The following is a 57,671-nucleotide window of genomic DNA, read 5'->3' as shown; positions in this document are numbered from 1 at the left end:
AAAATATCCGAGGGCATTGAAAGGCTAAAGGTAATCACAGGAGACTCTGCCGATTTACTGCATAAGGCCCAAGAAAAACTTCCGGATATCGAAGCGATTCTCCAAGAGACAAAGACGGGCTTGGAGCTGGGATTGGCAGAATTGAAACGAATCCAGCAGGAGATGCCGCAAATACGGGCACAAGTCCACGAGCTCGCGCAAACGCTCAGAAGCAAATCGGATGCTTTTGCAAATGCTATTCGCGTAGCAGCTCCGTTCTTGAAAGGGAATCTTCCTACTATCGGGAAAAAGCTCGACGAGGCAGCGGCATTCGTTCAGAACGATCTGCCCAAAGCGGAGGCGGATTTGACCAAGCTGGCTGATTTTGTGCGCTACAAGCTCCCGGAGGTGGAGGCAGGAGTCCACAGAGTTGCCGCATTGGTTCGCGACGATTTGCCCAAGCTGGAGAGTGCCATTGGGCAGGCGGCTGACAAGCTGAGAGAAGTCGAGGCGAACAACAACTTCGCCGAACTTGCCAAGCTATTGCGCGGCGACATTAAAAAAGAGAGCGAATTCCTCGCAAGTCCCGTGCAGATCAAGGAAAACCGCCTATACCCGATTCCGAATTATGGTTCGGCCATGTCGCCGTTTTACGGTGTGCTGTCTCTGTGGGTAGGTGCGACCTTGTTGATTTCTCTGCTGAAGCCGAATGCGGAAAATCCAGGCGGAGTATACAAGCCGTATCAGTTGTACCTCGGCCGCTTGGGAACGTTTGTGACAATCGGGCTGCTCCAGGCGTTGTTCGTCACGCTCGGTGATATTTACATCCTCGGGGCCTATGTAGCGAATAAAGCTCCGTTTGTGTTATTCGGTATGCTGGTCAGCCTGGTGTTCGTCACGATTACCTACACGCTGGTGTCCGTTTTCGGCAACGTGGGTAAAGGCATAGCGATCATCTTCATGGTATTTCAATTCTCCAGCTCGGGCGGTACGTTCCCGATCAGCATGACTTCACCGTTTTTCCAAGCGCTGAACCCATACATGCCGTTTACGTATGCGATCAGCCTGTTACGTGAAGGGGTGGGCGGCATCCTCTGGGAAACGGCGATTCGGGATATACTCGTACTATTCGGCTTTATCGGTATCAGCCTGTTTGTGGCGCTCGCGCTGAAGCGTCCGTTGAGCGGACTTATTGAAAAGTCGATGGAGAATGCGAAAAAGACCAAGATCATTGGGTAAAGGACACCTTTTTAAGGTGTCCTTTTTTCTTGAACAGGTACGGAACGTGTTGCCAGTCGGGCAGCAGACGCCAGCCCCAGTAGGACGATGAACGTCTGAAGGAGCAGGGATACGGTAATCCCAACAGAAAGTGAAAACTCAAAAGCAGTCATCACAGATACGATGGCTCCTCCCATCCCAATGACAATCGCTGGTGTGAACGTATCCGCGATAGATATTTCAGCAGATACTTTTCCTTCCTCACCAGGTTTTGCAAGAGAAAACGCAATCGCACCGCTTGTCGGGTGAGCCAAACCGATTCCGAAGCCCATAATGATCTGGCTAAAAATCGCGACCACGATACCGAAAAGGTCTTGTTGAATCAACATCAGCGGTACGGTGCATGCGACTCCGATGAGCATGATGACAAGACCTATAATAATTCGTTTTTTTCGACCGGCGCCTTGGTCTCTTTTGTCCAGCTTTGCTTGTACATTGGCTGCCAGCGACCAACTGATTGCTGCGGAGGCAACAGCTAGACCTGCCTTGTCGGCGGTTAAACCTAAAATCGAAGTGAGTCCAAGGACGAGATACGTTTGTGTGCCGTAATAGGCAGCAACAAAAAGACCCCGAGATGCGATGACAGCAGGTAAGCCTGAGCGTGCGAGGAGCGTTCCTTTCGGCATCAGCTTATACAATGGGACACTGAGGGTGAGCAAGCCCGCGATGGATAGCAGGATACCGTAGATAGAGGGGATTTTTCCCATCCCAAAAAGCAAGGCACCAGTCCCTAGGGCCAAGAAAAAAGGAAGAAGAAGACTACGATTGTTTGCCGCGCTTGCTTTTGGCGGCTGTAAGCCTCGGAAAGAGGGGGTGGTTAAGAGTGCAGACAGAAAGATAAAGGGAAGGATCAACCAGAAGACATATCTCCACGACAACTGCTCCGCAATAATCCCGGCGACATACGGTCCGAATAGGCCTGGAAGGATATAAGCGCTGGAGAAGACAGCAAGAATCTGAGGGCGAAGGGAATCGGGGTAACGCAAAGTAATCATGGTATACACGCAATTGACCAAGGCACCGGCTCCGAATCCTTGCATGACTCGCCCAAGCAGTAAAGTAAGCATATCTGGCGCAATTGCAGCAACTACAATGCCAAAAGCAAAGAGCACGATTGTGACAATGAAAGGCTGGGCAGGCCCTTTTCTATCGACAAATTGACCTGTGACGACGGTTCCAATCAGCTGAGCCAACAAATAAGCACTGAATACCCACCCGTAAAGATCCTCACCCTGTAGCTCTCGGGAAAGACCGGGGGCGATTGTCGTGACAGCCAAGCCTTCAAATGCTGTAGCAGTCACCACAAGAATAATACCAATCGTCAACGCTCGGTAATGCGTGCTCCAAATCCCTTCTGTGCTCATTATTATCACTCCTTTTTGTATATAATCTGCTTTGAAAGTTGCTATAAAAACTGTTGTTATAACAACTAATTATATACAAAAAATGGCATCCCGCAACATTTTTTGTTTTTAGAAGTTTTTCACGTTCTCATAAATGATATTGAGTGTTCTTCGAAATTGGTTCACTTCTTCTTCGGTCAATCCTGCAATGGTTTTCTCGTAAGCCTCAATGGAGGGAGGAAGGACCTCATCTTTTAAAAGTCGCCCTTTTTCCGTCAGATAGACACGAAGGGAGCGGCGATCCTTTTTATCTGTTTCGCGATGAATGAACCCTCTTTCTTCCATGAGAAAGAGCATCCGCGCGATATTCGTTTTATCCTTGTAGGTGCGTTCTGCCAACTCGTTCTGGGTCAGTCCTTCTTCTTCCCATAACACGACAAAAATCATCCACTGATCGATGGTGATGTTATACGGATTGCATACTTTTTGATAATAGTTGTTCAGTTTTAAATCCGTTCGTTTCACGATGACGCCGATATACTCATCTAATTTCATTGCGAAACCTCCTAGGTTAGGCAGTCAGTGCAACTGTTGATAAGACAACTATAAGGATGCTTGCAAAGAGTGTCAATTTACAGGATTGAGATGTTTGACGAATGAAAAAGCCAAATTTGCTCAAAATAACAGCGGGATTCCCTACATACCAAAAGAAGGAGAAGGAATAAATGACTTCCATATTCAGGAAAGCAACAATGCTGATGATTTGCCTTGCTTTGCTAGGCGTACCGGTGATGGCTGTAGCCAAGGAATTACAAGGAAGCGGCCAGCAACAGGAATGCATAAAGCCGAAAGAAGTCAAATTGCAGGGCGATATGAGAAAGCTCTGGATCGACCATATTCTATGGACGAGGAGTTATATGGTCAGCGCTTTGGCGGGACTGGAAGACAAAGACAAGGTACTGGCGCGTCTTTTGAAAAACCAGACGGATATCGGGAATGCGATTAAGCCTTACTATGGAGAGGAAGCAGGCAACAAGCTTGGCAAGCTTCTCACGGAGCATATCGTCATTGCGGGCAAAATTATTGATGCTGCGAAAAATGGTGATCAGGCGAGTGTGGCAAAATTAAATAAAGATTGGTACCGGAACGCAGATAATATCGCCAAGTTTTTAAGCAGCGCGAATCCCAACTGGACCGAAAAGGAACTAAAGGACTTTATGTACAAACATCTGGAGCTGCTCACCGGAAATCTCCAAGCGAGATTGAAAAAGGACTGGGCAGCAGACGTTGAAACGTTTGACAAAGGTGAGGATCACATCATCTCATTGGCGGATGTGCTAACAGCAGGCATCATTAAGCAGTTCCCGAATCAGTTCTAAAATGAACTTCCACAACGAAAAAAACGCCAGCACTTGTCGTATCTGTGCTGGCGTTTCTTTCTTTTTATCCTTGTGCCGTCTTTTTCAAATAAGCTCTCCATGTAATGCACCATTGATCAGGATCATCGAGTACGGACTCCAGGACACGGTGACCTGTACTATTGTGTGGCGCTGTTTTGACGATCTCCGGATTCTCATAGGCTTCCTGTGAAATATGGGTCAGTGCCGCAACGTATTCGTCGAGCTCCGCCATGGAATAGGACTCTGTTGGTTCCAGTGTGAACGGCTCTGGCACGACGTAAGGGTGGTGACTGGTCCAGTAATGGTGGGCAAAGTCGACCATGCGGCGCTGAACATCGTATGTCGTGACGCCCGTGTCTTCTTTTAGCTGCTGCCAGCTATAGCGAACCTGCTCCAGACGTCGGCCTTGTATATAGGGCGCGCTCGCACCGCGGATTTGCAGGATTTTGTGATAGAGATAGTTGTTGTTGAGGCAAGCGATTTCGGCAACTTCTTTCAAGCCGTCAGCACCAAGTGCACGGACCCAAGCGTAGGAGCGCAGAACAGCAGGTGGTACACCGTAAAAGCTGCGGACTTTCCCGATGCTGTTTTTCAAATCACGCTTATAGAAATAACGCTCTCCGTCGAAGTCTACGATCGGTCCTGGCAGGAATGGCGCAAGCTCAGCAGTGACCCCGATGGCACCTGTTGCAGGTCCACCGCAAGCGTGTGGGACGGAAAAAGTTTTGTGCAGGTTGAAGAAGCACATGTCAAAACCTGCTTCCAGCGCGCGGGTAATGCCGAGCAAGCCGTTTGCGTTTGCTTGGTCGTAGCAGCACAGCCCCCCTGCGGCGTGAACGACGTCTGTGAACTCCTTGATGCGCGAGTTGTAAATGCCTGTATCCTCTGGATTTGCTACGGCAAAGGCAGCGGTGCGCTCCGAGACAAGGCCCTTTAGCGCTTCCAGATCAGGGTAGCCGTTTTTGTCGGCAGGTACATAAATGATTTTGAAGCCTTTGACTGCGGCCGTCGCTGCTTGGGACGGGTGGGAAAAATGGGTGGTAATAAACTCGTTGCGCTGTTCTCCTTCGCCGCGAGATTCGTGGTATTTGCGCACGATAGAGGCTTGGGTAAACAACGCCTGTGTGCCGCTACCCGGTTGGAACGAGAATTTGTCCATTCCCGAAATCTCGCGCAGGTACAGATCGAGCTGATAAGTCATCTCCAGCATTCCTTGGACAGTGGACTCGTCCTGCAGCGGATGCAGCTCCGCCATTTTCGGCGAGCGCACGAAGCGTTCATTGATTTTCGGGGAGTATTTCATCGTGCAGGTGCCTTGCCCGATCTCTACGTTGAAATCCGACCCCAGAACCTCCTGCGAAATGCGGGAGTAATGACGGATCACGCGGTACTGACTGATCTCGGGAAGATTCGGCCGTTTTTTCCGGCGCAGGCTGTCTGGGAGCTGAGAGATGCCATCGCCTACGGTCTCCACGATTTGTGGCTCGACGGGTGGTACCTCGACGCCACGCTCACCGGGCTGGCTCAGCTCGAAAATGACAGGCTCATCCCACTTCGCTTGGTGGAAGCGGCGTACCTTATGGTCTCTCGGAATCCGTTTCATTTTGTCGATGGTTCCTTCGGATGTTTTCATGGTCGATTTCCTCCTTTTACACGATGTTTTTTATTGCAGAAACGAGCGTATCAATATCCTCCTGGGTATGAACCTCCGTGACGCAGTAGAGCGCACATTGCCCCAATTCAGGGAAGTGTTCAGTCAAATCAACTCCGCCGAAGATTCCTTTGGCGAGAAGCGCAGCGTTGATGTCTCTGACGGCTTTGCCTGTTTGCGAGAAGTCGATCACGAACTCCTTGAAGAAAGGAGCGGCGAATTTGGCCTCGACCCCGGGAATGGAAGAGAGCTGTTTGGCGGCGTATTGGGAGCGTTGCATGATGCCTTGCCCGACTTCTTCCATGCCTACAGGACCCATCGTCGCCAAGTACACACCTGCGGTAATGCCCCATAGCGCGGTTTGTGTTCCGACGGACTCCTTGCCTTTTTCACGTTTGGCAAAAGAGGTGCGGTCGTACGCGACATCTCCGAAGCCGTATTCGCCTTCTACCTCTGTCGGAGCGATTCCAAACAGGCGGGACGGATATTCCATGACGAAGGTCGGATCGTCATGCGTCGCGATAAAGCCGGATTGCCCACCACCGTAATGCATATGTACGCCAAGCGGCTGCAAATCTCCGCATACGATGTCCGCGTCATAATTCGCCGGAGATTCCATGACGCCGAGAGAGATGGGATCGACGCCGACTACGCAAATGGCACCAGCGGCGTGAGCTAAGTCCGCGATCATCTGTCCGTTTCCTTCCACGGAGCCGAGGAAGGTCGGGTTTTCGAAGTAAACTGCTGCTGTAGCTACACTGAGCTTTGCTTTTAAATCATTCAGGTCAAGACGGCCTGTTTCGTTCTCAAAATCGATCAAGGTGACGGTAAGATCAGGAGACGTATAATTTTTGATGATCAAAAGCTTGTCAGGATGGATATTTTTCGAGACAAGTAGCTCTGTGCGTTTGGTGATACGTGCTGCCATGCGCAGAGCAGTAGAAGCAGCCTGTGCCCAGTCAAAGGTCGGAACGTTCACGACATCCATATCGACCAGCTCAGCTACGAGGCTTTGGTACTCGAACAACGCCTGAAAGCGCCCCTTGTCTTCGTAAGGCTCTCCAGCATACGCCGTCAGAAACTCCGCGCGGGAGTTGATTTCATCACAGACAGCCGGAACAAAATGCGGCCAGCAGCCTGCGCCGAGGAAGCTGATATTTTCTTTTGTGGTTTGGTTTTTGTTCATCAGCTGGTTGACGTGGCGCTCCAGCTCGTACTCGGTCAAAGCTTTCGGGATGTTCATTTTTTCTTGTAGGCGTAGCTCTCCGGGAATGTCCGCATAGATATCCTCGATGCTGGAAAAGCCGATTTCGCTAAGCATTTTCTCTTTGACTTCAGGTGCAGAATTCGGAATATACGGGTGGGCATAACGCTGTACGCTCATCTCATGGTTCCTCCATTTCTTCGTTGGAATATTCAGTCTCAATGATGATAAATTAAGCCAAACCGCCGCCGTCGACGACCAGTACGGAACCCGTCACCCAGGATGACAGGTCGCTGGCAAAGAACAGGACAGCATTGGCAATATCTTGCGGAGAACCGAGACGCTCTAGCGGACGTCCTTGGGCGGAGGAGACGAGGAATGCCCCTTCTTCCTTTTCCAGCTGGCGCGCTTCTTCACGCAACAGAGGTGTGTCGGTATCACCGGGTGATACGCAATTCACACGGATATTTTCCGGACCGTGGTCAATCGCCATTGCCCGCGTCAGGTTGACGACGCCAGCTTTTGCCGCGCAGTAGGCCGCAGCCTTGTCGCCGCCCTTGATGCCCCAGCCAGAGCCAGTGTTAATGATGCTGCCTCCGCCTGTTTTTGCCATGACCGGAATGACGAATTTCGAGAGGTTGTAAGCCCCCTTCAAGGAGACATCGACGACCAGATCCCAATCATCTTCTTCCAGCTCGACGACCGTCTTTCTTCTAATCACGCCTGCGTTGTTGAATAAAATATCGATGCGACCGTACGCTTCCTCGATCGCTTGCGTTACTTCACGACAATCCTGTTGGGAAACTACATTGCATGTAAAATAACGGGCTGACCCGCCCTCTGCTACGATTTCTTGTGCCGCCTTTTCCCCGAGCTCCTCGTTGATATCAAGCAGCATGACGCTTACTCCGAATTGGGCCAGTCGTTTCGCTGTTGCAAGTCCGATACCGGAAGCAGCGCCTGTCACCAAGGCTACCTTTCCTTGCAAATGGAATACCTCGTTCGTGTTTACCATGGTTGATCACTCCCCCTAGATGAAAAGTTTATAATGCAATCACTGTGCCAAGAGCGGAATGAACCACGCCGAGTGACATGGTCCTTGCCTGATCGCAAAAAAAGCTGATTCTACGAGGCTCCGACTGTGTTTCGTACCGTCCTGGCGGTGACAAAAATGGCAATGAGTTGTCATTATTGGCAAACATCAGTGGTAAAATGTTTGTGAACTATCTAAATATTTCGTAAAATGGAGAGCAAGGACAATCAACAGGGAGGATATCCATGGTTTCGTTGGATCTGTACAAACCAGCCATCGAAAAGGTCATTACAAGCATTTCAGATATATTGAGCGTGGATGCTGCGGTGATTAATGAGCGCGGCCTATTGGTCGTGAGTACGGAGCGCTACTTGAAACAAAAAGGCGAAAATGTGCATGTGCCCTCGATTGAATTCGTGTTGGCAAAAGGTCAGTACGTGGTAGACAAACCCGGCTCCATGGATATGTGTAAAGGATGCCGCTTTCTCGACAGCTGCCCCGCCAAAGTAGAGCTGCTCTCTTCTATTAAGGTAGCCAATCATGCAATCGGGGTCGTTTCCCTCACATCCTTTACGAAGGAAGGTCAAAATCGCCTATCCAAGCATACAGAGAGATACCAGCAAATCCTGACAGAGGTTAGCGAGATGATTACGGCGATTGTCCAGTCCCATGCGACGAGACAGATCGAATCGTCTGATGACTCTATGCGACTGTTGGAGGGAGCTCTCGATACCGTTGCCGATGCGTATTTCACCTTTGACCGAAGTGGCAATGTCATTCACACGAATGCCAGCGCGCGTAGACTGCTGACCCAGCATGAACTGCTGCCAGCGGAGGTTTCACGGATGCTACTGCCGTCATTATCCGGGATGGCTGCGCATTCCTTGCCGATCGCCAATTGTCTCGTTGACAAGCTGGATGCTCCCACCGAGGCCACGCCTATCATCGTCAACAATCAGCTCATTGGCGGCGTGCTTCGTGTGCAGAGGAGAGCGCTAACTGTTCCGTGTTTGATGGATCATCAAGGGATCCGTTCGTCTGGCAAAGCGGATAGCCTAGCTCAAATCGTAGGAAATAGCCCAGCTATCAAACAGGTCAAAGAAATGGCGATGAAAATCGGTAACAGCAGCTCTACGGTACTAATTACCGGCGAAACAGGGACAGGCAAAGGACATCTGGCAAAAGCGATTCACGAGGCAAGCAAGCGAGCGTACTATCCGTTTGTCGCGATCAATTGCGCCAGCATTCCGGAAAATCTGTTCGAAAGCGAATTGTTCGGTTACGAGGACGGCGCGTTTACCGGTGCCAAAAAGGGAGGAAAGCCAGGGCGGTTCGAAATGGCAGAGGGAGGTACGCTTTTTCTGGATGAAATCGGTGATATGCCACTCTCATTGCAGGCAAAGCTGCTGCGCGTCTTGCAGGAAAAGGTCGTGGAACGCATCGGCGGTACGCGGTCGTTTCCCATCAATGTACGAATCATCGCGGCGACGAACCAGAACCTGGAGGAACTCGTGGAGAAAAAAGCGTTTCGTGCCGACTTGTACTATCGGTTGAACGTCATTCCGATACACGTCCCGTCACTCGCAGAGCGCAAGGAAGACATCGAGCTCTTGGCAGTTTCATTTATGGAGAAGTACGGAGAGCAAGCAGGACGCACCTTCTTCGGAATAGCACGAGAGGCGATCAACCTGCTCACGCACTATCACTGGCCGGGCAATGTGCGGGAGTTGGAAAACGCCATCGAGTACGCCATGAACATGGAGCAAGACACGGTACTGACTGTCGACAGCTTACCTCCGCGCCTTCGTGCTCGTCCTCTCATGGCTCCTGCGTATTCAGGTCCAGCTATCAAAGCAAGGGTCGCCGATGCACAAGCGGACGCAATTCGCGCTTCGTTGCAAAAGCACGGCAGTGATTTGAAAGGAAAGCAGCGGGTGGCAGAAGAACTCGGGATTGGGCTACGCACCTTGTATCGGAAGCTAAAGCTGCTCGGTATATAAAGAAATCGTGCTGGAGCTTGGCGTATACTTGAGGGAGAACCTATTTAGGGGGAAGAAGCATGAGTGAGCTGAATGCCTTATTTCGAAAAAGAATCAGTATGCCAGAAAATGAAGCGATTACCTTCGATACATTGGATCGTCTGCTTGATCTGACAGCATTGGCGATTCCTTTTGAAAACCTGTGCATTGTGGATGAGCGAACAAGGGTAATCTCTAGACAATCCATCATGGAGAAGATATTGGTCAAAAACGAAGGCGGCCTTTGCTACGAACTCAATCCGATACTGTATTTCTTCTTGCTGGAAAATGGCTTTGACGCCCAGCTGATTCGCGGAGTTGTTTACAGACATGACGTTGGCGAGTATTACACGATTGGCCGAACGCATGCCACAATTTTGCTTACCTATGAGGGGAAAACGTATTTGCTCGATACGGGATTCGGTTCCAACCTGCCATTGAAGCCTGTTCCATTAACCGGGGAGCCCGTCTCTTCGCGCAACGGTGAGTTTCGGGTCAAGAAAGAGCATACAGAGTATGGCGATTATGTACTCGAAATGAAGTTGCGGCACAAGCATACGGACTGGAGGATCGGTTATACGTTTGATTCGCATAAGCTGGTGACGGATGAAACGGAATTAAACGAGATTCAGACGATTATCGCGGAGCATGAGCAGTCTCCCTTTAATAAAAGCCCTTTGCTGACGCAGTTGACGGAGAGAGGCAATATCACGTTGACGAATAGTTCCTTTACGCAATGGGTGGATGGGGTCATGACAAAAGAGACAATTGACGATGAACGATATAAAGAGCTGGCGAAAGAGCATTTTGGTTTGTAATGATTTAAATTTCCTATCAGCTGTTCTTGAGGAAAAGAGACGATATAAATGCCAAGAGTGCCACTACGATCAAGACGTTGGTTGCTCGAGGAGATAGACGCTTTACCTCCTTGCCTTTATACCAGCCGCTAAACTGGAGCTTGTTTCTGTAGAACACAAGGATCAGCAACAAATTCGCAAAAAACAACAGGAAAAACGGAGTTCCCTCCAGTGTTATCAAGAACAGTTTCGATTCAACAAAAAACAGCAACGATAAGCCCGCAAATAAGATGATGATAACTCGGATCAATTCTAATAGAAACCTGAAAAGATTCGACATGACGAGACTCCTTATTTTTATTTCAAAATATAACCCCATCAGTTGCTTTTCCCTGATGGGGTTTATTAGTTCTACTATTGTGTCCTTACATCCTCTAAGTGCTTCGTCGGATCAACGGGTATACCATTTTCGAGAATCTGGAAGGCAAGATGCGGTCCCGTGCTGCGTCCCGTACTTCCTAACCGACCGATGAGCTGGCCTTGGGTCACAGTAGCGCCAGCGGTGACCTCCAGCTTTTCCAAATGAGAGTAAACGGTTTGATACCCGCCTTCATGCTCGAGTGTGACCTGGTTGCCTTTCCCTGTTTTTGAATCGTATTCAGCTTTGAGCACCTTACCCGCCGCGGCGCTTTTACTGGAGTGTTCAGGTTGTTGATGATGGAGAGGCTGGTTTGATCAGGTGTGCTTCTCGTTTCTCCTTCTGCTGGTACAGAGAAGGTGACCTCGTTCCCTAGCACTTTTTTTGCATCGGTCAAAGTGAAGACGCCTAAAGCCAAGACGACCACGATACCAGATAGGGTCCATGTATACGCTCGTTTTTGAAAGTGACGAATCATTTCTATTCTCCTTTTCACCTGTTTTTTGGAGCTGGAGAACCCGGCTGTGAAGCGAATCTGTTTGGGACAGGCATACAGCTCGAGCATTTTGATCATGGTGTATCCATAGCGAGGTACCTCTGTCTCCTGCAAATAAGTCAAAGCCAAGGCATCACAAGCCATTTCCTGATCCTGACGCATGCGGGAAGCAGCGTACCATAACAGCGGGTTGAACCAGTTAAGGATCAGAAGCACGCTCATGATGCTGTTTAAAGGAATATCTCGTCTTTTCCAATGCGCCAGCTCATGCAAAAAGATGTGGCGCAGCTCATGCTCGTTGAGCTTGTCCAAAAGATTTTCCGGCAGCCAAATTTGCGGTCGCCAGATTCCCATCAAGGCAGGGCTTGTCATCTGATGACTCATGCGCAGGGGAATGGATCTGGTAATGCCCATCTGTTTTTTGCATTGAGAAAAGACGCGCAAAATAGCTTCATCCTGTACGAAGACCTCGTTTTTTAGCTGAGAGAGTAATCGGTATGTACTGCGAGTCATGGTGATAGCGAAAATGGCGATACCGCCGATCCAGATGAGGGAAAGCAGGCTGATCCAGGAAAAGCTCGCTTCGTTTGCTAGAGAGGCATCTAGTTGGAGGGCAAATTCATGCGGATGCAAAGCCTCAGTAGTGAGAACAATCGGTTCCGTAGGCGGGTGCGCTTCTTGCATGGATGCCCAGGACGAAGTAGGCAGCCAGTTATACAAACTGATTGTGCTGTCTATCGACCAAGGAACCGCGAGCTTCCAGATAAGCAGGAACCATACGGCGTGGTGCCAGCGGACGGGGAAATGCTTTTTGCCGAGCTGCTGGCAGAGCAAGATCAGGAGCACGAGAAGACTGGCTTCGATGGAGTTATACAGCGTCCACGTAAATGCTTGAGTGAGGGTGAGTGTGAGCCATTGCCAATCCACCAGCTTATTTCTCCTTTTCGGAAAGGATTTTTTTCAGCTCGTCAATCTCTTGGGAGGAGAGCTTTTCTTCTTTTAAAAAGTGAACCAGCATGGGCTTTAAGGCCCCGCCGTACACGCGCTGCAAAAAGGATTGTCGCTCTTGGCGCTTGCATTCTTCCTCAGTGAGCACAGGAGAGTAATAGTAGACGCGATTGACCTGCTCATAGGTGAGAATACCCTTTTGTAACAAGCGGCTGAGCAAGGTTTTGATTGTGTTGTCTTTCCACGTCTTGTTGTCTCGCAGGGTGTGGATGACATCGGCTGCTGTAGCGGGTGATTTTGCCCAGAGGACCTTCATAATCTCCCACTCAGCCTCCGAGATTCGCGGTTGCTCGTCCAAGAAAACACCTCCTCGATTACATTTGTAGTCGTTGTTTCTTTTTTTAAGATTACACACGTAATCAAGAGGTGTCAACTATCATTTTTGTAAATCCGTTCCAGATGAGCGGGATTGGAAGATGACAAGCGAATTGGTACACTGAAGAAAAATCGGATAAAGGCTGTGATAAACATGAATCTGGCCGAGCAGTTTGGCGATATAGATATTTACTTGTTTGATCAGTTGTTAAAGGGACGGGTTACGAAGGACATGCAGATACTCGATGCCGGTTGCGGTTCGGGGCGGAATTTGGTCTACTTTTTGCGAAATGGCTATCAGGTGTATGCGGTTGACCAATCGGCAAAAGCTATCGAGGCAGTGCAGCAAATGGCAAAGCAACTGGCGCCGGATTGGTCAGCGGAGCGCGCTCGTGTGGAACCGATTGAGAGCATGGGCTTTGAAAACGAAAGCTTTGATTTCATCATCAGTAATGCGGTTCTCCATTTTGCTGAAAACGAAGAGCATTTTCGCCAGATGCTAGAGGAGCTGTGGCGGGTACTGAAGCCAGGAGGCATTCTATTCATGCGTCTTGCTTCCTCGATTGGGATTGAGGATGCTGTACAGCCACTGGGGAACGAACGTTATTTGTTGCCGGACGGAAGTACCCGTTTTCTCGTAAATGAACGGACGATGGTGGGCATGACGGAAAAACTGCAAGGCGTGTTCCTAGAGCCAATCAAAACGGTGAATGTAGCCGGACAGCGTTGCATGAGTACGTGGGTAATCAAAAAGAATGTCTAAGCACAAAAAGCCGCCTTCCTGTAGGAGAGGCGGCGTCTTTTTTCTCACTCAAAAATCACGTGTCTGATCAAAAATAGCAAAAAGCTGGTCCACATCTAGTTCCACTCCCGCAGTAGCTAAATTCCGTTGTGCCGACTGAAGCAGCTCATCGAGCACAACGAAAATTTCTTCCCGCTCAACTGTTTCAATAAAGCCAGTCCGGCGATCCATTTTGTTGAAAGTCTCTGTGTACTCTTTGACCAATGAACGCAAAGCCGTTTGTATTTCTTCCGTATTCGTCGCGTCTTCGTTGCTTTGCTTTTCAAGCGCACTGATCGCGGTGTTCATTTTTTTATAGAGACTGGCTGCCTTGTTGGCGTGGGTTATTGAGATGTGCTCCCTGCCATCCCAATCGCGAAACGGATTGGTCAAATTGTTGGCCAGCCATTCAGGCTTGCGCGGCTTGGTGATGGACAAATCCAGCCCATTTTTCACTTCTTTTTTGTAGGCGGCTTTAATGGTCTTGGCCGCTTCTGCTGGGAGGCTTGTCATCCAGAGACTGGAGAGCTTGGGACATTGATCTGGCGAAGGGAACTCGTCCCCTGTGAAGCCAAACAGATCGTAGGTCGTAAACGTCAGTAGCTCCTTCAAGTGCTGGATACTGCCCAGATTGCTGAGGGTACCAGGTTTGCCCCGCAGACGGATGTCCTGAAGCGAAGGATACCGCTGGACGAGTGGCTGTAAGTCCAGCTCCGTCACATCGTGCAGATTGAGTCCTCCTAGCTGGTCGAGTCCGCGATGAAGTGGCAGCGAATCTGAGAATGAAGCGGTCAGCCAATGCCCATCCTGCTGGGCATCTATGAACAGGTTTGATGAAATGTTCTTGCCCAGTATGAGCTCTCTTACACCATTGTTCAGATGTAGTGACTCCAGCCCGTCCGCGTTTTGGAGAGAGAATTTACTGAGATGGCTTCCTGTCAGATCTAGAGAGGAGCCATTGGCTTTTTCCAGGTGAAGCTCCAGTATAAACGGATTGCTTTTGACAAAGGCAAGCAAGGAATCGGTGGGCTCCTCTGCATAGATTCTTGTCAGGCAAGGGAGCTTTTCCAATTCAGAGATGTCCGATAGGCTTCGCAGGATGTCGGCATGAATGACGTTATTCGATCGGCGCAGGCTCTTCCCGCCTAGCGAAATCATCTGGTCATCCTTTGCGGCCTGTTTAAACTGCTTGCGACGTTCCTCGGGAATTTGATTCCACTTGTGTTGACGGTATAGGCTCCCTCCGACACCCCAACTGCCGTAACTCCTCGTCTCTTCTGTCACGAGTGGTGGTACATTCCCTACTTTTATGTAGCCTTTGGGCACCGCTGGATCAACATAGATGTGATCGAGCTTGTTGTTCCAGAAGAAGTAGTCGCAATATAAGGGCTTCATCTGGTGCAGCTCTGATTCATCAGGCAGTGTAGCGCTGCTCCAGTCCAGCTCGAGGATACTAATGAGGTTGGATTTACTCGTGCTAGGCTCTTTTATCGATGTGACCTGGCAAGCAGTGTACTTTTGCAGCTTCTCGACAAAAACACAATAGATGTCGCCGACTGTGGGTGTCATTCCTACCATCCTTTCCATCTCGCAAGACTGTTGTTACTGTTATTTTTACATATTTTTCAAACATTGTCGTTGTTCTTCCCCTAGCTTCCTAGCTTTTCATTCATTTGCCTTTCCTTTGATTTTTATATTGAAGATAGGACATCCAAAAAACCAAAATGACTGTAATGCCTACGGTAATTTTTCTGTTTATTCCCATGTTGATGTCGAGTTCAAAGAAACCGAATGCCAAAAGCCCAAGAATAACAACTAAGAGTATTCTAATGATGGTATCGCCTCCCTTTTTTCTATCGTTAATGTAATAAAATTATTTGAAATAATGTTAAAAACTGTAATCTCAAATATGAATTTTTTGTGAAAATCATTTTCTGCTAGAATGAAGAAAGGCACGTGTAATAGTCGTAAATGTTATGTTTTTAATCATAACCTACGAGAGGCGGCGAAGAGATGAAGAGTGAAGAGAGCACACAGAAGTGGATGAGCCGCGTATTGGAGGCCATTGTTGAAACGTCTCGCGATCATTTGTTAATCACGGACCATGAGGGCTACATCCGGCTGGTTGGCGATTCGTCGTATGAAATATATGGCATCGGGAAGGAAGAGCTCTTGGGCAAAAACGTCATCGAGCTGGAAAAAAGGAAGGTCTTTTCTCCATCTGTCACGCGAAAAGTCATGGATGCCAAGACGCAGCAGACGATTATGCAGGAAATACCCGGGGGTCGAAAGCTGATGGTGACGGCGTTTCCCGTCTGGAACGAGGATGGCAGCATGCATTCGATCATCAGCTATTCCCATGACTTGACTGAAATTATGGAATTGAAACGGCGCTACGAAGGTCTGACAGAGCAGCTCAAGCAGTTTGAAACCGAGATTGAGGAGCTGCGCGAAAAGCACCAGGAGGGCTTCGTGGCAGTGAGTCAGCCGATGCAAGTCATTGAGCGTCTCATCAAGAAAGTCGCGGCTGTTGATTCGACGGTCCTGATACTCGGAGAATCGGGTGTCGGGAAAAATGTGATCGCGAAAGAAATTCATCGCAATAGCCGTCGTGCGGGTGGGCAATTCGTGGAAATCAACTGTGGCTCGATCCCGGAGGGCTTGCTGGAATCGGAGCTGTTTGGCTATGAGGCTGGTTCGTTTACAGGCGCCGCCAAGCAGGGCAAGCAAGGGATTATCGAGATGGCGAACCAAGGGACTCTCCTCTTGGACGAGCTGGGGGAACTGCCGCTGACTTTGCAGGCCAAGCTGTTGAAGGTGATTCAAGAAAAACGGTTGCAGCGCGTTGGGAGCACACAGTACCGCGACGTCGATTTTCGTTTGATTGCCGCTACCAATCGCGATTTAGAAAAGATGGTGAAGGAAGGGAAGTTCCGGCAGGACCTGTATTTTCGACTGAATGTTGTCCCGATCCACGTCCCGCCGTTACGAAACCGGCCAGAGGATATCGCGGCTCTCCTGAAGCGCGTCGTGCGCTCGCTCAATGAACGATACGGAATGGACAAGCGTCTGGACCCTGCCGTGACACATGCCTTGATGCAGTACGAGTGGCCGGGCAATGTGCGCGAGCTGGAGAACGTCTTGGAGAGAATGGTGGTCACTGCGGACGAAGATGTGATCACTTCTCAGCATCTGCCCGCGGAAATCAGGTTGGCAGGGGAAGAGCAGGCAGCCATGGAGCCGAGTCTGGCTACTTCCAAGATGTCGCTTCGGGAAGCCCTGGAGCAGGTAGAGGAAAAATGGCTGCGCTATGCATCTGAGCACTGCCGGACCACGGGAGAGATTGCGGAGTTTCTAGGAATTAGCCAGCCCTCTGTCGTGCGGAAGCTGCAAAAATATCGGATCCGTTCCAGGTAATTCAAAAATGAATCGTTTATTCAAAAATGAATCGAACATTCTGGTGTTTTGATTCATTTTTGAATAATTAGATGTGACTGGAGTGCCGGAAACGCGATTTCATCAAGCTCCAGCGTTTGGCATAGGTATTGCTACATATCGTGGTTGAGTTTACAAGCAATCCAACTAATACACCATCTCGAACGAGGAGAGGAAACGATATGTCCAAACAACGTCAATTTGTAAACGTAGCTGCTGGTGTGCCAGGTCCAAAGGGAGCGGCCTTGATTGAAAAAAGAAAGCAGTTCGTTCCAAAAGGTGTCGGCAACAATACCCCAGTTTTTGTAGAGTCAGCTTCAGGTGCATTGGTTACGGATGTAGATGGCAATACGTACATCGATTTTGCCGGAGCGATCGGTACATTGAATGCCGGACACTGCCCACCGGAAGTAGTTGAGGCACTAAAAGCACAGCTGGACAAATACATTCATCCTTGCTTCCATGTAGGGATGTATGAGCCATATGTGGCCTTGGCTGAGAAGCTGACGCAAATCACGCCAGGCAGCTTTGAAAAGAAGACAATGCTCGCAAACAGCGGGGCAGAAGCAGTAGAGAACGCGGTGAAAATCGCCCGCAAATACACAGGACGCCCAGGCATCATTTCCTTTAGCCGCGGCTTCCACGGTCGTACGCTCCTGGGCATGTCCCTGACATCCAAGGTGAAGCCGTACAAATTCCAGATGGGTCCATTCGCTCCAGCTACGTATAAAGCGCAGTTCCCGTATCCACTGAACAAGCCGGAATCCATGACAGATGATGAGTACGCGCAATTCTGCGTGCGTCAGTTCGAGGACTTCCTCTTGACTGAGGTTGCACCGGAAGAAGTAGCTGCTGTGATTATGGAACCGATTCAGGGAGAAGGCGGCTTTATCGTTCCGCCTGTGTCCTTCGTTCAAGGTGTCTATAACATTTGTAAAAAGCATCAAATTCTCTTTATTTCCGATGAGATTCAAACAGGCTTCGGTCGTACTGGCGCGATGTTTGCCTCTACCCATTTTGGTATCGAGCCAGATATCATCACCATGTCCAAATCAATCGCGGCAGGCTTGCCTATCTCTGCTGTTACGGGACGCGCAGAAATCATGGACGCGCCAAACCCAGGTGAGATCGGCGGTACCTATGGAGGAAGCCCGCTTGGCTGCGTAGCGGCATTGGCAGTCATTGAGAAAATGGAGCGCGAAGACCTGTCTGGTCGTGCGCAGGTGATCGGGGACAAGATCAAGGCACATTTCCACGCGTTGCAAAAAGATTTCCCTGTGATCGCAGAAGTACGCGGGCTGGGTGCGATGTGCGCCGTAGAATTTATCGATCCAACAACCAAACAACCAGCGAAAGAGCTCGTTGCTGGCTTGACCAAAGGCTGCTACGAGTCTGGCGTCATCGTGCTTTCTGCTGGCGTCCACAGCAACGTACTGCGCTTCCTGTCTCCACTAGTTATTACAGACGAGCAACTGGAAGAGGCACTGGACATTATGACGGATGTTTTGAAAAGCCAATACGTGACGAACTAAAACGCCCGAGGGGGTTCTCCATACTCATGAAAAAGCATCTCTACATCAACGGACAATGGAAAGAAGCAAAAGAATACGCACCACTCTACTCCCCGTATTCTGGGGAGCTGGTGGCTGAAATCGCTCAGGCAGCCGATCATGACGTAGACGAGGCAATTAAGGCGGCCAAAGCAGCAGCCAAAGTCATGGCAAAAATGCCAGCCAGTCAGCGCGCTTTGATACTGGAGAGGGCCGCTGCGATTATGGAAGCACGCAAGGAGGAACTAGCGGTTATCCTCGCACAAGAAGCCGCCAAGCCACTTCGCACGGGTCGTGTAGAAATCGCTCGGACGATCCAGACTTACAAGTTCGCGGCAGAAGAAGCGAAGCGTATCCACGGTGAGACGGTGCCGCTCGATGCAGCACCGGGTGGTGAAGGACGTCTTGCTTTTACGGTACGCAAGCCGATCGGCGTAGTTGGCGCGATCACGCCTTTTAACTTTCCATTTAATCTCGTAGCACACAAGGTCGGGCCTGCCATTGCCGCAGGAAATACCGTCGTACTGAAGCCAGCGAGTCAGACGCCGCTGAGCTCGCTGATCCTGGCCGATATTTTCGCGGAGGCGGGATTGCCAGCAGGAGCGCTCAATATTTTACCTGGAAAAGGCGCAGTCGTAGGCGAAAAGCTGGTCAGTGACAGCCGAATTGCCGCGATTACGTTTACCGGAAGTCCTGCGGTTGGAATCGCGATGAAAAACAAAGCGGGACTCAAGCGCGTGACCTTGGAGCTTGGCTCCAACTCCGCAGTGATCATCGACCACAACGTGGAAATCACGCAAGCGTTGATTGATCGTTGCGTGACGGGTGCCTTCTCCTTTAGCGGTCAAGTGTGCATCTCGCTGCAACGGGTTTATATTCACCAGAGCAAGTACGAAGAGTTCCTGGAGAAGTTTAAGGCTGGCACAGAAAAGCTCGTGCTGGGTGATCCGCTGAACGAAGAGACAGACATGTCCTCTGTGATCTCCGCCAAGGATCATGAACGCATGGGAGCATGGGTACAGGAAGCAGTAGAAGCAGGCGCACATGTAGTTACTGGAGGGAAGCCTGTCAGTGACAACCTCTTTGCCCCTACGATTCTGACGAATGTGGGCGCACATGTTGCCGTCTCCTGCCAGGAGGTATTCGGTCCAATCGTAGTCGTTACACCGTTTGAGACGATGGACGAAGCGATTGAAGCGGTAAATGACTCCCGATTCGGCTTGCAGGCAGGCATCTATACGAGTGACATTCACGCGGCTATGCGCGCAGCGGAAGAGCTGGAGGTCGGAGGCGTGATGATCAACGACATTCCGACGTTCCGCGTGGACAACATGCCGTATGGCGGTGTGAAAGACAGTGGTTTTGGCCGCGAAGGGATCAAGTATGCGGTCGAGGAATTAACGGAACTAAAATTAATCGCAATCAAACTGTAACAGCGAATGACGGGCCCATTGAGGCTCGTCTTTTTTTTGTAAATGGCGTCCTGTCGGCAATTCATAATATTACCATAAATTGTCATAATTGAAACCGCTTCACATAGTTGTTTGGCGTATGTGGTTATGTTAGTCTAGCGTGTAGAGGCAGACTATGTTCATTCCTGTGCAAAAGTGTTTGATTACACTTACTTGTTACGCAGATGAAATAGTCGTTTTTTTATGCGCAAAGGGCACTTCTTACACGAAAAGGGGACAATCATGATTAGTTATAAGAAAGGGGTCAATGGGTTCCGATTCTTTCACTGGATCTCCCTTGTCGCGATAGTGGCATTGCTGGCAGGTTGTTCACCGTTTCAGGGGAGTAAAAGCAGCGCGGATAACAGCTTACAGCCAGTTAAACCTGAAAAAATCGAGCGTTACCAAGGGGAGAAGAGCAAGGCCGTGTCGATGGTCTATACGACACAAAGACAGCTTGCTCTTACTTTTAATGGGATGGCAGATAAAGACACGATGAAAAGACTGCTGGATGAACTGGACAAGTACCACATCAAAGCAGCTTTTTTCTTGCCAGGCATGAGGGTAGCTGAGGAGCCGGACATTGCGCGACAAATTGTCGCCAGAGGTCACGAAATTGAAAACAACACGTTGAACCAGTCAGATTTGCAGGGTCAATCTTACGAGAAAATGTACGAAGATATCAAATTGGCTAATGAGGTCATCAAGAGAGAGACCGACAAAACACCGTGGTATATCAGAACGAAGTCGGGCGATTACACCGACGATCTTCGATTGGTAGCTGCTCACAATGGACAAGAAGCGGTATTGTCCTCCAGTCTGTTTCTGCACAATTGGCAAAAAGAGACGGAGGAGCAAAAAATTCATTACCTAAGAAAATACATCAATCGCGGCGGCATCATCGCGATGGATACAGAGGAGAACAAGTCTGTCGTAGAAAACATCCGGCTACTGGCAGAGGCTACTACTGATGTCGGTTACAGATTCGTCCCATTGCACGAGTTGATTGCGCAAGGCGGGGAGCGAAAGCCGCTGCAAGAAATTCCGGGTTTTGATGCAGCAAAAATGAATGCGGATTATCAGGAGTCCAAGCCAAATCTCATCTATCGAAAAGAAACGGACAAGAAGATGGTCGCCTTGTCCTTCGATGATTGGGGTACGGATCAAACAGTTACGAAGATTCTCGATATCCTGGACAAAAAAGGAGTAAAGGCTTCGTTTTTCCTTCGCGCAGATGGTGTAGAACGAAATCCAAACTTGGCGAGAGCGATTGCGGAAGCGGGACATGATGTAGCCAACCACACCTATTCGCATCCGGTGAATACCAAAATTGCGCCGGAAGAATTGCAAAAAGAGATTGTCAAAGCTCATCAGATCATAACCGAAGCGATTCAGCAGAAGCCGACGATGTATTTCCGACCACCAACTGGGGCGTTTGACGAACAGACACTCAAGGCGATTGCAGCGACGGGCTACGAGGACATTACGATTTATGATGTGACGCCGTCCGATTACGACAAGAAACGGAGTGCGGACGATATCGTCAAAGCAATTATGGAGCAGACGCGGAGTGGAAGCGTGATTCTACTGCACATGCTCGATGACATTCACACAATCGAGGCACTACCAATCGTAATTGACCAGCTTAGAAGCAAAGGATACACGCTTGTACCCATGACAGAGATGTTTGGCCAATAAAGCCAAAAACAATAGGGAGAGGGAGCCAGCTTATGAATTTGTACGAAGGGATTGTGGAGAGGAAAGAAAGAATTGCTGTCGTCGGTCTTGGGTACGTAGGCTTGCCGATTGCGATGGCACTATCCAAACGTACTTCTGTGATTGGATTCGATGTAAACAAAGAGAAAGTAGCAGCCTATCAAAAGGGAAACTTTCATGATGTTGACGTGGATCAGGAGCTGACGAGTGAAACTGTTATTGAATTCACTTCAGATGAAAATAGATTACAGGAAGCGCGATTTTTTATCGTGGCAGTGCCTACCCCAGTCAAAAGTGGGAATGTCCCCGACCTGAAATATGTAGAAAGCGCATCCCGCATGGTGGGCAGACAGTTGAGAAAAGGGGCAATCGTCGTATTTGAATCGACTGTTTATCCTGGTGCAACCGAAGATGTTTGCTTGCCAATCCTGGAGGCGGAATCCGGCTTGCGGTGTGGCATAGACTTCAAGATCGGATATTCACCTGAACGCATCAACCCGGGAGACAAGGTAAATCGCTTGGAAAACATCGTCAAGATCGTATCAGGGATGGATGAAGAAACACTGGGAATCGTAGCAAGCGTATACGAGCTCGTGATCAAGGCAGGCGTTTATCGAGCGGAAAGCATCAAGGTAGCAGAAGCGGCAAAAGTCATTGAAAATGCGCAACGGGATGTCAATATTGCGTTTATGAATGAGCTGGCGATGCTGTTCAATCAGATGGATATTCCGACAAAAGCAGTATTGCAAGCGGCAGGAACCAAGTGGAACTTCCTCCCTTTTTCACCGGGCTTGGTCGGCGGGCATTGCATCGGTATCGATCCTTACTATTTAACGTACAAAGCAGAAGACAGCGGCTATCGCTCCCGCATTATTTTGGCCGCCAGACACATTAACGATGGCATGGGGAAATATGTCGCCCAACAAATCATTAAAATGGCTGTTCGTTCGAAGCTCGATCTCAAGGATGTACGGATTGGCATACTCGGACTGTCCTACAAAGAGGATTGTGCGGATATCAGAAATACCAAGGTGACGGATATCATCGAGGAACTGAGAGAGTACGGGATCAACCCACTGGTCGTAGATCCGATGGTAAATCCTCGAGAGGCATACGAGGAATACGGCATCGAGCTGTCAGAGATGGAGACTCTCCACGACTTGGACATTGTGGTTGTAGCGGTACCGCATGCTGCCTTTGCCCAGATGGAAGTCGCTGATTATGCTGCGATGTACGGCAAGAATGAAGTCAAAATCATGATCGACATAAAAGAGATTTATTCCAAAGCTGACTTTGAAAACAGTGGATTTCATTACTGGAGCTTGTAGGCAGTGGAGGGGAGAGAGCGACAGTGATGAAACAGTTGATAGAGAAAATAAAGCCTAAAAAGAAAGAGAAAATCGAAGAGGTACTTACGGTTTCCAAAACGGAGAGGCGCGTGCTATCGAATGTGCCAGACCCGGAGAAAATTCGTGTCCAAGTGGACCGCCGCGGTGCTAAAGATACGAATGAGCCAGAAAAGCTGGAGGACCCGGAATACCTGAATCGTATTCGGATGCTGAGTTTGCGCTATATGGCGGATTTCCCGGTGACGCTACTGACCAAGAAACATCGGGTCAAGGATGGAATCAAGGCCAGAGCCGTCGATATTTCTTCGACTGGCCTATTAGTTGAACTAGATTCGGAGAGGGAAGACATCCAGGTGGGCCAAGTGTTTATGATCCATTGCACAATCCCGCCAGGTACAATGCCAGAAGGCTATGAGTCAACGGTGAAGCTGGATGCAACTGTCATTCGCTTGTTTACACAGGAAGAGGACGGGCGTCAGAAGTTCATGCTCGCCTTCGAGTTTTCTAAGCCGCTAACCGAGTATTTTCGCAAAAAGCGCTGGGGATACGCCATTTATATCGCAAGTGCTTCTCTGTTTGTCGCTGCGATGTTTATCGTGCTCATGCGCGCGGAGAGCGTGATTTATTTCAAATACAACATTTACTTGTATTTGTACAGCTTAATTGCCGCTGCCTTTTTGCTGACACGGTATTTATTCGGTGCTCTGTATCGGGAGGTTCCCGTCAATCTGGACTATACACCGGGCGTGAGCATCATTATTCCGTGCTTCAACGAAGAGCAGTGGATTCACCGGACGATTTTGAGTTGTGTGAATCAGAACTACCCGATTGATAAGCTGGAGGTCATCGTGGTAGATGACCGCTCGACGGATCGATCAGCAGAGGAGATTCAAAAGGTCATCGATATGATTCATAACGAGGCCGAGCGCTATATGACCCGCGAACGCGTGAAGATGCACATTCTTCCGGAAAACGGTGGGAAACGGGTCGCTTTGGTAAAAGGTGTGGAAATGGCAAAGCACGATTTGGTTGTCTTCGTTGATTCGGACAGCTTTTTGGAACCGACTGCGATTCGCAACCTCGTACAGCCTTTCCAAGACCCGAAAATGGGTGGTGTCGCAGGGCGTACGGATGTGGAAAACAAGTTCACCAACGCGATCACCAAGCTGCAAACGGTTCGTTACTACATTGCTTTTCGCATCATGAAAGCGGCTGAGTCATGGTTTGACAGTGTCACTTGCTTGTCTGGGCCGTTGTCTTGCTATCGTAAGGAATTGATTTTGCAGCATTCTGAAGCGTGGCTGAATCAGAAGTTTCTCGGGCAGCCTGCCACTTTTGGCGATGACCGAAGCATGACCAACTTTATTTTGCGAACACATCGGACAGGCTATCAGGATTCTGCGATTTGCTCGACGATTGTGCCGTCAGACATGAATGTATTTTTGAAGCAGCAGATGCGCTGGAAGCGTTCGTGGTTGAGGGAATCTTTGCGTGCCAGCGGCTTTATTTGGCGCAAGGAGCCTTTTATGGCGATTTTCTTTTACATTGGTCTGATTGTTCCTATCGCTGCTCCCGTCATCGTACTATATAACCTCGTATACGTTCCGCTCGTTCATCAAATTTTCCCGGGTACGTTTTTAATGGGCTTACTGCTGATGGCGCTCTTAATGAGCTTGGCCCATCTGTTTTTCCGTAGAAGCAAGCTGTGGGTTTTCGGGATTGTCTTTTGTGTGTTTTATGAGCTGGTGCTGTTATGGCAGATGCCTGTGGCTTGGGTGACGTTCTGGAAATCTACTTGGGGTACGCGAGAAACGCCGCAGGACGTCGAAGCCAGATTGAAAAAAGAAGCCCGAAAAAAGAACAAAAAAGGCTTTGGGCTGCCATTTTAAGAGGGAAAGACAAAGGGAGTGAGGGTGTCAGGAGTTATGGGGAAAAAGACGAGCGATGTCTTGGACTATCAGAAAAAAGATCGCAATAAATTCATCAAGACGCTGATCCAAGTCGCTATCTTAGTCGTCTTGGGTGTCATGTTATTCAATGCCGTATTTGATTGGAAGAAGTACGAGGAACCGAATAAAGCGAACTGGACGAGTGAAAAAGGCTTTATCGCCATCTCCTATTTTGGCGTGGGGCGTTCGGGTACACCAAAGCTGGTAGCCAAGAAGCAATTAGATGAACAGCTTCAAGCGTTGTATGACCAGGGTTATCAAACGATCTCGCAACAAGATATCTTGGACTTTTACAAGAAAAAGAAGCCACTTCCTGACAAGGCACTGTTTTTAGCCTTTGAAGATGGCCGCAACGATTCGAGCTTGTTTGCCCAGCCTCTTTTGGAGAAGTACAACTTCAAAGCAACGGCATTGTCTTACGGCAACAAGATGGGGAACAGCGAGAACAAATTCCTGCAACCGGAAGACATGAAAAAAATGAGGGAAAATGGCTTCTGGGAGCTCGGTTCCAACGGCTATCGGTTGACGTATATCAATGTGTTTGATGATCAGGGCAATTTTATCGGTGTGAAGGATGAGAGTGAATTAACGAATAAAACAAAGGTGGGTTACTATAACCACTACTTGATGGACTTTATCCGTGACAGCAATATGATCCCGATTGAAGACAGAAGCAAGATGGAAGCGAGAATAAACGAAGACTACAAGCTGATGAATGATACGTATATGGATCGATTGGGCTTTGTCCCGGGTGCCTATATGATCATGCATGCAAACACCTTATATGGCGGCATGAATCGCCTGGTAGCGGATGCGAACGACGCGAATATCAAAAAGTATTTTACGATGCACTTTAACCGGGAAGGAACCGCCTACAACGATAGCGAGGGTGATCTGTACAACCTGACCCGCGTGCAGCCAGAGCCTTACTGGTACACGAATCATTTGTTGATGCGCATCCAAAAAGACACCGACGAGAAGATTCGCTTCGTTCGCGGCGATGAAGAGCAGGTCAAAGAGTGGGACCGTCTCGGAGGCGCCGCGCAATTTATGGAGGACAAGATCGTCCTGACCTCTCCAGCTGCCGGCTCTGGCATGTTATATTTAAAAAACAGCGACAGTCAGAAGGATATCAAGCTTTCTGCCAAATTGGAAGGGAATGTAATCGGCAAGCAGTCCATTTATTTGCGAAATGATCGGGAAAAAGACAGCTTTGTACGGGTCGTCCTGCATGATAATGAGCTGCGCGTCGTGCAGAAGAAGGAAAAAGGAGCAGTTCAGGAGCTTTTCAAGACGGAATTGAGCCAAGTGATTTGGAATCCAGAAGATTTGACCTTTGACCGTGCCTCTGTTTATACGAGAGAGCAAGGTGAGTCAGGTGCTCCGGAGCTGGAAAAATACCCGATTAACATTAAAAATGCGCGTCAACTCGAGATCACTGTTCAAGGAGAACGTCTCAGTGTTTCCGTGGATAAAACACCGCTCATGGATCAGCAACAGATCGACCCGAGCATTAGTAGCGGTGGTGTTGCATTGGAAGCGGCCTATAGTGAAGTGAACAAAAAAGACGACATTTATGACGGAGTGTTTGCGGACGTACAGATTGGGTCTCTGGTGCAACCAAATGGCGAGCAGCAGATGCTGTTCAGTAATGTGCAGACAGGGCTAGCAGGAGTCGTCAGTTCGATCAAGAAAGCTATTTCTGCCGCAATGGACTGGGTCATCGACACCTTTTAAATCCGAAACAAGGGGGATCAGTGTAAGGTGTCAAACATCAAGAAACGATCGATCATTTTGACTGCTCTTCTGATAGTAGTGTGTATCACCCTCGTGTGGTTCATGATGAAATGGAATGATACCGATGGCTTGGAGAGTGTAGGTGCAGCCGACAACACGACAGAACTGTCTGCGTGGGTGGTAGACTGGCAGTGGGAATCCGGTTTGGAGGATTTCCGCAGGATGACAGATGGCCTGTCCAGTGTGCAAGTCTTCGCGGCGTATTTTGATGAAAACGACAAGCTGCACTTTACTGACCGCATGACCAAGGCGATGCCGGAAATCAAGGAAGCATCGAAGCAGGGCAGCTATGTCGATCTCGATTTGACCATTGTGAATGATCGTCTTAACAGTGATGGTACGCAGGTTCAAAAGGACCCGTCGATTGTCAGCCGGCTCATGGCGACAGATGCAAGCCGTACCAAGCACATTATGGAGATTAAGAATGCCGTGATCCAAAATGGCTTTCATGGTTTAGAAATCGATTACGAGAGAATTGACGAGAAAGACTGGGACAACTTCCTTACTTTTATCCATACCTTGTATCAGCATATGGAGCAGGAGGGGAAGTCGCTTCGCATCGTATTGGAGCCGCGCGCGCCGATTGAAGACTTGGCATTGCCAAAGGGCCCTACCTACGTCATGATGGCTTATAATTTGTACGGCACGAATTCAGAGCCAGGTCCCAAAGCCGATCACTCATTTATCGAGGAGCTTGCCCATCGAATGCAGAAAGTGCCGGGTGACAAGGTCATGGCCCTATCTGTAGGCGGATTTGACTGGGCTAGTGATGGAAAAGTGACGGCTGTGACGGAAAAGCAGGCAGCAGACCTTGCTATGTCCAGTGTCGAGCCGCCCAAAAGGGACAAAGCGAGCGGCAGTTTGTCATTCGACTATTTGGGTGAAGACGGCCAAAAGCATACGGTTTGGTATGCGGATGAAGAGACGCTGTCTCAATGGATCTCGGTCGCAAAGAAAGCGGGCATCGAGAAAATCGCGCTTTGGCGATTGGGTGACATGGGGGAAGGGACATTGCAATATGTGAATCGATGAGGGGCTGTGGTGGAGGGAAGAAGCGAATTTCCAGTCTGCGCTTTGGCCTACTCCCTGCAAGGGGTGATTGACTGTCCGCTTCGAAATAATTGGCGGGAGCGCTTCAAACGTAGAAGTTTCGAGGATGTCATTCATAAGTGAAGCTGAAATTCCCCTCCATTTATTTCGAAGCTAGGCTGGGCTCCAGAGGCGCTTGGACTGGAAATTCGCTTCTTCCTACGCAGCTCTTGATTCACATTTTTCAATAATAGAATGAATATGGAAAAGCAAGATGGCTATCACTGCGGGGACAACCCATCCGGAATTTACTAGAATGTTTTTCTATCATGATGTAACTTTGTACCGGAGATGAACGTTATAATGCTAGAAGCAGTAGTCTGCCCTTTTACAGGGCGGCTGCTACATATTGATTTTGGACATCATTCATAGGAGCGTGGAATTTTTGGGTCTCTGGGAAGCTTTTGTTGCGATTGTGCTGGGGCTAGTAGAAGGTTTAACTGAGTTTGCCCCTGTTTCCTCTACGGGTCACATGATCATCGTGGATGACTTTTTGTTCCAGACGAAGGAGATGTTTTCACCAGAAGTGGCGAACACCTTCAAAATTGTCATTCAGCTCGGCTCGATTTTGGCTGTTGTGGTTGTGATGTGGGATCGGTTCATGAGCTTGCTCGGCCTTACCAGACTGGCTGGCAAGCGTGAGATTCCGGCAGGACCCCGGCTGAATTTGGTTACGGTCATTGTCGGTTTGATTCCTGCGGGGATTCTGGGTGTTCTGTTTGACGACTACATTGATGAGTATTTGTTCTCGACGAAGACCGTGGTAATCGGTCTGGTACTGGGCGCTCTGCTCATGTTGGCTGCGGATTGGTTCCGACCAAGACGTCCCAAGATCGAATCGGTTGACCAAATTACGTACAAGCAAGCGTTCCTGGTTGGACTTATTCAATGCTTCTCCCTGTGGCCGGGCTTTTCCCGTTCGGGTTCCACGATCTCGGGGGGCGTACTGTTGGGTATGAGCCATCGGGCGGCGGCAGACTTCACGTTTATTATGGCTGTGCCGATCATGGCGGGAGCGAGCTTCTTGTCACTGTTGAAACGTTGGGATGCGATTACAATGGACAGCATTCCGTTTTTCGTCATCGGTTTTATTAGTGCGTTTGTGTTTGCGCTTTTCTCGATCCGTTTCTTCCTGAAGCTGATCAATCGCATCAAGCTAACACCATTTGCGATCTACCGTCTGGTGCTGGCAGCGGTCATTTACTTTGTATTTATGTAAAATCCATAAAGTAGGGCACCAAAAGCTGGTTACGCTTTTAGCGTTAACCGGCTTTTTTGAAGCGAATGGGAGGTTATTATTCCTTTTCATCAGATTCTTCTAAGCTCCAATTTAAAAGATCTAATCCACCGAAACCAACTCTTGCATGGATATTGATTTGCTCCGTTCCTCGTAGTTCTGTCCAACCCAAAGTTGCACTCCCAACAGCAAGGTGAATCGAAGCATTTCCTGATAACTCATTGAGGGAGACATCGCCGCCACGCAGATGAATGTTAATGTTTTTCGAGTGTGTGATTCCGGCCACTTCTCCGAATTGACCTTGTATCTCTACATCTCCTTCTCCACCATTCAAAATCATAACGCCCCCCGTAAATGAGGCACTATCAACCCGCTCGATACGCGCAGGAAGAAGGTGCTCTACCACTGTAGCATCGGATTTTGCGTCAAAACAAATGATCAGGTTCCCGAGGACATTCACGTCAATGTATAGCTCCTCTAGTCCCGTTGCGGCTATCTGTTTGACTATTGCAGGATTTTTTATAGCTCCGATCGGGAAATTACTTAAAGTTTTAGGGGGGAGTAAAGGCATCATGTCACTCCTTCATTTCTTCTCTCTGTAGTAATTCATCCATTTCCATTTTACTAAAGCCAAAAAACGAAAATAACCAACCTGAGACTGATTTAATTGATCATAAGCCTTCACTGTCCTACTTCGATTTTTGGGCATAAGAAAAGCACCACAAGGGTGCTTGTCCAATAACATTTGCTGTTGATTTATGGGGAGGTAATAGTACCGTTCACTGTCGCTTTTGCTTTTGTACGATTGGTCATCTTGAGTGCGTAATATCCTGGTTGAAGAAGGTTTGTTGTGGTAAAGGAAAAGCTCCCGTTCCCAGTAAAGACCACGGCAGGATTTCCGGAAGATACCCATTGGTCTGGTCCGTAATTTCTGAGAATGACATAACTTCCATCGGCTCCATCAGTACTTTGCTGTGTTAGGTCAACAGTTACATTGCCTTGTTGAATCACGTAAAATCCATATAATTCAGTATAACCGGATTTCCCTTTAGGTGCCAACGTTTGTGAAAACGAGTTAACTGCGGTAGCACTTGCTTTTGATTCAGCGACAGGTTCAGTTGCAAAGGCACTTGAAGGTCCTACGAGAGAAACAGCAAAAATAGTAAGAGCAACAGCTAGTTTTTTCATTATGTACATCCCCTTTTATCAAATCTATATTTCTGTTATATATTACCAATATTTATTTTTTATGGCAATATTTCTATTTTATTTAATTTTCAGTTTGGGTAGGATGGAAACGTGAGGGGTTACAGTGGATAAAACGTACAAATTGGATGGCAGAGTGATTCGTGAATTGCTGATCATGCCGATCGTGGACACCCTCAGCATCGCCAGCTCCTTGCAGACGCACTTTCACCGCATTGAAATGGTGGAAGTCTACGACCAGCGTTTTGTTGCTGGCCTTCATCTCTTCAATGGCAGCAGCGGTCATTTACTTTGTATTTATGTAAAATTATAAAGACGACAAAGGCTCCCAATTGGGAGCCTTATTTTAATCATTCGCCTTTATCTCGCTCGGTTTTTCAATAACAATTCCGTTTAATTTAAGAGTGACAGGATTCGCAATCGTATCTCCAACGGGGCATGTCTGTTCCAAAAATTCTACAAAAGACTCGACTTGCTCTCTAGGAGCATCGGTTTTGATATGAAAGGTGTATCGGATTTCAGAATACCCACGTCGAACATCAGATTTGTTCATGAAGCCATCCGTATCGAGATCGCCTTCGACTTCCACCCAAAAATCGTCGAGTTGAACATGAAACTTCTTAGCATATGCTCTGGCAACGATAGATTGGCATGCGCCCAATGCGGAGAGTACCAGTTCAACCGGGTTCATGCCGGTATCGGTACCTCCCAAGCTTTTTGGTTCATCGATGGTTACCTCGAAATTTCTGGAACTGGCTTTGACGACCATTCCCTTCTGTAGATGTGCAGTTGCTTTAAATGTCTCAACAGGCATGATGCACACTCCCTTCTGGATAATCAACACAAGTAAACTGTACCATAGTTTTCCAATTATCATTATGAAGATTTTTACATTTATGCAAACTGGTGTCTCGTCCACTACACACAGTTAATAATAAAAAGGGGCTGTCCCAAAAGTCGATTTCCCGACTGAGAGACGCCCCTTCTATCTTTTATTTCAAAAGGTAAATCGCACGCGTAGTCATAAATCCTTTGACTTTTTCGCCTTTATCCAGCTTTTGCTCAATGAAAGGAATGCCAGCTTCTTGCAGACGTACTTTCACTGCGTTGAAATGGTGGAAGTCTACGACCAGCGTTTTGTTACTTGCCTTAATCTCTTCAAGCTGCTTTTTTACTAATGCATTGGCGCCAGCCTGTCCAATGATATGAGAAGCATTTACCATCACCATATTGGCGAGTAAAATGACGACCAAAACCTTGCTGGCATGGCGGAAAAAGCCCTTCTGGACATCCCAGACTGCCAGCGCAATCAGAAGTGGAATCAACCAAAGCTGCGGAACATAACGCGCCCACCAGCTTTCCGGGTTAATAAGCACGGTCACGAAGAGCGCAAGACTGATCCACAAGAAAGGTGCCGCTTTTTTTCGATGAGTTCCCAAAAGCAAGGCGACGAGAATCAAGCATGTGACAATCATAGCTCCTCCGAAAAGCGGTCCGAATCCGGCTACACGCACGTCAGGAGAGAAGAACACGGCGAGTTCTTTCCATGTGACCGTAAATGGCACTTTCCATGTAGGGCTATGGGGTGTTGCGATGTTCTCCGATTTAGAAAATAAGGAAATAGCCAGATTTTCTATGCTCGTATTGTCTTTGAAGCCATGCGGGCTGTTCGAGGTCATGATATCAACGGCACCTTTGCCCGCCAACGGATAAAACGGATGTCCCTTCGTTAGCGTGTTGGTGACATACGGATTGTAACCAACAACCCCTACCGTGATCACCAGACTCACCGAAAGCCACACGAGCATGCTCTTGATGTGCTGACGGCGATCGTAGAAAAAGAAGAGCACGAGAATAGCTAAGCCGAGCAATCCGGCATACCCCAATGCCGTGAATTTGATTTGCGCCAGCAGCATGAGCGTTGCGCATAGCGCTAATAGCGTCCAAGCATGGTAGCGCTTATACAGCAGATAGCTGAGAGCGCAAATGATGAGCACGAGTGAGCCGAGCTGTCCGTCAATATAGAAGGAAGTCGATTGCGTGATCACCGCGGGATTGAACGCAGCGAGCAGCGCGAAGGCAATCGCCGCCCCCTTTTTCTCTGGGAAAGCGGCTTGGATGGCAGCGAGTGTCAGGAAAAAGGACGATGCAATCAACAACAGGTTGAATATTTTGCTAATCTCGATCTGACCAGTCAGTTTGTACATGACCGCATCGAGCATCCAAGGCCCTTTGGCGTAATGATTGATCCACAGGTGAAAGGCTGAGAGAACCTCTCGATTAACCATCTCTGCCACTTCTTTTGAACCAGAAGGCTTGACGATGGGCTGGTCATGAACCGGGTTCCAGCCGTTGGTTATTTTCACGATTGCTTCTTGATGATACGTTTGCCCGTCAAAAGAAAGATCAAACGTATTGGCACTGATGGAGTAGCTGATACCTGAAACAATCACCACTCCAGCCAACAGGGAGAAAAACCAAGCGCGACGACGTGAACTTACGAAGACAGACACCATCCCGCCCATCGCAGCCAAAGCCGCAACGAGGCCAATCCAAAAGCTGGCGGCCGTTACGGATACGCCGAACAAAAATAAAACCGATGTGCTAAGCACAATCGTAGCCATAAACAATAGCAAAGCCGTCCCGAGCAGGAACGAGTACGTAGCTGTACGGTTATTCATGAACATAATCTCCTGTCTACGAATCTACTAGCCAATGAGGTTAGGGAGGTTCGCTGCCAGCAGATGCAATACGGTCGCAAGCAGTACCCCGAGCACCAGACCCCCGGCAATTTCCCATCTGGTATGTCCCATGCTTTCGCGCAAAGGTTTGGCGGGAAACACGTCCGGATGTTCCTTTGCGAGCTTGTTGAGTGCCTCTGCATGTTTTCCTACTGCTCTGCGCAATCCAGTCGCATCGATGATCACAATAAACGTCACAGCCACACCCAGCCCGAATGCAGGATGAGTAAAGCCCTCCTGCAAACCAATCAAAAACACAGTCGTGACCATAACGGTTGTGTGCGTGCTGGGAAACCCGCCGTTCCCGACCATTTCTTTGGCCCGGGACCCAAAACGGAGGTAATTAATCAAAAATTTGGTTACTCCGGACACAAGCCAGCCGATAAACGGCGCTACCGCATAAAACATGATAAAACTCCTCTACGTTGATGATTATGACTGAGAAATGACGACGACGCCCACGACGATAATCGCCAGACCGACAATACGTGTAAGGGACAACGGTTCGTTGAAGATCAAGAAGGACATTACAGCTACCAACACGTATCCGAGTGCTGCCATGGGGTAAGCATAGGAGAGCTGCACCTTTTCCAGTGCAGCAATCCAGATAAACGCAGAAAGACCGTAAAGCGTAAGTCCCACCATAATCGGCAGGTTCGTGAAATAGTGCAGGAACTTCAGTAGCAGCATGTCATTGTTGCTGGTGAGCGAGGATGCGCCCATTTTCATCGCAACTTGTCCACACGCACTGAGGATCACGGAAATGATGATTAGAACAATGGATGGCATAGCTTAATCCACAACCTTCTGAGCAAGTAACTCATTTAAATTCAAATACGTAAATAATCCCGGCTACCATGACGACATACAGGAACACCGTAATGAGAATCGGCTTGTCCTGCAACAAAACTTTTTCCGGACTGCCGCCCTGGCCCGCGACGGTGATCAAGTACAGGTAACGGAAAATACCAAAGATCACGAGCGGAATGGTCCACATCAAGTGAATCGTGCGTCCTGATGTAAAAGTGAACAAGGAATAGCTGATAATTGTCATGGTTGTCACAATCGTATTCAACTGATTCAGCAATTCGGACGAATAACTGTCGAGCACTTTGCGATGCGTTCCTTTATCCTGTTGCAACAAAATCAACTCGTGGCGACGTTTGCTGATGGCCAAAAACAGCGCGAGCAGCATCGTACAGAGCAAAAACCACGGGGTGAAAGGCGTTTGGATCATCAGACTTCCACCGATGGCACGCAAAACAAAACCGGCTGAGATAATCATGACGTCCAGAATGACCACATGCTTCAGCTTCAGCGAGTAAGCGACGTTGAGCACAAAGTAAACGAACAGTACGAGCGCGAATAGTCGGTCAAAGTAATAAGCACTAAAAAGGGAACCCAGAAGCAAAAACGCACCGAATGCTAATGCGAGCGCTGGCGGCAATGCACCAGAAGCCATGGGCCGGAACTGTTTTTCCGGGTGATTTCGGTCATTTTTGATATCGACAAAATCATTGAGGATGTAGACGCAGCCGGATACAAAACAAAACAGCAGGAAGGCTAGCACGGATTTTCCAATGACATCCGGACTTACTTTGTGCAAGGAAAATAGCAAGGCAGCAAAGACAAGCAGGTTTTTCGTCCATTGATGTGGACGAAGCTGCTTCACTAACAGATAGACCATATTTTGTCGAACGCGTGGCGTTGTTTTGACGTCAACTTTAACAGAATTTGATGTTGCCCCCATATCTAACTCCTATCCTAATATCGAATCGTACCTTCTAATGACGATAAATGTAAAAAGAAGGTTACACCTGTAATATGGTAACATAACTTGTCCCATAAAAATTTAACGATAACAGAAAAAATGTGAACTTGCGATAAAGAATGATTGCCAAAAATAATATCAGGATTTACAAGAAAACGCAGCTCTCATGAAGGAGCTGCGTTTTTCAGGTTTTCTCTCTTTTAGTTCACCCGCGGAATAGGAGTGGCTACTTTTTTCCGTGAATACAGGAACAAATTGAAAAGAACGATCACGAGTATGATCAATTGCGGGATCGTTGTTTCCCAGCTCGCGTAAATGCCGAGAGTCGGTGCGTACAGCAAGTAATCGCTGCTGTGTGCAGATAAGCTTCCCGTCACCTGCAAAGCGTGGATGCTGACGCCGACGAATTTAAACGCCATGTAGTAGAGCAAGAGACTGGCTACAAAAAAGAACGGACGAACCGGAATGCGTGCACTCAGCTTGATGATGACAAGGCCAATCACGGCCAAGACGACAAGCGCGCTCAAAATGCCGATCGCCAGGTCTGTCATGGAGATTGTAGCGGCCATCCCCATATAAAAGATAATCGTTTCAGCCCCTTCGCGGGCGACAGCGAGAAAGGCCGTGAAGGAGAGTGACCACAGAGCTCCTTTTGCCAAAGAAGAGCCGATAGATTTCTCGACAAATTGATTCCATGCCTGCAAATTAGACTTCTTATGCAACCAGGCACCGATCGTCACCATAAAGAAGACGGCAATCAGACCGGTTACTCCCTCAATCGTTTCTCGCGAGTTGCCTGTGGAGAGGGTGGAGAAAACGAAACTGAGGATGACGGCAAGAATGGCGGAAACTACGATCCCGGCAATGGACCCAGACCAAATCCATTTGCGCTTGTCAGCATTACCTGACTTGTTCAGGACAGTAAGCAGAGAGACGATGATCAAGATGGCCTCCAGCCCTTCGCGGAACAAGATAAGTCCCGCATCCCAAGCAGTGTACGAGGACGCTGTCGCGAATGGCGCAAGCTCTGCTTTCATTTCCGTAAGATGAGCCGTGGCCTTTTCCCATTGCGGGGGATTGGACAGGATGAGTGTCGGGATGGCGACCATCTTGGCTTCGATACTGCTGTAGGTAGCAGGCGATTTGGTCATGACCACGCCTTCAACGGAAGGCCAAGAGGTGATAAAGGTCTCCATTTTGTCCGAAGCAGCGGTTGCATCCTGATTGGCGATATCTGTTTCTACCGAAGCAAGGAGTGTCAGTAGAGACGAGATGGACGGCTGCTCAGAAGAAGGATTCGTAGCTGCCTGTTGGACTGCCTTTCCTGACAAATAATTGTCCATCGTAGTAATGAGTGCCTGTACTTTCTCTGCGCTCTTTTTAGGATCGGGTGGTTCTGTATTCAGGGCAATGCGCGCACCGCTGATTTTGATTTCCATATCGCCGTAAACTGTGGCATTTTCCGCTCGAACAAGACCCTCTGCCTTGTACCAGCCGGTGACGAAGCTGTTGTACGATTGCTTGGCTTTCGTCAGATCGCCTTCCGTGATCGCTGTCATGCTGTTTTGCAAGAGCGGTAGCAATGCCGCAATTTGCTTGTGTGCACGTTCTTTTGGCTGACCGCCTTCATCTTGGGAAGAGACGTAACGATCCGTTGCTTTTGCCAGATTGGAGATGGCTGCTTTTACAGTGTCAGGATTCGCCTTTGCTTGGGCAAGGGCTTGCTCTGCTTCCGCGATTGCTTGTGTCAATGCTTGGGCATCTGCGGAGGTCTCTTCCGAATTGCCCTCCCAGAGGGTCTTCATACTACTGATCGCTTTGGTTACTTCTTCCCAGTTGTTATCTCCACTGCTAATTAAGGCATCGCTGGAGAGGGCGATCATTTGCTTGAGCTGCTCTGGCACCAGCGGCGCAGCTACAGCGGCAGACAGAGCAGATGTCCATAGCAGCATGCAGGTACAAATGATAAACAGATAGCGTTTCAAGGTGTTCACTCCATCCCAGGTAGTTGGTTAAAAAAGCGTGTCCCCGATGTATCCGCCCTCACTTGCACCAGGAAGACAGGCGTACAAACCACTGCCGACATGGGTGATATATTCATTGAGCAGGTCGACGGATGCGAGCTTTTGTTGCATCGGAATGAATTGCTTGCGCGGATCACGATTGTAGCAAATGAACAAAAGCCCAGCATCGAGCTGACCAGTCTTGAGATCCATTCCACTCGAATAAGAGTAACCGCGCCGCAAAATTTTCACCTTGCCCTCCATATGAGCCAAGGCGACATGGGAATCCACAGGAATGACGGGTTTGCCCTTGGCATCCTTGCGATCCAGCTCCAGCTCGTCGAACTCATTTGCTTTGCCAAGAGGAGCTCCGGTTAAACGGTGACGACCAAATGTATTCTCCTGATCGGTGAGGGAGGAGCGATCCCACACCTCGATCCGCATGCGGATTCGACGCATGACCATGTAGCTTCCGCCTGCCATCCACGAGGGACTTTCAGCAGTTTGCGCCCAGACGACTTCATTTGCAGTAGCGGGATCGTTCACCTGCGGATTGTTCGTGCCATCCTTGAAGCCCATCAGATTTCGTGGTGTGGAGCCAGTTGGGTCGGATGCGCTGGTACGTTGGAAGCCCTCTTGTAGCCAATGGAGGACAGCTTTGCCTCGAGCGATCCGGGCCAAATTCCGTAGGGCATGGAAGGCGACCTGTGGATCGTTGGCACAGACCTGCACGACAATATCGCCACCCGACCATTCTTTTCGCATTTCATCGCTGTTGAAACGAGGCAAATCGACCAAGGGAGCTGGGCGTTTGGCTGCAAGACCAAAGCGCTCGTCAAAGAAAGAAGCGCCAAGCCCAAATGTAATCGTCAATTTCATTGGGCGCAGGCCCATGGCTTCTCCCGTGTCTACAGGAGGAAGAAGGGCGTTATCGCTCTCCTCATCGACGTTTTTTCCGGCAGTCATGCTTGCTGCTGCCTGCGTCCAGCTTTGAAACAGCTTGCGGACATCCCCTAGCGAGGTCGCCGTCAAATCAAAAGCACCCATGCAGATAAAATCCTGCATAGGTGTAATGATCCCGGACTGATGCTTGCCATAAAAGGGAATGACCTCATCTGCACCGGTCGGAGTGGCACTTGTCTGCTCATTTTTAGGAGTAGAGGGCAAAAGGCTATTGACCCCAGTCGCCCCCAACAGCAGTCCAATCCCTCCGACACCAGCCAACTTTAGAGCTTCTCGACGTGTGAATTTGTTCGCTGTGGTGTTTGCGAGATGCTTGTCATTCATCTTGTTAGCCTCCTACGATCGTACCCATTTTAGACAATGGTTCAGCCAATGCATCGAGTGACTGACTCAGCTTTTTCACCTGGTCTGGCTTCAACTCGGTGTACAGCACATAGCCGTCGCCTTTGCGGTATGGTGCGAGTGCTTTGTCCAAATCAGCGAAGCGAGCTTCAATTTCATTTGCAAGAGCAGAGTCTTTAGCCGTAACAGCAGGCTTCAATACTTTGTAAATTTCGTGAGCGCCTTCCACGTTCGCAGCGAAATCATACAAGTCCGTATGGGAATAGCGTTCTTCCTCACCAGTCACCTTGCTCGACGATACCTCGTTCAAGAGCTCTACCGCACCCGTTACCAGCATAGGCACATCGATTTCGACGCTCTCTACCTTCACGCGGAGCTGCTTCACATCTTGCAGCAGCTGATCCGCCACTTTTCCTTGGTCAGCGACCGATTTGGTTTCCCAGAGTGCCTTTTCCAATTTGTGATAGCCGCGCCATTCGTTATCAGGTACATCGCCTTCGCGGGCATCGATCCACGGGTCAAAATCGCCGAGAGATTCAGCGATAGGCTCGATTTTCTCAAAATAAGCACGGGCTGGAGCATACTCTTTTTTCGCTTTTTCCATATCGCCTGCTTTAACGGCGGTGGTGAAGCTCTCTGTTGCTTTTACGAATTGGTCGGTTTGGTCGACGACCCATTTTCGGTATTGATCAATAGAGGCTTGCATCTCAGGAGAAGGAGTAGAAGCAGTACTCGCTGTCGCAGACTGATCAGCTGCGGCAGGCTTGTCAGGCTGAGCGGCTTCCGGCTTTTTCTCTTCGGTTTGTGTTTGTGCGTTTCCACAAGCGGCGAGCAAGGAAGATCCGAGAACAACTGCGGCGAGTGGATAACTCCATTTTTGAATCATGAAAAGACATCCCTTCAATATAATATGAGTGCATAATTATATGTTTATATGTCGATAATGAATATCATTATCATCCACAAAGAATTTTACTCTTTCTTAGACAGTTTGCAATCTTTTTTTGCTAACAATCATTGGTTAGTTTTGGCTATGTTCACATAAAACCAAAAGTAGCTCAACAATCCCTTAACAATGACTTGCTATGATCGAGCTATCAACCAAATAAATAACGTCTGTAAGTGGGTCGAGACGTGGAGAAAGCCCTCATACAGCAATAGATTCGAAAAAGACCGTTCGTTCGGTTTGTTTCTTTGTGCTATTGCCGTGTATGAGGGCTTTTTGTGTTTTCGAATGAAAGGAGCGAGCAGGGGATTTGCTAGATACAGATAGGTACGATGCGTATTTTTTTGATTTGGATGGAACGATTTTTCTCGGGAATGAGCTGCTTCCTGGGGTGGAAAAGACACTTGCCGCGCTGCGGGAGAAGCAGAAAAAAATCATGTTTTTGACCAATACGACGGTACAGACAAGAACAGCTTGTCAGACTCGCCTCCAGAAGCTCGGATTGGCTGCCGGACGGGAAGAAATCATGACGGCTGCCTATGCGGCGGGATTGTATCTTCAAGAGAATGCGGAGCAAGCGCGTGTCCTGATCATTGGGGAGTCTGCTTTGGAGGAAGAGATTGCGAGCTTTCATATAAAGCAGGTGCAAGATGCGGAGGCAGCTACGCATGTATTGGTCGGAATGGACCGTGCATTTACGTATGAAAAGCTGCAACAAGCTGCTGACGCTGTGCGAAATGGAGCCCACCTGATCGTAGCGAACCCCGATCCGTTATGTCCGGTGCCAGGGGGTGCCATTCCTGATACATGGGCGTTGGCGAGAGCCATTGAAACGGCTGGTGGAGCCTCTGTCTGGGCGATGACTGGCAAGCCGTCTCGGTACTACGTCGATCAGGTCTTTCAACAGCTTCATGTGCAGCCAGAAAGATGCGTCATGGTGGGCGACCGTTTGGAAACAGACATTTTACTCGGGAAAAACAGCGGCATGAAAACGGCGCTGGTAATGACAGGTGTGACGACCAGTCGCGAGCTGGAAGCCACAGAAATCCAGCCAGATTACATCCTTCCGACGATGGAAGCCATGGTGCAAGTCGAGTAGGAAAACGAGGAGGTAAGGGAGATGGAGTTGGGAAAGAGCAGCAAAAAGTGGTTGTGGTCACTAATGGCAGCAAGTCTGGTGACAGGCAGTATGCCCGCGATGGCGCAAAGTGCGGTGAGCAAAACCTTGCTCATCACAGAGGTTGTCAATGATCCCCTTTTTGATGAAAGCACAGGCGAGTTTATCGAAATCACCAATATCTCCAACGATCCGATTGATTTGAGTGGATACATGATCGGCGACGAGGAAAAGCGTGGAGGAAACGAAGGCATGCATGCGTTTCCGGAAGGCACCATGATTGAGCCTTACCAGACGATTGTCATTTCCCGCTATGCAGACGGAATCGTGGAACGCCATGGCGTCACGCCAGATTTTGAATTGTTCGATTCCATGGAAGACGTTCCTGAGCTATTGCCGACGGATTGGGCGACAGGCAGCATTTATTTGGCCAATGGCGGCGATCATGTCATTCTGATGGACCCTGAGTACAATGTGGTGGATTCGATGGCTTATATGGATGCGAAGGTTCCGGGAGTCACCTCTCATCCGGGAGTCGCTGGTGGACACTCGATGGAACGCCTGACGGAAAAGGATACGAATGATGCGTCCAGAGATTTTGTCGATCAGCCCAAGCCGACCCCTGGTGAGCTGTTGTTTGGACCGAATGCCCAAAAAGATAAGATTCCGGTCTCTGATCTGAAAGACGACGTACTGATTGTCCCTGAGCCTAAGACTGGAATTGTCCTTCCGCCGACAGTGATTGCCATGTACGACAAGAAGTCCGAGATCGATACGATTTTGGATGCTGAAGCGTCTTCCATTTTTATTCCGGTGAAAAAATCCGGGAAGAACGGAGTCGTCACCCAAGACGGCACATCGCTGGAAGAGGTACTGGACCAGATTAAGGGCAAGGCGATCCCGGTGATTCATATCGAGGACAAGAAATTGGTAGCGGAGGTCGATCACCTGCTCCAGAAAGAGAACCTCTCTGATGTGCACATTGTGTCTTCCCGACCGGAAATCGTCCAAGAGATGCGGGAGAAAAACAATGAATACCGTGGTGCCCTTGTGTATATCGACGGCAAGCTGAACGAAAAGAAACAAAAGGAGCTCGTACGCTCAGCCAGAAGCAGTCGTTCCAATGTGATCGTTCTCTCGCAAACGGCGATGACGGAGGATGTCATTCGCTACTTCCGCAATCGCGGGTTGTCCGTGTGGGGAATTGATCGGGCGAACAAGAGTCAAGCGAGTGAAATGATCGAGATGGGTGTAGCGGGGGTTGTCTCACACGATCCAAAAGAGGTACATGAGCTGCTTGCTGCGTACCCAGAGAAAAGCATCACGCAACCTCCGATGGTCATGGCGCATCGAGGTATCCCTTCCTTAAAGCCGGAAAACACGATGTACGCCTTTGAAGAAGCGATGGAGCTGGGTGTGGAGATCATCGAGACAGACGTCCATAAAACAAAGGATGGCCACCTTGTCCTGATCCACGATTTTGATCTGGAGCGAACCACTAACGGGACAGGGAAGGTAAAGGATTTCACGCTGAAGGAACTGCGAGAATTAAACGCGAACAAGCTCGACCCAGCAAATCCTTCCTGGTACCAGCCTGAGATTACCGATGCTGTCATTCCTACCATGGATGAATTGCTGGAAGCGGCCAAGGGCAAAGCGGTGGTCATTCTGGAAGCAAAGGGGATTGGGTACGAAAAGGAAATGGCAGAGGCCATCAAGGAGCACGACATGGTTGAAGATGTGATTGTCAGCAGCTTCAGCTCAGAAGTATTGGAGCGTTTCGCCAAGCTCAATCCGGAATTGGGACTAGGCTTTACCTTGAGCGGGACCAAGCCAAAGGAACAGCTGGAACAGTATGCCGAAAAGCAGGTAACAGATGCGGTCCAACTGAATGCTCAATACTTTATCAACCATGAGATTGTCACGCCAGAGATAATCCGATTCGCCAAGCATCGGGGAATTATTTTGACCGTGTATACAGTTAACGAGGAAGCAGCTATGAAGCGGGCAACCGAGGCGGGAGTCGGGGGAATTATTACCGACTATGCGCAAAAACTTTACAATACCCAAATATTACCTTAGTAAGCAATTGTTATAGTCGAGTGATACGTAAAAAACAGCGAGAGGTTCAGGGGGGAAAGTCGTGGCTGAAGTGGAATTGCGGCGCATTTCCAAGTTGTATGGGAGCCAGAAGGTAGTCAATGAAGTGAGCGCTCGTATTCTGCCAGGAGAATTTTTTGTGCTGGTAGGGCCTTCTGGTTGTGGGAAATCAACCACACTGCGCATGATTGCTGGACTGGAGGAGATCAGCACGGGAGAGCTGTTGATTGGCGGAAAGCCGATGAACCAAGTTCCTCCGAGCGGGCGAAACATCTCCATGGTCTTTCAAAATTACGCACTTTATCCGCATTTGACGGTAAAAGATAATATTTTGTTTGGTTTGCAGGTTCGAAAAGTAGACAAAGCGGAGCAGGGCAAGCGGTTGGAGCGTGTAGCGGAGATGTTGGGCATCGCGCATCTTTTACAGCGCAAGCCAAAGGAATTATCCGGGGGACAACGACAGCGCGTTGCACTCGGACGGGCCATCGTCAGTCAGCACCCTATCTGCCTGATGGACGAGCCGTTGTCCAATTTGGATGCCAAGCTGCGCGGGCACATGCGCACAGAAATCCGCCGCTTGCAGCAAGAGCTGGGCATCACGATGATTTACGTTACGCACGATCAGGTGGAAGCGATGACGATGGCAGACCGCATGATGGTCCTGCGTGACGGCGAAGTGCAGCAGGTCGGAAAACCGCTCGATGTCTACAACCATCCAGCGAATTTGTTCGTGGCGGAGTTTACGGGGGCACCCCCGATGAATACGGTGCCTGCCATTTGGCGGACAGGCGATCAAGCAGGGATTGAGCTAGCAGGTCAGCGTTTTTTGCCGCTTCCTATTTTTAATGGTATCAAGGACCAGACCCCGGTCGTTCTCGGTCTGCGTCCAGAGTCACTGCAGCCCGCCCTTGAAGGGCAATCTGTGGAAGATGCTTCCTGCCAACTTCCTGTCACCGTGCAGGGCGTAGAGATTCTCGGTTCGGAGACCATTGTAGAATTCACCGTGGGAGACAATCTGTGGAAGGCCAAATGGAACGGGCAATGGCACTGCAAAAGAGGCGAAACCATGCATGTTCGTTTTGATCCAGCTCAGGTGAACGTGTTTGATGGAGAAACCGGAAAAAATCTAGCGGTTACGACCAATTGAGATAAGAAAAGGGAGAGGTACTGCGATGCGTAAAGTTGTCAAAAGCTTGTTTGCGGTCGTCATGAGTATGAGTCTGATCACGGGTTGCTCCAGTGGGAATTCTTCGTCCACGAACAATGCGAGCCAAGGAGCCAATTCGTCAGGCAAAACAGAGCTGTCCTTCTATTATCCGGTTGCGGTTGGCGGTCCTTTGACCAAGATCGTGGACGGTATGGCCGAGGAGTTTAACAAAGAAAATCCAGATATCACAGTCAAGCCAGTCTATACGGGCAGCTATCAGGATACGACGACAAAAGTACAGGCAGCTGTACAGGGCAAGACTCCTCCTGACGTAGCGGTGATGCTCTCAACCGAGCTACATACGATGATGGACATGGATGCCATCCTACCGTTGGACGACTTCATTGCCAAGGATGGGGGCAGCGAATACGTAAATGATTTCTTCCCGGGCTTCTTGGCGAATTCCCAAGTAGACGGCAAGACATACAGTATTCCATTCCAGCGCAGCACCATCGTGCTCTATTACAACAAGGACGCGTTCAAGGAAGTCGGGCTTGATCCGGAAAAACCGCCGGCATCCTGGGATGAGCTGGTTCAGTACGCTGCCAAATTGAAAAAGGACGGACGCTACGGCGTCGAGATTCCTTCCTCGAGCTTTACGTATTGGATGTTCCAAGCACTGGCCCTGCAAAACGGCAAGAACTTGATGTCCGAAGATGGGAAAAAAGTGTTTTTTGATACGCCAGAAAATGTAGAAGCCATGCAATTTTGGGTAGATTTGTCCAAAAAGCATCAAGTGATGCCTGAAGGCGTCAACGAGTGGGCGACTGTACCGTCTGATTTCTTGGAAGGCAAAACGGCGATGATGTTCCATACGACAGGGAACCTGACGAACGTGAAGAAAAGCGCGAAGTTTGATTTTGGCGTAGCATTTTTGCCAGCGAAAAAGAACTACGGCAGCCCGACAGGGGGCGGTAACTTCTATATGTTCAAAGGAACGGATGCAAAGAAGCAGGAAGCGGCATGGAAGTTCATTCGCTTTATGACCGAGTCTAAGCGCGCTGCTCAGTGGAGCGTCGATACGGGCTATGTTGCCACACGCAAATCTGCTTATGAAGAAGAGATTATGAAGAAATACGTCAAAGACTTCCCGGCAGCAGCAGTGGCTCGCGACCAGTTGGAATACGGTCATGCGGAGATGTCTACACACAATAACGGCAAAGTGACAAAGCTCTTGAACGACACGCTGCAATCTGTGATTACTGGTCAATCCGAGCCTGCGGAAGCATTGAAAAAAGCGCAGGAAGAAGCGGACAAGATGCTAGCACCGTTCAATAAATAAATCAAGCAGCAATGGGGGAGCGACAATGGGGGAACTACGCGCAAAATGGAAAGTGAATATGTACGCCTGGCTCTTGCTCCTTCCCTCCCTCATCTTCCTGCTGTTGTTTACCTTCTATCCGGTTATACAAACGTTCATACTCAGTTTTCATCAAGCGGATCTGGGTTCTCCAGAGCCGTTTTTTAACGGGATAGATAATTATAAACAAATGGTGGAAGATGAAGTGTTTTGGAAGGTGCTGACCAATAATATCTGGTTTGCCATCGGAACGGTGCCGACGAGTGTGGCTCTCGCGCTGGCTATGGCACTGTTCGCCAACAAGGCAATACGAGGGAAGGGCTTTATCCGCACGGCTTATTTTTACCCGACAGTTGTTCCGATGATTGCAGTGGCGAACATCTGGCTGTTTATTTACACACCGGAGTACGGAGCGCTTAGTCATGTGATGGAGTGGTTCGGAAAAGGCGACATGAACTGGCTCGGCGATCAGAAAAACGTGATGTGGGCGATGATCTTCATGGTCATTTGGAAGGAAGCGGGCTATTTCATGATCTTTTATTTGGCCGGGCTGCAAAACATTTCACAGGAGTTATACGAATCCGCCTCCATGGAAGGGGCATCGTCCTGGACGGTTTTTCGCCGCATCACCTTTCCGCTGCTTATGCCAACGACCATGTTTGTCAGTATTATCGCCTTCACCAATTCTTTCAAGCTGGTAGACCATTTGGTGATCATGACCAAAGGCGGGCCGGATAATGCCAGCAATCTCTTGCTGTACTACATATACGAAACGGCGTTTTCTTTCTGGGATCAAGGAATGGCCTCGGCATTGACGATTGTCATGGTCGCGCTGCTGCTGTTAGTCGCTGCTTTTCAGTTTTTTGGTATGGATAAAAAGATTCATTACAACTAAGGGGGGATGGCAGATGCTTCGCAAAATCACAACGGTTGGAATGTACGGCTTGGCCGTTCTCTGGTTGTTTCCTTTGCTCTGGGCGGTCTGGACTTCCTTTCGCCCGAGGGAGCTGGCGACTTCGTGGTCGCTCAGTGCAGATTTTACACTCGATAACTTTGCGAAGGTGTGGGACGCAGCTCCCTTTGACCAGTACTACATCAATACCTTTTTGATCGTGACGGGTATTTTGGTGGCACAAATGATCACAGCTACACTGGCGGCCTATGCCTTTGCGAAGCTGCAATTTTGGGGAAAGGATGTGCTGTTTGTCCTGTTCCTGGTCCAGCTCATGGTCCCAGCAGATATCTTGATTTTTCCCAATTATAATGTCCTGCGTGACTTGTCTTTGCTGGATACCAAAATCGGCATTATGCTGCCGTACTTCGCTTCTGCCTTCGGGGTCTTTCTGTTGAGACAAACCTTCAAGACAATCCCGCACGAGTTGGAGGAGGCGGCACGGATGGAAGGCTGCTCCTGGTTCCAGATTCTATGGAGGGTGTACGTTCCGTTAGCGAAGCCGACCTACATTGCGTTTGGTTTGGTCTCGGTCAGCTACCATTGGAACAACTTCATGTGGCCGCTGATTATTACGAATTCCGTGGAAAATCGCCCGTTGACTGTCGGTCTGGCGATCTTTGCCCAATCGTTTGAGACAGGGGCGCAGTGGGCCGAGGTAAGTGCTGCGACGGTCATGGTGATTTTTCCGTTGTTGCTGGCATTTCTGTTGTTCCAGCGGCAGTTTATCAACAGCTTCATCCACTCCGGCGTGAAATAAGAGGGAGGGTCATGAATGATGAGAGACAAAAGCTCGTTTGCCGTTTCCACCTATGCGTTATTTGATCTGTCCTTGCGTGATGCTATTGTTCAGCTTTTGCAAAAAGACTGGAAGGCCATCGAGATTATGTGTGAAGAGAATCATGCCGACCTCTTGGACTGGTCCAGGGAGCAGCTTAGAGAGTTGAAGCAGCAAGGAAAGGAGAGCGGGATTGCCTGGTCGATTCACGCGCCAATCAGCGGCTGTAATCTGGCGGCGGACTCAGGACCAGCCCGGGAGCAAACAATGGACACGATGAAGCGCTGCCTGGAGATTGCTAGCTTTCTCGACTGTACCCACGTCGTGATGCATGCGGGGGAAGTAGAAGACCGCCTCGCGGAAACAGAGCGAGCCAGAGGTGTGGAAAATGTGAGTCAGGCACTCCACGTGTTGACCAACGAGCTGTCCGCAGAGAATAGAACCATTCTGACGGTCGAGAATGTTCCCCCATATCCAAAAGTGCTGGGGTGGAACGTCGAGGATCTCGTGCGTATATGCCGTCACGTACAATCCTCTCGCGTGGGGATCGTGTACGACGTAGGCCATGCCCATTTGATTCGTCCGGGATATGCAATCGATGCATTACAGGAAGTACTTCCTCATTTGTCCGCGCTTCACCTGAGTGATAACTTTGGCAAGCTGGACGATCATTTGGCGATAGGCGATGGAACGATCCCGTTCGAGCCTATCCTGTCTCTATTAAAAGACAACGGATTCGCGGGTCATTGGGTTGTAGAGACAAAGCAGCTTGGCTGCGCTGAGGTAAGTGTGGAACGGCTACTGAGGGCAGGAGGCGAATAGTATGGACATGAAAACGATTTTGAAAAAGAATCCGGTTATTGCGGCAACCGAACAGGATCGCTTGGGAGAGGCGATGGCGTCCCGAGCTTGCGCGATCCTTTTGATGTATGGAAAGCTGACCAAGCTGATGGAGGAAGCTGAAACCATCCGTCAGTCGAGCAAGCCGATTTTTTTGCACACAGACCTCATGAATGGCTTGTCCAATGACAAAGAGGCTTTTCGTTTCTTGTCCACCTATATCCAACCAACGGGCATTGTCACTACCAAAGGACCAATGATACGCGCGGCCAAAAAGGAAGGGATGCTGACGATCCAGCGAGTCTTTTTGATCGATTCAACCTCTCTCACGACGACCATTAAAAACGTCTTGGAAAACCGGCCGGATGCGATTGAAATCATGCCGGGGATAGCGCCGTCTATTATTTCGTATATCAAGGAGCATTTGTCGCAGCCGATTATTTTGGGCGGGTTGATTTGGAATATGGAACAGGTCAACGAAGCGTTGAAGGGTGGAGCAGATGCTGTTTCGTTGAGTAAGTCGGAGATGTGGAACCATATGACTGTTTAGGGGAAAGGGCAGGTGTGTAAGCACCTGTCTTTTTTGCATGTAATGGCGCAAGTCGCGCAAGAATTACTTCCTCCGATGTCTTTTACTACATTCCTATCAGAAGTAGAAAGCAAACAAAAAGAGTAGCCCATTGCTGCTCTTTTTTCCTTTACAGGTAATAAAAGGGGTAGTATTATTGCGTTATTAAATTTTTACATTTCATATAGCATGAGGGAGAAATTTCACATTATGGATACAATCCTTATCCAGAAAAACATGACAATGGATCAAAAATTGATTTTCCAGTCCGAGTACGGCAAAGTCCAGAAAAACTCCACGACAGCTATTCTCCTCTGTCTGTTCCTTGGGGGGGTGGGAGCCCATCACTATTATATGAATCGCGTAGGCCTCGGAATTGTTTATACCCTTTTCTGCTGGACGTACATTCCTCTTATTATTTCTATTGTAGAATTATTCCTTTTATCTGGACGGGTTCGTCGTCACAACGAAATAAAGGCGAAAGAGATCGCCGGAAAAATCTTATCGGTTTAAGGAGGGCGCTAAGGCGCTCTTTTTTTATTTTCGTTAGGACTGTGTGAAATTGATCCAGACTCTTACGGTAACAATTTCCGTAACTGTCACGAATACCGACGGTTGCGATAAAGAATCAGCCCACAGTGGAAACGCATGTTTGTTGATTTGTTAAGCAAAACTGGTTGTCCGCCTACCATTTTATCTGGTTTGCCATCTATCTATGTTTCTTACAGATATGTGTCCAAATGCCTACATGATTGGTAATCAAGCACGAGTGAATTTATAATGTAGGTAACAAAATTCTACGATGAAGAAAGTAACAGCGAAGAGACACCCTTCAGCGTGAAAAGAGGGTAATATGGAACCAATTCAATTGATGGAAGCGGCAGAGCAATTTATCCGGACATGCTATCGCGAACTGGACAAGACAACGGAAGAAACCGAGCAACGGCTGCAAGAAGTACGACAGTTGATTCATCAGCAAGGATATTATGAGCATACGGCCGAGGAACTTCGTCACGGAGCAAAAATGGCCTGGCGCAACAGCAATCGATGTATTGGGCGATTCTTTTGGGATTCGTTACTTGTGATAGATGAGCGGCACGTCGAAACAGAAGAAGAGATGGCGCAGGCTATGCTCCGACACATCGACTTTGCCACCAATGGCGGGAAAATTCGCCCGACCATCACCGTTTTTGCACCTGCTGTAGCAGGTAGAGCTCCCATGCGTATCTGGAATGACCAACTGATTCGCTACGCGGGATATGAGACAGAGTATGGCGTACTGGGTGACCCGATTTCGCTTCCGTTGACGAAGCTATGTAAGAGCTTGGGATGGCAAGGGAAAGGCACAAACTACGACGTTTTGCCGCTTGTCGTGCAAATTGGAGATCGGACGCCGCAGTTTTTTGAGATTCCTCAGGAGCTGGTCTTGGAGGTGCCGATCGTGCATCCCGATTTGCCGGGCTTTGCTGATATGGGATTGCAATGGTATGGGGTTCCTATTGTTTCGAATATGCGCATGGAGATTGGCGGTATCGAGTATTTGGCCGCGCCTTTTAACGGCTGGTACATGGGAACGGAGATAGGTGCTCGCAACTTCGCTGACCAAGAACGATATAACCTGCTGCCAAAGGTCGCAGAGGTCATGGGGCTCGATACGAGCAGGGAAGTGACCCTTTGGAGAGACAAAGCGCTTATCGAGCTGAACGTAGCCGTCCTGCATTCCTTCAAGGAAAAAGGAGTATCGATTGTCGATCACCATACGGCAAGCCAGCAATTCAAGCGATTTGAGGAAAGAGAAGAGAAATGTGGTCGACCGGTTACGGGTGACTGGACATGGCTGGTTCCGCCGATCTCCGGAACAGCTACACATATTTTCCACAGTCTGTACGACAACACCATCCATACGCCGAATTTCTTTTACCAAGACAAGCCGGAGCTCGGCAATAAATAAGGCATTCCAATGTCGCGAACATGCTTCGCGGCATTTTTTTGTGACGGATTGTAAATTGTATTTCGGAAAACCGAGGATGCGCGATGATTTTAGGGAAATTTTAGTTTTACCCCACAATTTTGTTTAACTTTTCATCTTACCCTAGATTTAGCAAGTAAGAGAGTAAGAGATTTACTTGCCCATAAAAAAGGATATGAAAAGGAGCGAGATCAATGAAAAAGAAATGGATGACAACTGCATCAGCTTTGTTACTTACTGGGGTGATTGGTACTGTTATACCGTATGCAACCACAACAGTAGACGCAAAAGCAAACGTAGCGGAAAAAAGTAACCTAGACCTGACGATTGCATTCGTTTTTTCTAAGGATGGCCAGGCAGTAACCATTAAAGACAGTCAACTAGGTGAGCAGAAGGCCACGGTTAAAGATCTCTCCGAGAAGTTAGGTATTAAGGCAGATGATCTTAATCTATCTTCCTATATGATTGAAATGAAACCAAATGCGACAGGCAGCAAGATTATTGTCAAAGAAACTTCCTTTAAAGGTGAAGTGAAAGAGTATGAGAGCAGCAATAATGATGTCCTCATGCTGTTCGGACTCCACAAAGTAACGAAATAAGCTGAAAAAATAAAGCTACCAATGTCGCGAACATGCTTCGCGGCATTTTTTTGTGACGGATTGTAAAGGGTATTTCGGAGAACCAAGGATGCGCAATGATTTAAGGGAAATTTTAGTTTTACCCCACAATTTTGTTTAACTTTTCATCTTACCCTAGATTTAGCAAGTAAGAGAGTAAGAGATTTACTTGCCCATAAAAAAGGATATGAAAAGGAGCGAGATCAATGAAAAAGAAATGGATGACAACTGCATCAGCTTTGTTACTTACTGGGGTGATTGGTACTGTTATACCGTATGCAACCACAACAGTAGACGCAAAAGCAAACGTAGCGGAAAAAAGTAACCTAGACCTGACGATTGCATTCGTTTTTTCTAAGGATGGCCAGGCAGTAACCATTAAAGACAGTCAACTAGGTGAGCAGAAGGCCACGGTTAAAGATCTCTCCGAGAAGTTAGGTATTAAGGCAGATGATCTTAATCTATCTTCCTATATGATTGAAATGAAACCAAATGCGACAGGCAGCAAGATTATTGTCAAAGAAACTTCCTTTAAAGGTGAAGTGAAAGAGTATGAGAGCAGCAATAATGATGTCCTCATGCTGTTCGGACTCCACAAAGTAACGAAATAAGCTGAAAAAATAAAGCTACCAATGTCGCGAACATGCTTCGCGGCATTTTTTTGTGACGGATTGTAAATGGTATCTCGGATAACGCGAAAAAGATGGGCAGAGCAATCTCTTTATGCTAAAATTCACGAGAATGATTATCAATTTCAAGATTCGCGAAGGAGAGGTTCTTTTGAGAATGAGAAAATCAGGCTTAGATAAGATCATAATGGTAGCCCTTATGATGGTCATGATCAGCATGTTATCAGCCTGCGGACAGACACCAGCCAATCCAACTGCTCAACCTGCTCAGGAAAGTTCAGGTAACGAGAGTACCAATGAATATATCAACTACCAAGCGTTTAATGGCACAGTGAAAATACCAAAGGACCCAAAAAGGGCTGTGATACTTGCGGACAGCTATGTTGGACATTTTCTGATACTGGGGGTCAAGCCTATCGGTATCACGGACCATGCTATGGGAAACCCGTATTTTAAAGGGAAGCTGGATGGTATCGAAAGCGTGGGCGACGGAACATCGCTAGAAAAAGTACTGTCGATGAATCCTGATTTACTTATCGTGTTTGAAGGGGATCGGAATATCGAGGAGTTCACTAAAATAGCTCCAACGGTTGTGATTCCATACGGTAAGAAGCCAATCCGCGAAGAACTGCGGGAGTTTGGCAAAATGACAGGAAGAGAAGACAGGGCGAATGAGTGGATTGCCGAATGGGACAAGAAAATTGCTGAGGCAAAACCTAAGGTGCAAGCAGCGGTAGGAGATAAAACTGTTTCGATTCTACAGCCATACGCCAAGGGGATCTATGCGTTTGGGCACAACTTCGGAAGGGGTGGAGACATCCTTTACGGTGAATTCCAGTTGAAGGCTCCGAATGCCGTACAAAAAGAAACCATTGATAGCAATACAGGCTGGGCTGAAGTATCTCTTGAAACACTGCCGGATTTTGCGGGAGACTACATTTTTACCAGTGCATGGTCCGGAGATGATGCCAATCCGGAGAGTGTATACGGTACAAACGTTTGGAAGGGACTGTCAGCAGTAAAAAAAAACAAGGTTTTTCAGATTGATCAGAAAGGCTCTTATTTTAATGACCCGATCTCCTTGGAAGCGCAACTCACGTTCATTGTAGAAAAATTAACGTAAAAGGAAAAACCCCCGAAACAAATGTAGCCAGATGCTCTGCTACTATGGTTCGGGGGTTACTTTTATTTATCTAGCGGTTGTAATAACTGCTAAGAGCTGGGAGCAGACCTAATGGATTTTTCCGCAAGTCCTTGGCACTGAAGAAAATGCTGCCCTGAACCTGAGGAACCATCGCGTTGTAATTCAACTGGTTGATAATCTCCTGGGCACTCTGCCAGCCAGCTTCAGCCGTTCCCAGCTTGTATGGCGAATGACCGATGTAGAGCTTGACGTTCGTCCCTTGTACTTCGTTTGCCCACCAAGTAACGAGCTTGTCGTATTGGGCGGGGGCGAAGGAAAGACTCCAATAGATTTGCGGAGTCACATAATCGACCCAGCCTTGTTGAATCCATGTGCGCACATCGGCAAACATGTGGTCATAAGCAGTCACGCCTGCTTTTGTATCGGAGCCGGTCGGATCGACGTTACTGTTGCGCCATACACCGAATGGACTGATCCCGAACTGAACGTGAGGCTTGACGCTCTTGATAGACTGATTCAATTGTTGAACAAACTGATTGATATTATCGCGGCGCCAGTCTGCTTTGGATACGATTTTTTTGCTGTTGTAAGCCTTGAATGCTGCATCGTCTGCAAAGGCGACATTGGAAGGATAGAAATAATCATCCAGATGGACACCATCGATTTCATAGCGCTGCACGACTTCCATTACTTCATTGATAATTTGCTGACGTGCTGCTGGAATACCCGGATTGATGTACAACTTTTTGTTGGCATTCACAATCCAGTCAGGGTGCTGCTTGATCACATGATTCGCTGGCAATTGGTCTGTTTTTGCATCCGTAGTGGCACGGAACGGGTTGAACCAAGCGTGGAATTGCATCCCGCGTCTATGCGTTTCTTCTACCATGAATGTAAGCGGGTCGTAGCCAGGATCTTTCCCTGGAGTTCCCGTCAAAAATCTCGACCATGGAGTGAGTGTAGAAGGGTACAGAGCATCTCCAGATGGACGCACTTGCACGAAAACAGCGTTCATTCCCATGGCTTGCAGCTCATCTAGCAGCTGTATGTATTCTTGTTGTTGTTTCGCTTGGTTTCCGTAAGAACCGGAAGATGGCCAGTCCAAGTTGTAGACCGTAGATATCCATACCCCACGCAAATCTCCGTTTGTCACGACAGGTGTGCCTGGTACTAGCCCGCCAGTTTCACTCAGTACATCCTGTGGCGGCGGTGTCATAGTAGCGACGTTGCCGCTTTGCAGGCGAATGGTTCTTGTTTTGTCTTCCCAGTTTACCGTAAGGCCCAACTGCTCGGAGACAAAACGTAGTGGAACCATGATTCTTCCTTGCTTGTTCTGAACAGAAGCATCGAGTGGGATGTTGTTGTTGTTCACGAGAGCGTTCTTCTGATTAACCGTCATGGACAAGAAGGTATCTTGCTTGCTGATCGTTGCGGTTTGAGAATTTGGCTCCCAATTTACTTCGGCTCCCAGATTTTCACCGATCACTCGCATAGGGACCATCGTTACGTTTGCTTTTGGAATAATGTACGGAGCGACGTCACTTTTGATTTGTTGCCCGTCCAAATAGATGCTGATGCCAGAGGATGTCTGCGCGGCCTGCACGGATATCCCCATCGTTGGAATACATAGTACGAACATTAGCAAAAGCATAAACCACTTGCGTACCTTCATTTTTGCCAATCCTCCGACAAGATAGATTTGCTTAAAACATTAGCCAATACGTTTGACGCTTTATTATATCGCTTTGTTTCGCTCAAGTGGGAAGTTTCGGCAAAAAATGACGACAATCATCGAAGCAAGGGAACCACCCAAGCTGCTCTGGCATAGGCAGAAGCATATGTTGTTTTCCTTCTGGTCATGGGACAAAAAAGAGGGAAAGGAGTGCAAGCATGAGTTCTTTTCTTGCGCAAAAGGCACCGATTGTTTTTGTTCCGGGGCTGTTTGGGTCGATGAGTGATCAAATAATTCCGGGTACTGGTGACTGGGGCTTCGGGTTTGCCCGAACGGCTTACGAACCATTTATCCGTTTGCTTGGAAAAATGGGTTTCTCCTTCAATGAACAATTGTTTGTAGCTTTTTATGATTGGCGAAGGCAGATCGATATTTCAGCAGAGCGCTTTTTGCTGCCTGTCATCGAGCGAGCGAAGCAAACGACGGGTTCCCCTTATGTCAATCTCATTTGCCATAGCATGGGGGGCCTTGTTGCTAGAGCCTATGTCCAAAGCGAATATTATCAAAACGATGTGGATCAGCTGCTCATTTTTGCGACTCCCAACGCAGGATCGCCTGTCGCCTACAGCTATTGGGCAGGAGGGAAGCTGCCGCGCTCCGTTTTTGCCAAAAGAAATGTCGTGGAGCTATATATGAATGTATATCTGGCCTATTTGGAGCAAAGCATCCCTTTTCAGCGTATACAAGCTATTCACAGACACTTTCCCAGTCTCCTTGATCTTACCCCGTCAGCAGCATATGGCGATTATTTGCTAGAGAAAAAAGAGGGGGTAGAGGCCTTCATCCCTTATGAAAAGATGGTCGTGAAAAATCAATACATGGACTACTTGAACGCAACGATGGGGATTATCGCAGCCCGCAATATTCGCGTCACGCTGGTAGCTGGCATTGGACACGAAACGATTCATTACCTGCGAACGGTCCCTTCGCTGTCTCCTGATAAATGGGTCGATGGAAGAGTAGTAGGCTCGATCAATAGTGACGCTGGGGATGGGAGTGTCATGGCAAACAGTGTATTCGCGCTCGAAGGTGAGCGTTATTACGTAGAGGCGACACATCTAGAGATTTTGTATAAAAGTGAACCGCTTCTCCGGCAATTGCTAGAGTAGGGGAAAAAAGAGGACCAAGCCGGGAAAATCCCTGGACTTGGTCCTTTAGATGAGCTACGCTTTTTTGTTTCTCCGATACATGATCGAAATACCGATCAAGATCGAAACGATACCTGCAACGATGGGGAGTGAGTTAGCCTGTTCTCCAGTCTGCGGCAATACTTTACCTGTAGAAGGAGATTCGTTGTTGGTTTTCAAGACGTTGGAGTTATTGGCAGCTCCCGAATTGTTCGGTTTGCTCGTATTTCCTGTTTGATTCATTTCCCCGGAAGTGTTGGGGGTTGAAGTGTCATCAGGATTGCTCGGTTGGTCTGGATTGCCAGATTGGTCTGGGTTGCCAGGTTGATCCGGGTTACCAGGTTGATCCGGGTTACCAGGTTGGTCTGGGTTGCCAGGTTGGTCCGGGTTGCCAGGTTGGTCCGGGTTGCCAGGTTGGTCTGGGTTGCCAGGTTTATTTGGTTTATTTGGTTTGTCTGGTTTATCCGGTTTCTCTGGCTTTTCCGGCTTAGGATCTGGCTTAGGATCTGGCTTAGGTTCTGGCTTTGGTTCAGGTTTTGGTTCAGGTTTAGGCTCAGGATTTCCGCCTCCGCCACCACCACCGCCACCACCACCGCCACCACCGGAGGTCACGTCATTTTCGACAGTCACCAGCACGTGGTCGCCAGCTACTTGGTTTCTTTTAATCTCAAACCCGATTGGCTTGCTGTTTTTTACATAACCAGCAGGTGCCTTCGTCTCGATAAACTCATACTTACCCGGATTCAGGCCTTCAACAATCAGCTCTCCGTTGCCATCTGTAGTCAGCTTTGTAAGCTCCTGACCGTTCATGTCTTTGGCTACCTGACCATTTTCATCGCGGAGCGTAAATTCAGCTCCTTTGAGCTTATGATTTGGGTATCCCGTTCTTACCTTGGTCAGTTTCACAGATCCTGGGATCAATCTGTTGGTCAACGTGAGAGAGGCCGTGCCTTCATCGGTCACTTCGAATTTCAGTGGTTCAGCGAGCTCATAATCAGCAAGAGCTTTTGTTTCCACGAGCTGGTAGAATCCTGCTTTCAGGTTCTCGAGGAGAAGGATTCCGTCCTTATCCGTTGTGAGTCCACTTTGCAGTACCTTCCCGTCAGCATCTTGAAGCTCAAAGGTTACGCCAGGAAGTGGCTCTTTGGTGTAGTGGTCCACTTTCAGCAATTGAATGGACCCGATATTTTTGGCGTTCTTTTTCGAAAGGGTCACAATTTCTGTCTGGTTGGAGGCGATTTTGAATGAAATAGGAGTCGCATCCAGTTTGTATCCCTTCGGAGCTTTCGCTTCGACTAACTGATAGTTTCCTTCTGCCAGATCGCCTTTGGAGACTTTTCCGTCAGAGCCAGTTGTCAGCTCAGCGATCGTTTCGTATGCTCCGCCCTTTTCAACCTGTAGATTGAAGACAGCGCCTTCCAGTGTTTTTCCGGAATTCTCCGCGTCAACTTTGGTTAACTCAAATCCTTGACGGAGCAGCTTGTTGTCGATGGTCATTTCGATTGTAACTGGAACAGCTGGGTCAGCACCTGCAGGAGCTTTTAGTGTAATGTCTTTTCCGTTTCTGTACTCGTCTGCGATGACGTAGCCAACAGGAGCGGATAGTTCTTTTAGCTTGTACGCTTTAAATTTGTAGCCTTTGAAGGTGGCAATGCCATTTTCATCGGTCACGACTGTTTCCAGCAAGGTTTTCCCCGCCTTGTCGTACAGACCAAACGTGGCGCCTGCCAATGCTTTTTTCGTATCTGCATCTATCTTGACGATTTTCAAGTCGCCTTTACCAGGTGTGCTAGCTCCGCCACCAGCACCGGACAAGCTGACTTTGACACCTTCTTGTCCGTCTTTCCCTTTACCTACAACTGTTTTCCCTGCAAAAGAGGCTTCGTTTTTGATGATCTCTCCATGATCAGCATTGATAAAGGAACGGTACTCCAGGATGTAGGCAGTTTTTAGGTCGTTTTTGAAAGTCAGTTTAAAGGAGTTGCCGACTACTTCTAATGTGTAGTCCTCGGATGCCATTTCTTTTCCGACAGTCAAAGCACCGGATTCAGAGACGATTGTCGTAAAGAGTTTGAAGGAGTCTTTCATCAGAATTTGATTGCTGGACAGCGTATCAGTCAATACAGCACCTGCCGAAATATGAGACTGGCTCGGATTGATTCTTACTGTCCATGTTGCATACTCTGAATCTGCTCCTGTACCTTGTACGCCTGTTTTGAGGACGTACTGCCCACCGTATGTCGGTCTGACGGTCGTCTTGCCTTTATAGAGTGGAGTGCCTGTTATGTCACTATCGTGCATAGTGGCATTGTTTTCGTACACTTC

The 57,671-nt window shown here is 48.6% G+C and carries 50 protein-coding genes and 1 pseudogene (2 of these 51 running past the window's edge); 29 read left to right on the top strand and 22 right to left on the bottom strand.

Translation table 11 applies throughout. The features are described 5' to 3' along the window. On the top strand, window positions 1–1,218 hold the 3' portion of the coding sequence (locus ACQ5DJ_RS11240) for a YhgE/Pip family protein (RefSeq protein ID WP_429842539.1). Its footprint begins 1,458 nt before the window's first position; the window shows 1,218 of its 2,676 coding nt (coding positions 1,459–2,676); the start codon falls outside the window, past its left edge; its stop codon occupies window positions 1,216–1,218. 11 nt (window positions 1,219–1,229) lie between these two features. Here the strand turns inward: ACQ5DJ_RS11240 and ACQ5DJ_RS11235 are convergent, their stop codons facing one another. Next, window positions 1,230–2,621, bottom strand: a complete 1,392-nt coding sequence (locus tag ACQ5DJ_RS11235) for an MFS transporter (RefSeq protein WP_429842538.1) — start codon at window positions 2,619–2,621, stop codon at window positions 1,230–1,232. Between the two features lie 108 nt (window positions 2,622–2,729). Continuing rightward, window positions 2,730–3,155 (bottom strand): MarR family winged helix-turn-helix transcriptional regulator, encoded by a 426-nt coding sequence (locus ACQ5DJ_RS11230; protein WP_088910000.1) that lies wholly within the window; start codon window positions 3,153–3,155, stop codon window positions 2,730–2,732. A 170-nt stretch (window positions 3,156–3,325) separates the two neighbouring features. Here ACQ5DJ_RS11230 and ACQ5DJ_RS11225 point away from each other — a divergent pair, with 170 nt between their 5' ends. Further along, complete coding sequence (locus tag ACQ5DJ_RS11225; protein ID WP_429842537.1) at window positions 3,326–3,979, top strand: glycosyltransferase; 654 nt, start codon at window positions 3,326–3,328, stop codon at window positions 3,977–3,979. A 64-nt stretch (window positions 3,980–4,043) separates the two neighbouring features. Here ACQ5DJ_RS11225 and gcvPB read toward each other — a convergent pair whose 3' ends face one another. The 3 genes from gcvPB to ACQ5DJ_RS11210 are packed head-to-tail and all read right to left on the bottom strand — an operon-like array spanning window position 4,044 to window position 7,870. After that, the gene (gene gcvPB, locus ACQ5DJ_RS11220; protein WP_429842536.1) at window positions 4,044–5,633 is read right to left on the bottom strand and encodes an aminomethyl-transferring glycine dehydrogenase subunit GcvPB; all 1,590 of its coding nucleotides are present in this window, start codon (window positions 5,631–5,633) and stop codon (window positions 4,044–4,046) included. A 16-nt stretch (window positions 5,634–5,649) separates the two neighbouring features. Then, window positions 5,650–7,035, bottom strand: coding sequence for an aminomethyl-transferring glycine dehydrogenase subunit GcvPA (gene gcvPA / locus ACQ5DJ_RS11215; protein ID WP_429842535.1), 1,386 nt, complete (start codon window positions 7,033–7,035; stop codon window positions 5,650–5,652). Between the two features lie 52 nt (window positions 7,036–7,087). Beyond that, window positions 7,088–7,870 carry an SDR family NAD(P)-dependent oxidoreductase gene (locus ACQ5DJ_RS11210; RefSeq protein WP_429842534.1) on the bottom strand — a complete coding sequence of 261 codons (783 nt, stop codon included), beginning with the start codon at window positions 7,868–7,870 and terminating at the stop codon, window positions 7,088–7,090. 263 nt (window positions 7,871–8,133) lie between these two features. Here ACQ5DJ_RS11210 and ACQ5DJ_RS11205 point away from each other — a divergent pair, with 263 nt between their 5' ends. Together ACQ5DJ_RS11205 and ACQ5DJ_RS11200 are read left to right on the top strand one after the other, a co-directional pair. Then, window positions 8,134–9,888, top strand: coding sequence for a sigma-54 interaction domain-containing protein (locus ACQ5DJ_RS11205; RefSeq protein WP_429842533.1), 1,755 nt, complete (start codon window positions 8,134–8,136; stop codon window positions 9,886–9,888). A gap of 59 nt (window positions 9,889–9,947) precedes the next feature. Then, window positions 9,948–10,724 (top strand): arylamine N-acetyltransferase family protein, encoded by a 777-nt coding sequence (locus tag ACQ5DJ_RS11200; RefSeq protein ID WP_429842532.1) that lies wholly within the window; start codon window positions 9,948–9,950, stop codon window positions 10,722–10,724. A 16-nt stretch (window positions 10,725–10,740) separates the two neighbouring features. On the opposite strand, the gene ACQ5DJ_RS11195 is transcribed toward ACQ5DJ_RS11200, so the two are convergent. From ACQ5DJ_RS11195 to ACQ5DJ_RS11180, 4 genes and pseudogenes are all read right to left on the bottom strand, one after another. Continuing rightward, window positions 10,741–11,043, bottom strand: coding sequence for a hypothetical protein (locus tag ACQ5DJ_RS11195; RefSeq protein ID WP_429842531.1), 303 nt, complete (start codon window positions 11,041–11,043; stop codon window positions 10,741–10,743). A gap of 74 nt (window positions 11,044–11,117) precedes the next feature. Next, on the bottom strand, window positions 11,118–11,375 hold the full coding sequence (locus tag ACQ5DJ_RS11190) for a M23 family metallopeptidase (RefSeq protein WP_429842530.1): 258 nt from the start codon (window positions 11,373–11,375) through the stop codon (window positions 11,118–11,120). 278 nt (window positions 11,376–11,653) lie between these two features. Continuing rightward, a pseudogene (locus tag ACQ5DJ_RS11185) lies at window positions 11,654–12,463 on the bottom strand (M56 family metallopeptidase); the annotation flags it as partial. Between the two features lie 85 nt (window positions 12,464–12,548). Then, window positions 12,549–12,923: a BlaI/MecI/CopY family transcriptional regulator gene (locus tag ACQ5DJ_RS11180; RefSeq protein ID WP_429842529.1), complete on the bottom strand. Its 375-nt coding sequence runs from the start codon at window positions 12,921–12,923 to the stop codon at window positions 12,549–12,551. Window positions 12,924–13,034: 111 nt separating this feature from the next. Between ACQ5DJ_RS11180 and ACQ5DJ_RS11175 the strand changes: the two genes are divergently transcribed. Beyond that, window positions 13,035–13,703 (top strand): class I SAM-dependent methyltransferase, encoded by a 669-nt coding sequence (locus ACQ5DJ_RS11175; protein WP_429842528.1) that lies wholly within the window; start codon window positions 13,035–13,037, stop codon window positions 13,701–13,703. A gap of 48 nt (window positions 13,704–13,751) precedes the next feature. On the opposite strand, the gene ACQ5DJ_RS11170 is transcribed toward ACQ5DJ_RS11175, so the two are convergent. Next, on the bottom strand, window positions 13,752–15,290 hold the full coding sequence (locus ACQ5DJ_RS11170) for a hypothetical protein (protein ID WP_429842527.1): 1,539 nt from the start codon (window positions 15,288–15,290) through the stop codon (window positions 13,752–13,754). A 444-nt stretch (window positions 15,291–15,734) separates the two neighbouring features. Between ACQ5DJ_RS11170 and ACQ5DJ_RS11165 the strand changes: the two genes are divergently transcribed. From ACQ5DJ_RS11165 to ACQ5DJ_RS11125, 9 genes are all read left to right on the top strand, one after another. After that, a complete protein-coding gene (locus ACQ5DJ_RS11165; protein ID WP_429842526.1) occupies window positions 15,735–17,138 on the top strand; it encodes a sigma-54 interaction domain-containing protein in 1,404 nt (467 codons plus the stop codon). A gap of 200 nt (window positions 17,139–17,338) precedes the next feature. Continuing rightward, window positions 17,339–18,688, top strand: a complete 1,350-nt coding sequence (gabT, locus tag ACQ5DJ_RS11160) for a 4-aminobutyrate--2-oxoglutarate transaminase (RefSeq protein WP_289675193.1) — start codon at window positions 17,339–17,341, stop codon at window positions 18,686–18,688. A gap of 26 nt (window positions 18,689–18,714) precedes the next feature. Beyond that, window positions 18,715–20,139, top strand: a complete 1,425-nt coding sequence (locus ACQ5DJ_RS11155; RefSeq protein WP_429842525.1) for an aldehyde dehydrogenase family protein — start codon at window positions 18,715–18,717, stop codon at window positions 20,137–20,139. 261 nt (window positions 20,140–20,400) lie between these two features. Beyond that, the gene (locus tag ACQ5DJ_RS11150) at window positions 20,401–21,855 is read left to right on the top strand and encodes a polysaccharide deacetylase family protein (protein ID WP_429842524.1); all 1,455 of its coding nucleotides are present in this window, start codon (window positions 20,401–20,403) and stop codon (window positions 21,853–21,855) included. A 32-nt stretch (window positions 21,856–21,887) separates the two neighbouring features. After that, window positions 21,888–23,201, top strand: a complete 1,314-nt coding sequence (locus ACQ5DJ_RS11145; RefSeq protein WP_429842523.1) for a nucleotide sugar dehydrogenase — start codon at window positions 21,888–21,890, stop codon at window positions 23,199–23,201. Between the two features lie 26 nt (window positions 23,202–23,227). Continuing rightward, window positions 23,228–25,111 (top strand): glycosyltransferase family 2 protein, encoded by a 1,884-nt coding sequence (locus tag ACQ5DJ_RS11140; protein ID WP_429842567.1) that lies wholly within the window; start codon window positions 23,228–23,230, stop codon window positions 25,109–25,111. A 36-nt stretch (window positions 25,112–25,147) separates the two neighbouring features. Then, window positions 25,148–26,908, top strand: coding sequence for a polysaccharide deacetylase family protein (locus ACQ5DJ_RS11135; protein ID WP_429842522.1), 1,761 nt, complete (start codon window positions 25,148–25,150; stop codon window positions 26,906–26,908). Window positions 26,909–26,935: 27 nt separating this feature from the next. Then, on the top strand, window positions 26,936–28,000 hold the full coding sequence (locus tag ACQ5DJ_RS11130) for a glycosyl hydrolase family 18 protein (RefSeq protein ID WP_429842521.1): 1,065 nt from the start codon (window positions 26,936–26,938) through the stop codon (window positions 27,998–28,000). A 442-nt stretch (window positions 28,001–28,442) separates the two neighbouring features. Continuing rightward, window positions 28,443–29,276, top strand: coding sequence for an undecaprenyl-diphosphate phosphatase (locus ACQ5DJ_RS11125; RefSeq protein WP_429842520.1), 834 nt, complete (start codon window positions 28,443–28,445; stop codon window positions 29,274–29,276). 76 nt (window positions 29,277–29,352) lie between these two features. Here the strand turns inward: ACQ5DJ_RS11125 and ACQ5DJ_RS11120 are convergent, their stop codons facing one another. Continuing rightward, on the bottom strand, window positions 29,353–29,868 hold the full coding sequence (locus ACQ5DJ_RS11120; RefSeq protein ID WP_429842519.1) for a hypothetical protein: 516 nt from the start codon (window positions 29,866–29,868) through the stop codon (window positions 29,353–29,355). Between the two features lie 182 nt (window positions 29,869–30,050). After that, the gene (locus ACQ5DJ_RS11115) at window positions 30,051–30,482 is read right to left on the bottom strand and encodes a hypothetical protein (protein ID WP_429842518.1); all 432 of its coding nucleotides are present in this window, start codon (window positions 30,480–30,482) and stop codon (window positions 30,051–30,053) included. Between the two features lie 124 nt (window positions 30,483–30,606). Between ACQ5DJ_RS11115 and ACQ5DJ_RS11110 the strand changes: the two genes are divergently transcribed. Next, entirely contained in the window at window positions 30,607–30,813 is a 207-nt protein-coding gene (locus ACQ5DJ_RS11110; protein WP_429842517.1) for a hypothetical protein, read from the top strand. Window positions 30,814–30,846: 33 nt separating this feature from the next. Here ACQ5DJ_RS11110 and ACQ5DJ_RS11105 read toward each other — a convergent pair whose 3' ends face one another. From ACQ5DJ_RS11105 to efeO, 8 genes are all read right to left on the bottom strand, one after another. After that, window positions 30,847–31,314: an OsmC family protein gene (locus ACQ5DJ_RS11105; RefSeq protein ID WP_087348463.1), complete on the bottom strand. Its 468-nt coding sequence runs from the start codon at window positions 31,312–31,314 to the stop codon at window positions 30,847–30,849. A 178-nt stretch (window positions 31,315–31,492) separates the two neighbouring features. Beyond that, on the bottom strand, window positions 31,493–33,181 hold the full coding sequence (locus ACQ5DJ_RS11100) for a hypothetical protein (RefSeq protein WP_429842516.1): 1,689 nt from the start codon (window positions 33,179–33,181) through the stop codon (window positions 31,493–31,495). 27 nt (window positions 33,182–33,208) lie between these two features. Continuing rightward, window positions 33,209–33,649 carry a divergent PAP2 family protein gene (locus ACQ5DJ_RS11095; RefSeq protein WP_429842515.1) on the bottom strand — a complete coding sequence of 147 codons (441 nt, stop codon included), beginning with the start codon at window positions 33,647–33,649 and terminating at the stop codon, window positions 33,209–33,211. Between the two features lie 24 nt (window positions 33,650–33,673). After that, window positions 33,674–34,030 carry an SMR family transporter gene (locus tag ACQ5DJ_RS11090; RefSeq protein WP_429842514.1) on the bottom strand — a complete coding sequence of 119 codons (357 nt, stop codon included), beginning with the start codon at window positions 34,028–34,030 and terminating at the stop codon, window positions 33,674–33,676. Between the two features lie 31 nt (window positions 34,031–34,061). Continuing rightward, window positions 34,062–34,991, bottom strand: a complete 930-nt coding sequence (locus tag ACQ5DJ_RS11085) for a decaprenyl-phosphate phosphoribosyltransferase (protein ID WP_069849938.1) — start codon at window positions 34,989–34,991, stop codon at window positions 34,062–34,064. A 221-nt stretch (window positions 34,992–35,212) separates the two neighbouring features. Beyond that, window positions 35,213–36,997 (bottom strand): FTR1 family iron permease, encoded by a 1,785-nt coding sequence (locus tag ACQ5DJ_RS11080; protein ID WP_429842513.1) that lies wholly within the window; start codon window positions 36,995–36,997, stop codon window positions 35,213–35,215. Between the two features lie 27 nt (window positions 36,998–37,024). Then, entirely contained in the window at window positions 37,025–38,302 is a 1,278-nt protein-coding gene (efeB, locus tag ACQ5DJ_RS11075) for an iron uptake transporter deferrochelatase/peroxidase subunit (protein ID WP_429842512.1), read from the bottom strand. A 4-nt stretch (window positions 38,303–38,306) separates the two neighbouring features. Continuing rightward, complete coding sequence (gene efeO, locus ACQ5DJ_RS11070) at window positions 38,307–39,206, bottom strand: iron uptake system protein EfeO (protein WP_429842511.1); 900 nt, start codon at window positions 39,204–39,206, stop codon at window positions 38,307–38,309. Window positions 39,207–39,576: 370 nt separating this feature from the next. Here efeO and ACQ5DJ_RS11065 point away from each other — a divergent pair, with 370 nt between their 5' ends. The 13 genes from ACQ5DJ_RS11065 (at window position 39,577) to ACQ5DJ_RS11005 (ending at window position 52,466) form a co-directional block, all read left to right on the top strand. Beyond that, on the top strand, window positions 39,577–40,365 hold the full coding sequence (locus tag ACQ5DJ_RS11065; RefSeq protein ID WP_429842510.1) for an HAD-IIA family hydrolase: 789 nt from the start codon (window positions 39,577–39,579) through the stop codon (window positions 40,363–40,365). 21 nt (window positions 40,366–40,386) lie between these two features. Then, window positions 40,387–42,465, top strand: a complete 2,079-nt coding sequence (locus ACQ5DJ_RS11060) for a glycerophosphodiester phosphodiesterase family protein (RefSeq protein ID WP_429842509.1) — start codon at window positions 40,387–40,389, stop codon at window positions 42,463–42,465. Window positions 42,466–42,526: 61 nt separating this feature from the next. Beyond that, a complete protein-coding gene (locus tag ACQ5DJ_RS11055; RefSeq protein ID WP_429842508.1) occupies window positions 42,527–43,630 on the top strand; it encodes an ABC transporter ATP-binding protein in 1,104 nt (367 codons plus the stop codon). A 25-nt stretch (window positions 43,631–43,655) separates the two neighbouring features. Beyond that, window positions 43,656–44,972, top strand: a complete 1,317-nt coding sequence (locus ACQ5DJ_RS11050) for an ABC transporter substrate-binding protein (protein WP_429842507.1) — start codon at window positions 43,656–43,658, stop codon at window positions 44,970–44,972. Window positions 44,973–44,997: 25 nt separating this feature from the next. Then, on the top strand, window positions 44,998–45,885 hold the full coding sequence (locus ACQ5DJ_RS11045) for a carbohydrate ABC transporter permease (RefSeq protein ID WP_429842506.1): 888 nt from the start codon (window positions 44,998–45,000) through the stop codon (window positions 45,883–45,885). Window positions 45,886–45,898: 13 nt separating this feature from the next. Continuing rightward, a complete protein-coding gene (locus ACQ5DJ_RS11040) occupies window positions 45,899–46,702 on the top strand; it encodes a carbohydrate ABC transporter permease (protein ID WP_047070123.1) in 804 nt (267 codons plus the stop codon). 18 nt (window positions 46,703–46,720) lie between these two features. After that, complete coding sequence (locus ACQ5DJ_RS11035; RefSeq protein ID WP_429842566.1) at window positions 46,721–47,542, top strand: sugar phosphate isomerase/epimerase family protein; 822 nt, start codon at window positions 46,721–46,723, stop codon at window positions 47,540–47,542. Between the two features lies 1 nt (window position 47,543). Then, the gene (locus ACQ5DJ_RS11030; protein WP_429842505.1) at window positions 47,544–48,110 is read left to right on the top strand and encodes a glycerol-3-phosphate responsive antiterminator; all 567 of its coding nucleotides are present in this window, start codon (window positions 47,544–47,546) and stop codon (window positions 48,108–48,110) included. Window positions 48,111–48,338: 228 nt separating this feature from the next. After that, window positions 48,339–48,641 (top strand): TM2 domain-containing protein, encoded by a 303-nt coding sequence (locus ACQ5DJ_RS11025; protein WP_429842504.1) that lies wholly within the window; start codon window positions 48,339–48,341, stop codon window positions 48,639–48,641. Window positions 48,642–48,981: 340 nt separating this feature from the next. Then, window positions 48,982–50,079 (top strand): nitric oxide synthase oxygenase, encoded by a 1,098-nt coding sequence (locus ACQ5DJ_RS11020; RefSeq protein WP_429842503.1) that lies wholly within the window; start codon window positions 48,982–48,984, stop codon window positions 50,077–50,079. A gap of 212 nt (window positions 50,080–50,291) precedes the next feature. Then, window positions 50,292–50,696, top strand: coding sequence for a hypothetical protein (locus ACQ5DJ_RS11015; RefSeq protein WP_429842502.1), 405 nt, complete (start codon window positions 50,292–50,294; stop codon window positions 50,694–50,696). A gap of 224 nt (window positions 50,697–50,920) precedes the next feature. After that, the gene (locus ACQ5DJ_RS11010; protein ID WP_429842502.1) at window positions 50,921–51,325 is read left to right on the top strand and encodes a hypothetical protein; all 405 of its coding nucleotides are present in this window, start codon (window positions 50,921–50,923) and stop codon (window positions 51,323–51,325) included. 175 nt (window positions 51,326–51,500) lie between these two features. Next, window positions 51,501–52,466, top strand: a complete 966-nt coding sequence (locus ACQ5DJ_RS11005) for an iron-hydroxamate ABC transporter substrate-binding protein (protein ID WP_429842565.1) — start codon at window positions 51,501–51,503, stop codon at window positions 52,464–52,466. 70 nt (window positions 52,467–52,536) lie between these two features. Here ACQ5DJ_RS11005 and ACQ5DJ_RS11000 read toward each other — a convergent pair whose 3' ends face one another. Beyond that, entirely contained in the window at window positions 52,537–54,159 is a 1,623-nt protein-coding gene (locus ACQ5DJ_RS11000; RefSeq protein ID WP_429842501.1) for a family 10 glycosylhydrolase, read from the bottom strand. Between the two features lie 218 nt (window positions 54,160–54,377). Here ACQ5DJ_RS11000 and ACQ5DJ_RS10995 point away from each other — a divergent pair, with 218 nt between their 5' ends. Continuing rightward, a complete protein-coding gene (locus ACQ5DJ_RS10995; RefSeq protein WP_429842500.1) occupies window positions 54,378–55,328 on the top strand; it encodes a lipase/acyltransferase domain-containing protein in 951 nt (316 codons plus the stop codon). Window positions 55,329–55,382: 54 nt separating this feature from the next. Here the strand turns inward: ACQ5DJ_RS10995 and ACQ5DJ_RS10990 are convergent, their stop codons facing one another. Next, window positions 55,383–57,671: the 3' portion of a collagen binding domain-containing protein gene (locus ACQ5DJ_RS10990; RefSeq protein WP_429842499.1), read on the bottom strand. 2,310 nt of this gene lie beyond the right edge of the window; 2,289 of the gene's 4,599 nt are visible here — the last part of the coding sequence; its start codon lies off the right edge, out of view; its stop codon occupies window positions 55,383–55,385.

The sequence above is a fragment of the Brevibacillus sp. FIR094 genome, assembly GCF_050477165.1.
GTDB lineage: Bacteria > Bacillota > Bacilli > Brevibacillales > Brevibacillaceae > Brevibacillus.
Note: the sequence above shows the minus strand (reverse complement) of the source record. Positions and strands in the feature narration are given on the sequence as shown.

Excerpts from the sequence above, each read along its gene's own strand:
- ACQ5DJ_RS11170 (WP_429842527.1), bottom strand. The coding sequence starts at position 15,290 with ATGACACCCACAGTCGGCGACATCTATTGTGTTTTTGTCGAGAAGCTG.
- ACQ5DJ_RS11035 (WP_429842566.1), top strand. The coding sequence starts at position 46,721 with ATGAGAGACAAAAGCTCGTTTGCCGTTTCCACCTATGCGTTATTTGAT.
- ACQ5DJ_RS11145 (WP_429842523.1), top strand. The coding sequence starts at position 21,888 with ATGAATTTGTACGAAGGGATTGTGGAGAGGAAAGAAAGAATTGCTGTC.
- ACQ5DJ_RS11225 (WP_429842537.1), top strand. The coding sequence starts at position 3,326 with ATGACTTCCATATTCAGGAAAGCAACAATGCTGATGATTTGCCTTGCT.
- ACQ5DJ_RS11235 (WP_429842538.1), bottom strand. The coding sequence starts at position 2,621 with ATGAGCACAGAAGGGATTTGGAGCACGCATTACCGAGCGTTGACGATT.
- ACQ5DJ_RS11210 (WP_429842534.1), bottom strand. The coding sequence starts at position 7,870 with ATGGTAAACACGAACGAGGTATTCCATTTGCAAGGAAAGGTAGCCTTG.
- ACQ5DJ_RS11100 (WP_429842516.1), bottom strand. The coding sequence starts at position 33,181 with ATGAATAACCGTACAGCTACGTACTCGTTCCTGCTCGGGACGGCTTTG.
- ACQ5DJ_RS11030 (WP_429842505.1), top strand. The coding sequence starts at position 47,544 with ATGGACATGAAAACGATTTTGAAAAAGAATCCGGTTATTGCGGCAACC.
- ACQ5DJ_RS11105 (WP_087348463.1), bottom strand. The coding sequence starts at position 31,314 with ATGCCTGTTGAGACATTTAAAGCAACTGCACATCTACAGAAGGGAATG.
- ACQ5DJ_RS11120 (WP_429842519.1), bottom strand. The coding sequence starts at position 29,868 with ATGATGCCTTTACTCCCCCCTAAAACTTTAAGTAATTTCCCGATCGGA.
- ACQ5DJ_RS11150 (WP_429842524.1), top strand. The coding sequence starts at position 20,401 with ATGATTAGTTATAAGAAAGGGGTCAATGGGTTCCGATTCTTTCACTGG.
- ACQ5DJ_RS11230 (WP_088910000.1), bottom strand. The coding sequence starts at position 3,155 with ATGAAATTAGATGAGTATATCGGCGTCATCGTGAAACGAACGGATTTA.
- ACQ5DJ_RS11000 (WP_429842501.1), bottom strand. The coding sequence starts at position 54,159 with ATGAAGGTACGCAAGTGGTTTATGCTTTTGCTAATGTTCGTACTATGT.
- ACQ5DJ_RS11135 (WP_429842522.1), top strand. The coding sequence starts at position 25,148 with ATGGGGAAAAAGACGAGCGATGTCTTGGACTATCAGAAAAAAGATCGC.
- ACQ5DJ_RS11025 (WP_429842504.1), top strand. The coding sequence starts at position 48,339 with ATGGATACAATCCTTATCCAGAAAAACATGACAATGGATCAAAAATTG.
- ACQ5DJ_RS11205 (WP_429842533.1), top strand. The coding sequence starts at position 8,134 with ATGGTTTCGTTGGATCTGTACAAACCAGCCATCGAAAAGGTCATTACA.
- ACQ5DJ_RS11140 (WP_429842567.1), top strand. The coding sequence starts at position 23,228 with ATGAAACAGTTGATAGAGAAAATAAAGCCTAAAAAGAAAGAGAAAATC.
- ACQ5DJ_RS11010 (WP_429842502.1), top strand. The coding sequence starts at position 50,921 with ATGAAAAAGAAATGGATGACAACTGCATCAGCTTTGTTACTTACTGGG.
- ACQ5DJ_RS11165 (WP_429842526.1), top strand. The coding sequence starts at position 15,735 with ATGAAGAGTGAAGAGAGCACACAGAAGTGGATGAGCCGCGTATTGGAG.
- gabT (WP_289675193.1), top strand. The coding sequence starts at position 17,339 with ATGTCCAAACAACGTCAATTTGTAAACGTAGCTGCTGGTGTGCCAGGT.
- ACQ5DJ_RS11050 (WP_429842507.1), top strand. The coding sequence starts at position 43,656 with ATGCGTAAAGTTGTCAAAAGCTTGTTTGCGGTCGTCATGAGTATGAGT.
- efeO (WP_429842511.1), bottom strand. The coding sequence starts at position 39,206 with ATGATTCAAAAATGGAGTTATCCACTCGCCGCAGTTGTTCTCGGATCT.
- ACQ5DJ_RS11115 (WP_429842518.1), bottom strand. The coding sequence starts at position 30,482 with ATGAAAAAACTAGCTGTTGCTCTTACTATTTTTGCTGTTTCTCTCGTA.
- ACQ5DJ_RS11195 (WP_429842531.1), bottom strand. The coding sequence starts at position 11,043 with ATGTCGAATCTTTTCAGGTTTCTATTAGAATTGATCCGAGTTATCATC.
- ACQ5DJ_RS11020 (WP_429842503.1), top strand. The coding sequence starts at position 48,982 with ATGGAACCAATTCAATTGATGGAAGCGGCAGAGCAATTTATCCGGACA.
- ACQ5DJ_RS11060 (WP_429842509.1), top strand. The coding sequence starts at position 40,387 with ATGGAGTTGGGAAAGAGCAGCAAAAAGTGGTTGTGGTCACTAATGGCA.
- ACQ5DJ_RS11040 (WP_047070123.1), top strand. The coding sequence starts at position 45,899 with ATGCTTCGCAAAATCACAACGGTTGGAATGTACGGCTTGGCCGTTCTC.
- ACQ5DJ_RS11095 (WP_429842515.1), bottom strand. The coding sequence starts at position 33,649 with ATGTTTTATGCGGTAGCGCCGTTTATCGGCTGGCTTGTGTCCGGAGTA.
- ACQ5DJ_RS11085 (WP_069849938.1), bottom strand. The coding sequence starts at position 34,991 with ATGGGGGCAACATCAAATTCTGTTAAAGTTGACGTCAAAACAACGCCA.
- ACQ5DJ_RS11155 (WP_429842525.1), top strand. The coding sequence starts at position 18,715 with ATGAAAAAGCATCTCTACATCAACGGACAATGGAAAGAAGCAAAAGAA.
- gcvPA (WP_429842535.1), bottom strand. The coding sequence starts at position 7,035 with ATGAGCGTACAGCGTTATGCCCACCCGTATATTCCGAATTCTGCACCT.
- ACQ5DJ_RS10995 (WP_429842500.1), top strand. The coding sequence starts at position 54,378 with ATGAGTTCTTTTCTTGCGCAAAAGGCACCGATTGTTTTTGTTCCGGGG.
- ACQ5DJ_RS11015 (WP_429842502.1), top strand. The coding sequence starts at position 50,292 with ATGAAAAAGAAATGGATGACAACTGCATCAGCTTTGTTACTTACTGGG.
- efeB (WP_429842512.1), bottom strand. The coding sequence starts at position 38,302 with ATGAATGACAAGCATCTCGCAAACACCACAGCGAACAAATTCACACGT.
- ACQ5DJ_RS11005 (WP_429842565.1), top strand. The coding sequence starts at position 51,501 with ATGAGAAAATCAGGCTTAGATAAGATCATAATGGTAGCCCTTATGATG.
- ACQ5DJ_RS11045 (WP_429842506.1), top strand. The coding sequence starts at position 44,998 with ATGGGGGAACTACGCGCAAAATGGAAAGTGAATATGTACGCCTGGCTC.
- ACQ5DJ_RS11200 (WP_429842532.1), top strand. The coding sequence starts at position 9,948 with ATGAGTGAGCTGAATGCCTTATTTCGAAAAAGAATCAGTATGCCAGAA.
- gcvPB (WP_429842536.1), bottom strand. The coding sequence starts at position 5,633 with ATGAAAACATCCGAAGGAACCATCGACAAAATGAAACGGATTCCGAGA.
- ACQ5DJ_RS11090 (WP_429842514.1), bottom strand. The coding sequence starts at position 34,030 with ATGCCATCCATTGTTCTAATCATCATTTCCGTGATCCTCAGTGCGTGT.